Source organism: Jeotgalibaca sp. A122, assembly GCF_052266715.1.
In the GTDB taxonomy this organism is placed as follows: Bacteria; Bacillota; Bacilli; order Lactobacillales; family Aerococcaceae; genus Jeotgalibaca.
Map to the genome: position 1 here is coordinate 1 of NZ_JBQPRB010000007.1, position 57671 is coordinate 57671.

General features: G+C 39.9%; 59 protein-coding genes and 1 tRNA gene (1 of these 60 running past the window's edge). 56 read left to right on the forward strand and 4 right to left on the reverse strand.

Annotated features, from left to right (window positions below):
• From ACTU7M_RS08450 to ACTU7M_RS08510, 13 genes are all read left to right on the forward strand, one after another.
• Positions 1 to 148, forward strand: a 148-nt coding sequence (locus ACTU7M_RS08450; protein ID WP_443474046.1) for a transposase, incomplete at its 5' end; no start/stop codon positions are given.
• 627 nt (positions 149 to 775) lie between these two features.
• Positions 776 to 1471, forward strand: a complete 696-nt coding sequence (gene rnc / locus ACTU7M_RS08455) for a ribonuclease III (RefSeq protein WP_443473953.1) — start codon at positions 776 to 778, stop codon at positions 1469 to 1471.
• Positions 1472 to 1495: 24 nt separating this feature from the next.
• Entirely contained in the window at positions 1496 to 5053 is a 3558-nt protein-coding gene (gene smc, locus ACTU7M_RS08460; RefSeq protein ID WP_443473954.1) for a chromosome segregation protein SMC, read from the forward strand.
• A 10-nt stretch (positions 5054 to 5063) separates the two neighbouring features.
• Positions 5064 to 5873 (forward strand): Cof-type HAD-IIB family hydrolase, encoded by an 810-nt coding sequence (locus ACTU7M_RS08465; protein WP_443473955.1) that lies wholly within the window; start codon positions 5064 to 5066, stop codon positions 5871 to 5873.
• 21 nt (positions 5874 to 5894) lie between these two features.
• A complete protein-coding gene (gene ftsY / locus ACTU7M_RS08470; protein ID WP_443473956.1) occupies positions 5895 to 6911 on the forward strand; it encodes a signal recognition particle-docking protein FtsY in 1017 nt (338 codons plus the stop codon).
• A gap of 131 nt (positions 6912 to 7042) precedes the next feature.
• Positions 7043 to 7381: a putative DNA-binding protein gene (locus ACTU7M_RS08475; protein WP_443473957.1), complete on the forward strand. Its 339-nt coding sequence runs from the start codon at positions 7043 to 7045 to the stop codon at positions 7379 to 7381.
• A 23-nt stretch (positions 7382 to 7404) separates the two neighbouring features.
• Positions 7405 to 8820, forward strand: a complete 1416-nt coding sequence (ffh, locus tag ACTU7M_RS08480; RefSeq protein ID WP_443473958.1) for a signal recognition particle protein — start codon at positions 7405 to 7407, stop codon at positions 8818 to 8820.
• 87 nt (positions 8821 to 8907) lie between these two features.
• Positions 8908 to 9180, forward strand: a complete 273-nt coding sequence (gene rpsP, locus ACTU7M_RS08485; RefSeq protein WP_443473959.1) for a 30S ribosomal protein S16 — start codon at positions 8908 to 8910, stop codon at positions 9178 to 9180.
• A gap of 54 nt (positions 9181 to 9234) precedes the next feature.
• On the forward strand, positions 9235 to 9483 hold the full coding sequence (locus ACTU7M_RS08490; protein ID WP_443473960.1) for a KH domain-containing protein: 249 nt from the start codon (positions 9235 to 9237) through the stop codon (positions 9481 to 9483).
• A 108-nt stretch (positions 9484 to 9591) separates the two neighbouring features.
• A complete protein-coding gene (gene rimM / locus ACTU7M_RS08495; RefSeq protein WP_443473961.1) occupies positions 9592 to 10110 on the forward strand; it encodes a ribosome maturation factor RimM in 519 nt (172 codons plus the stop codon).
• Entirely contained in the window at positions 10107 to 10844 is a 738-nt protein-coding gene (gene trmD / locus ACTU7M_RS08500; protein WP_443473962.1) for a tRNA (guanosine(37)-N1)-methyltransferase TrmD, read from the forward strand. The genes rimM and trmD overlap by 4 nt, the downstream gene beginning before the upstream one ends.
• 144 nt (positions 10845 to 10988) lie before the next feature.
• Entirely contained in the window at positions 10989 to 11333 is a 345-nt protein-coding gene (rplS, locus tag ACTU7M_RS08505; protein WP_443473963.1) for a 50S ribosomal protein L19, read from the forward strand.
• A 95-nt stretch (positions 11334 to 11428) separates the two neighbouring features.
• A complete protein-coding gene (locus tag ACTU7M_RS08510; RefSeq protein WP_443473964.1) occupies positions 11429 to 11860 on the forward strand; it encodes a hypothetical protein in 432 nt (143 codons plus the stop codon).
• Between the two features lie 48 nt (positions 11861 to 11908).
• Here ACTU7M_RS08510 and ACTU7M_RS08515 read toward each other — a convergent pair whose 3' ends face one another.
• Positions 11909 to 12271: a DUF4828 domain-containing protein gene (locus ACTU7M_RS08515; RefSeq protein WP_443473965.1), complete on the reverse strand. Its 363-nt coding sequence runs from the start codon at positions 12269 to 12271 to the stop codon at positions 11909 to 11911.
• Between the two features lie 191 nt (positions 12272 to 12462).
• Between ACTU7M_RS08515 and ACTU7M_RS08520 the strand changes: the two genes are divergently transcribed.
• Both ACTU7M_RS08520 and ACTU7M_RS08525 read left to right on the forward strand, forming a co-directional pair.
• Positions 12463 to 13833, forward strand: coding sequence for an aspartate kinase (locus ACTU7M_RS08520; protein WP_443473966.1), 1371 nt, complete (start codon positions 12463 to 12465; stop codon positions 13831 to 13833).
• A 101-nt stretch (positions 13834 to 13934) separates the two neighbouring features.
• The gene (locus ACTU7M_RS08525; RefSeq protein WP_443473967.1) at positions 13935 to 14438 is read left to right on the forward strand and encodes a PTS sugar transporter subunit IIA; all 504 of its coding nucleotides are present in this window, start codon (positions 13935 to 13937) and stop codon (positions 14436 to 14438) included.
• Between the two features lie 54 nt (positions 14439 to 14492).
• Here ACTU7M_RS08525 and ACTU7M_RS08530 read toward each other — a convergent pair whose 3' ends face one another.
• Entirely contained in the window at positions 14493 to 15518 is a 1026-nt protein-coding gene (locus ACTU7M_RS08530) for a lactonase family protein (RefSeq protein ID WP_443473968.1), read from the reverse strand.
• Positions 15519 to 15632: 114 nt separating this feature from the next.
• Between ACTU7M_RS08530 and ACTU7M_RS08535 the strand changes: the two genes are divergently transcribed.
• The 7 genes from ACTU7M_RS08535 (at position 15633) to ACTU7M_RS08565 (ending at position 23365) form a co-directional block, all read left to right on the forward strand.
• Positions 15633 to 15998 (forward strand): PTS glucitol/sorbitol transporter subunit IIA, encoded by a 366-nt coding sequence (locus ACTU7M_RS08535; RefSeq protein WP_443473969.1) that lies wholly within the window; start codon positions 15633 to 15635, stop codon positions 15996 to 15998.
• Between the two features lie 18 nt (positions 15999 to 16016).
• Positions 16017 to 17207: an AI-2E family transporter gene (locus tag ACTU7M_RS08540; protein WP_443473970.1), complete on the forward strand. Its 1191-nt coding sequence runs from the start codon at positions 16017 to 16019 to the stop codon at positions 17205 to 17207.
• Between the two features lie 126 nt (positions 17208 to 17333).
• Positions 17334 to 17957 (forward strand): TetR/AcrR family transcriptional regulator, encoded by a 624-nt coding sequence (locus ACTU7M_RS08545; protein ID WP_443473971.1) that lies wholly within the window; start codon positions 17334 to 17336, stop codon positions 17955 to 17957.
• Between the two features lie 14 nt (positions 17958 to 17971).
• Positions 17972 to 19705 carry an ABC transporter ATP-binding protein gene (locus ACTU7M_RS08550; protein WP_443473972.1) on the forward strand — a complete coding sequence of 578 codons (1734 nt, stop codon included), beginning with the start codon at positions 17972 to 17974 and terminating at the stop codon, positions 19703 to 19705.
• Positions 19702 to 21507, forward strand: a complete 1806-nt coding sequence (locus ACTU7M_RS08555; protein ID WP_443473973.1) for an ABC transporter ATP-binding protein — start codon at positions 19702 to 19704, stop codon at positions 21505 to 21507. Before ACTU7M_RS08550 ends, ACTU7M_RS08555 begins: the two co-directional genes overlap by 4 nt.
• 336 nt (positions 21508 to 21843) lie before the next feature.
• On the forward strand, positions 21844 to 22245 hold the full coding sequence (locus tag ACTU7M_RS08560; RefSeq protein WP_443473974.1) for a GntR family transcriptional regulator: 402 nt from the start codon (positions 21844 to 21846) through the stop codon (positions 22243 to 22245).
• Positions 22232 to 23365, forward strand: coding sequence for a DUF1648 domain-containing protein (locus ACTU7M_RS08565; RefSeq protein WP_443473975.1), 1134 nt, complete (start codon positions 22232 to 22234; stop codon positions 23363 to 23365). The genes ACTU7M_RS08560 and ACTU7M_RS08565 overlap by 14 nt, the downstream gene beginning before the upstream one ends.
• Positions 23366 to 23416: 51 nt before the next feature.
• On the opposite strand, the gene ACTU7M_RS08570 is transcribed toward ACTU7M_RS08565, so the two are convergent.
• The gene (locus tag ACTU7M_RS08570) at positions 23417 to 24082 is read right to left on the reverse strand and encodes a type 1 glutamine amidotransferase (RefSeq protein ID WP_443473976.1); all 666 of its coding nucleotides are present in this window, start codon (positions 24080 to 24082) and stop codon (positions 23417 to 23419) included.
• 2 nt (positions 24083 to 24084) lie between these two features.
• Positions 24085 to 25428 (reverse strand): MurT ligase domain-containing protein, encoded by a 1344-nt coding sequence (locus ACTU7M_RS08575; protein ID WP_443473977.1) that lies wholly within the window; start codon positions 25426 to 25428, stop codon positions 24085 to 24087.
• 224 nt (positions 25429 to 25652) lie between these two features.
• On the opposite strand from ACTU7M_RS08575, the gene ACTU7M_RS08580 reads away from it, so the two are divergent.
• From ACTU7M_RS08580 to ACTU7M_RS08745, 34 genes are all read left to right on the forward strand, one after another.
• Positions 25653 to 26225: a thymidine kinase gene (locus tag ACTU7M_RS08580; protein WP_443473978.1), complete on the forward strand. Its 573-nt coding sequence runs from the start codon at positions 25653 to 25655 to the stop codon at positions 26223 to 26225.
• A 48-nt stretch (positions 26226 to 26273) separates the two neighbouring features.
• A complete protein-coding gene (prfA, locus tag ACTU7M_RS08585) occupies positions 26274 to 27353 on the forward strand; it encodes a peptide chain release factor 1 (RefSeq protein WP_443473979.1) in 1080 nt (359 codons plus the stop codon).
• Positions 27340 to 28197, forward strand: coding sequence for a peptide chain release factor N(5)-glutamine methyltransferase (prmC, locus tag ACTU7M_RS08590; protein WP_443473980.1), 858 nt, complete (start codon positions 27340 to 27342; stop codon positions 28195 to 28197). Before prfA ends, prmC begins: the two co-directional genes overlap by 14 nt.
• Before the next feature lie 206 nt (positions 28198 to 28403).
• Positions 28404 to 29423 (forward strand): L-threonylcarbamoyladenylate synthase, encoded by a 1020-nt coding sequence (locus tag ACTU7M_RS08595; RefSeq protein WP_443473981.1) that lies wholly within the window; start codon positions 28404 to 28406, stop codon positions 29421 to 29423.
• Between the two features lie 69 nt (positions 29424 to 29492).
• Positions 29493 to 30713 (forward strand): serine hydroxymethyltransferase, encoded by a 1221-nt coding sequence (glyA, locus tag ACTU7M_RS08600; protein ID WP_443473982.1) that lies wholly within the window; start codon positions 29493 to 29495, stop codon positions 30711 to 30713.
• 77 nt (positions 30714 to 30790) lie between these two features.
• A complete protein-coding gene (gene upp, locus ACTU7M_RS08605; protein ID WP_443473983.1) occupies positions 30791 to 31426 on the forward strand; it encodes a uracil phosphoribosyltransferase in 636 nt (211 codons plus the stop codon).
• 274 nt (positions 31427 to 31700) lie between these two features.
• The gene (atpB, locus tag ACTU7M_RS08610) at positions 31701 to 32411 is read left to right on the forward strand and encodes a F0F1 ATP synthase subunit A (RefSeq protein WP_443473984.1); all 711 of its coding nucleotides are present in this window, start codon (positions 31701 to 31703) and stop codon (positions 32409 to 32411) included.
• Positions 32412 to 32432: 21 nt separating this feature from the next.
• On the forward strand, positions 32433 to 32645 hold the full coding sequence (gene atpE, locus ACTU7M_RS08615; protein ID WP_076765617.1) for a F0F1 ATP synthase subunit C: 213 nt from the start codon (positions 32433 to 32435) through the stop codon (positions 32643 to 32645).
• Between the two features lie 35 nt (positions 32646 to 32680).
• Positions 32681 to 33187: a F0F1 ATP synthase subunit B gene (atpF, locus tag ACTU7M_RS08620; protein ID WP_443473985.1), complete on the forward strand. Its 507-nt coding sequence runs from the start codon at positions 32681 to 32683 to the stop codon at positions 33185 to 33187.
• A 1-nt stretch (position 33188) separates the two neighbouring features.
• The gene (locus ACTU7M_RS08625; RefSeq protein WP_443473986.1) at positions 33189 to 33482 is read left to right on the forward strand and encodes a F0F1 ATP synthase subunit delta; all 294 of its coding nucleotides are present in this window, start codon (positions 33189 to 33191) and stop codon (positions 33480 to 33482) included.
• 19 nt (positions 33483 to 33501) lie between these two features.
• Complete coding sequence (gene atpA / locus ACTU7M_RS08630; RefSeq protein ID WP_443473987.1) at positions 33502 to 35013, forward strand: F0F1 ATP synthase subunit alpha; 1512 nt, start codon at positions 33502 to 33504, stop codon at positions 35011 to 35013.
• Positions 35014 to 35024: 11 nt separating this feature from the next.
• Positions 35025 to 35945, forward strand: coding sequence for a F0F1 ATP synthase subunit gamma (locus ACTU7M_RS08635; protein WP_443473988.1), 921 nt, complete (start codon positions 35025 to 35027; stop codon positions 35943 to 35945).
• A 17-nt stretch (positions 35946 to 35962) separates the two neighbouring features.
• Positions 35963 to 37387: a F0F1 ATP synthase subunit beta gene (atpD, locus tag ACTU7M_RS08640; protein ID WP_443473989.1), complete on the forward strand. Its 1425-nt coding sequence runs from the start codon at positions 35963 to 35965 to the stop codon at positions 37385 to 37387.
• A gap of 1 nt (position 37388) precedes the next feature.
• Positions 37389 to 37814 (forward strand): F0F1 ATP synthase subunit epsilon, encoded by a 426-nt coding sequence (locus tag ACTU7M_RS08645; protein ID WP_443473990.1) that lies wholly within the window; start codon positions 37389 to 37391, stop codon positions 37812 to 37814.
• Positions 37815 to 38146: 332 nt separating this feature from the next.
• Positions 38147 to 38383 (forward strand): DUF1146 family protein, encoded by a 237-nt coding sequence (locus ACTU7M_RS08650; RefSeq protein WP_443473991.1) that lies wholly within the window; start codon positions 38147 to 38149, stop codon positions 38381 to 38383.
• 116 nt (positions 38384 to 38499) lie between these two features.
• Positions 38500 to 39810 (forward strand): UDP-N-acetylglucosamine 1-carboxyvinyltransferase, encoded by a 1311-nt coding sequence (gene murA, locus ACTU7M_RS08655; RefSeq protein ID WP_443473992.1) that lies wholly within the window; start codon positions 38500 to 38502, stop codon positions 39808 to 39810.
• A 37-nt stretch (positions 39811 to 39847) separates the two neighbouring features.
• Positions 39848 to 40873 carry a rod shape-determining protein gene (locus tag ACTU7M_RS08660; RefSeq protein WP_443473993.1) on the forward strand — a complete coding sequence of 342 codons (1026 nt, stop codon included), beginning with the start codon at positions 39848 to 39850 and terminating at the stop codon, positions 40871 to 40873.
• Positions 40874 to 40891: 18 nt separating this feature from the next.
• Positions 40892 to 41071: a DNA-directed RNA polymerase subunit beta gene (locus tag ACTU7M_RS08665; RefSeq protein ID WP_443473994.1), complete on the forward strand. Its 180-nt coding sequence runs from the start codon at positions 40892 to 40894 to the stop codon at positions 41069 to 41071.
• Between the two features lie 122 nt (positions 41072 to 41193).
• A tRNA-Arg gene (locus ACTU7M_RS08670) sits at positions 41194 to 41265 on the forward strand.
• A gap of 174 nt (positions 41266 to 41439) precedes the next feature.
• Entirely contained in the window at positions 41440 to 42033 is a 594-nt protein-coding gene (gene clpP, locus ACTU7M_RS08675; protein WP_443473995.1) for an ATP-dependent Clp endopeptidase proteolytic subunit ClpP, read from the forward strand.
• A gap of 330 nt (positions 42034 to 42363) precedes the next feature.
• Complete coding sequence (locus tag ACTU7M_RS08680) at positions 42364 to 43401, forward strand: sugar-binding transcriptional regulator (RefSeq protein WP_443473996.1); 1038 nt, start codon at positions 42364 to 42366, stop codon at positions 43399 to 43401.
• Positions 43402 to 43436: 35 nt separating this feature from the next.
• Positions 43437 to 44429 (forward strand): type I glyceraldehyde-3-phosphate dehydrogenase, encoded by a 993-nt coding sequence (gene gap, locus ACTU7M_RS08685; RefSeq protein ID WP_443473997.1) that lies wholly within the window; start codon positions 43437 to 43439, stop codon positions 44427 to 44429.
• A gap of 81 nt (positions 44430 to 44510) precedes the next feature.
• Positions 44511 to 45701: a phosphoglycerate kinase gene (locus tag ACTU7M_RS08690; protein ID WP_443473998.1), complete on the forward strand. Its 1191-nt coding sequence runs from the start codon at positions 44511 to 44513 to the stop codon at positions 45699 to 45701.
• Between the two features lie 29 nt (positions 45702 to 45730).
• Positions 45731 to 46486: a triose-phosphate isomerase gene (tpiA, locus tag ACTU7M_RS08695; RefSeq protein WP_443473999.1), complete on the forward strand. Its 756-nt coding sequence runs from the start codon at positions 45731 to 45733 to the stop codon at positions 46484 to 46486.
• Positions 46486 to 48018 carry a 2,3-bisphosphoglycerate-independent phosphoglycerate mutase gene (gene gpmI, locus ACTU7M_RS08700; RefSeq protein WP_443474000.1) on the forward strand — a complete coding sequence of 511 codons (1533 nt, stop codon included), beginning with the start codon at positions 46486 to 46488 and terminating at the stop codon, positions 48016 to 48018. The genes tpiA and gpmI overlap by 1 nt, the downstream gene beginning before the upstream one ends.
• Before the next feature lie 91 nt (positions 48019 to 48109).
• A complete protein-coding gene (gene eno / locus ACTU7M_RS08705; protein WP_443474001.1) occupies positions 48110 to 49408 on the forward strand; it encodes a phosphopyruvate hydratase in 1299 nt (432 codons plus the stop codon).
• 490 nt (positions 49409 to 49898) lie between these two features.
• Positions 49899 to 50987, forward strand: coding sequence for a 3-phosphoserine/phosphohydroxythreonine transaminase (gene serC, locus ACTU7M_RS08710; protein ID WP_443474002.1), 1089 nt, complete (start codon positions 49899 to 49901; stop codon positions 50985 to 50987).
• The gene (locus ACTU7M_RS08715; RefSeq protein ID WP_443474003.1) at positions 50984 to 52162 is read left to right on the forward strand and encodes a phosphoglycerate dehydrogenase; all 1179 of its coding nucleotides are present in this window, start codon (positions 50984 to 50986) and stop codon (positions 52160 to 52162) included. Before serC ends, ACTU7M_RS08715 begins: the two co-directional genes overlap by 4 nt.
• A gap of 1 nt (position 52163) precedes the next feature.
• Positions 52164 to 53426 carry a DUF1015 domain-containing protein gene (locus tag ACTU7M_RS08720; protein ID WP_443474004.1) on the forward strand — a complete coding sequence of 421 codons (1263 nt, stop codon included), beginning with the start codon at positions 52164 to 52166 and terminating at the stop codon, positions 53424 to 53426.
• 50 nt (positions 53427 to 53476) lie between these two features.
• Positions 53477 to 53710 (forward strand): preprotein translocase subunit SecG, encoded by a 234-nt coding sequence (secG, locus tag ACTU7M_RS08725; protein WP_443474005.1) that lies wholly within the window; start codon positions 53477 to 53479, stop codon positions 53708 to 53710.
• Between the two features lie 116 nt (positions 53711 to 53826).
• Positions 53827 to 54588: an alpha/beta hydrolase gene (locus ACTU7M_RS08730; protein ID WP_443474006.1), complete on the forward strand. Its 762-nt coding sequence runs from the start codon at positions 53827 to 53829 to the stop codon at positions 54586 to 54588.
• Positions 54589 to 54590: 2 nt separating this feature from the next.
• The gene (gene rnr, locus ACTU7M_RS08735; RefSeq protein WP_443474007.1) at positions 54591 to 56930 is read left to right on the forward strand and encodes a ribonuclease R; all 2340 of its coding nucleotides are present in this window, start codon (positions 54591 to 54593) and stop codon (positions 56928 to 56930) included.
• A gap of 17 nt (positions 56931 to 56947) precedes the next feature.
• On the forward strand, positions 56948 to 57406 hold the full coding sequence (smpB, locus tag ACTU7M_RS08740; RefSeq protein WP_443474008.1) for an SsrA-binding protein SmpB: 459 nt from the start codon (positions 56948 to 56950) through the stop codon (positions 57404 to 57406).
• 160 nt (positions 57407 to 57566) lie between these two features.
• Positions 57567 to 57671, forward strand: partial view of a fructose-1,6-bisphosphatase gene (locus tag ACTU7M_RS08745; protein ID WP_443474009.1) — the beginning only. It continues 1878 nt past the right edge of the window; 105 of the gene's 1983 nt are visible here — the first part of the coding sequence; it begins with the start codon at positions 57567 to 57569; its stop codon lies beyond the right edge, outside the window.

The window sequence follows — 57671 nt, forward strand, 5'->3', positions numbered from 1 at the left end:
CTGTTTATATACCCTCTCTAATGGAGCAATTGAAGGCGTTAATAATAAAATCAAGAACATTAAACGTTCTGGGTTTGGTTACCGAAATTATAGTCACCTGCGTGCGCGCATTCTCATCAGCTACCCCCCTAACAGCCAGTCGTTTTGAACCGAAGGCGCTACGGTATAAAGATGAAGTGTATCGACAAGGAGAAAAAGAAAAAGCCAAAGCGAAAAATTAATTCTCGCTTTGACTTTTATAGGGTCCACCAACACGATTTGACATAGAACCTTTTTTGTGGAGTGCAGCAAGAGCGTGTGCACGGAAACTCAGAATTTGAAAAGTGAGGTTCTTGGTTATCTGGTGTTGGTGAAGGAAATGCCCTCGGCCTGCGGGTTTGCTTGTGTACTGCCGTGGGACCGCCCTGAGCCTGTAGTCTCCGGGCTTTCCGAGAATAATACCTACCAACACCATAAATAATAAAACCAAAAGTGATTACTCACAGCCGTTTAATGGTCTGAGTAATCACTTTTTGCCTTGAACTGATTACTTAGAAGCTGAATTAGGTTTGAGTAATCACTTTTAACCTTTAATTGATTACTCAATAGGATATTCCGATTTGAGTAATCACCTAGAACGCCTTAACTAAGGGTGACCAAAAAGTTATGTTCATTCCTCACGGACTTTGATGCTTCTTAAACCTTATCTTGTCTAGATTTTAGTGAAAAATACGGCTGTTTGACGTATAATGGTGAAGTATGGATTTTTTAATTAATCGAGAGGAGGTAACAAAATATGAATGATCTAATTCAATTAATAAAAGATGAATATGGGATTCGTTTCAACGATGAAATGCTGTTACAGGAGGCATTTACCCATTCATCATATGTGAATGAGCATCGTCATCAAAAAATGAAGCATAATGAACGATTGGAATTTTTAGGGGATGCGGTTTTGGAAATAGTAGTTTCCGAGTTTCTTTTCCACTACTATTCAAGTTGGAGCGAAGGGAAATTAACCCGTTTACGTGCCCAGATTGTTTGTGAACCAAGCTTGGCCCAATTTGCCAACGACTGCCATTTTGATAAACATATTCGCCTGGGTAAAGGTGAAGAGAATATGAATGGCCGTAAACGTCCAGCACTATTGTGTGATTTGTTTGAAGCTTTCATCGGTGCTTTATTCTTGGATCAGGGAATGACAGCTGCAAAAAAATTTATCAAACAAGTTGTTCTTGATTCTATAAAAGAGGATGCTTTTTCACATGCGATGGATTACAAGACATTGTTGCAGGAAGAACTACAGAAAAATGGTGATATTTTAATCAAGTATGCCCTATTACTGGAAGACGGGCCTTCACACGCTAAACGCTTTGAAGTAGCAGTGCAGGCAAATGGTAAGGTGTTAGGACAAGGTTCAGGTACGAGTAAGAAGTCAGCGGAACAAGCAGCGGCACGCGTTGCTTACCAAAAACTGACGAAAAAAGGATAATCAGATCGGGAAAGGATGTTTTATTTGCATCTAGAAAGAATTGAAATGACGGGGTTTAAGTCTTTTGCAGATAAAACCGTTATCGAGTTTGATAAAGGCGTGACCGCTATTGTGGGTCCCAATGGCAGTGGCAAGAGTAATTTGTCTGAAGCTGTCCGCTGGGTATTAGGGGAGCAATCTGCCAAAAACCTGCGTGGGAAGAAAATGAATGATATCGTTTTTGCCGGTTCGCAATCGAGAAAACCGATTAATATAGCAGAAGTAACATTAGTATTTAATAACGAAGACCGCTCGCTCCCTATTGATTTTTCGGAAGTGAGTCTTACAAGGCGTATTAACCGAAATGGTGACTCTGATTGCTTCATCAATCGGAAGCCATGTCGCTTAAAAGATATTACAGATTTGTTGATGGATTCAGGCGTGGGTAAAGATTCCTTTTCCATGATTTCCCAAGGGAAAGTTGAACAAATTTTCCAGAATAAGCCCGAAGAACGTCGCGCAATATTTGAAGATGCTGCGGGAGTCGCGAAATATAAAAATCGTAAAACCAGTGCGCAAAGAAAATTAACCGAAACGATGGATCATTTGAATCGCGTTCAGGATATTTTACATGAAATTGATAATCAGTTGATTCCTTTAGGAAAGCAACGCGACACAGCCTTAGCCTATCAGGAAAAAAACACCCAATTGAGCAAAATTGAAATTGCACTGTTGGCTTTTGAAATTACTAACCTGAACAACCTATGGCAAGATTCGAAGAAAGAAATCGAAAGCTATCAGAAAAAAGTCGCCAATGAGGAAAAACAACAGATCAGTTTGAAAGAAGACCTCGCTGCCCTAAAACATAACGCATCATTATTTGATCGGGAGCTGAATGAGTTTCAGGATGAATATGTGGCGACTATCCGGAAAATTGAACAATTAGAAGGACAGAAGAATATTCTCGCCCAAAAAGCCAATTTTTCTGCAAAAAATAAAGAAGAGCAAGGACGGATTCTACAAGAAAAGCAAGATTTGATTGAGACGGAGACGCTTAAGGCAGAGGAACTTTCTAAAGAGTTGAAGGAAAAAGCATCCGTTCGTAAAGCTTTGCAGAGTGAGATAACCAGTTTATCAGATAAAGAAAAACAATTTTCTCAGGATAAGAATCAATGGCTACAAGAAATACGGGATACATACATTGAAAAGCTTCAAGTTCAGTCAATGAACAAAAATACTATTTTGCAAAATGAACGTGAATATGCACATCTTACAGAGCGAAATGCTGTTTTGATAAAAAGGCTTAAAGAACTAAAAGATAAAATCGAACAGTCTCAATCAGCCGTTGAAAGAGATACGCAAATTATTAAACAAAAAACATCTGAGCAAGCTAATACGGATAAAAAACTCCAAAAGCTTATGGAAACGCTGAATACTTCTGAAGCTACATTTGCTGAATATAATCGTCATTTGAATGAATTAGTACGCTCGATTCAACAAGCTGAAGCAAGACGTGAGAGTCAACAAGAGTTGGAAGATTCATACGCCAGCTATTACCAAGGTGTTAAGGAAATACTTAAACGTAAAGACGTTATACCAGGTATCCACGGACCGGTCGGTGAGTTATTCCAGGTTCCGGAAACCTATACTTTGGCTATTGATACGGCTTTAGGCAACGCCATTCAAAATATTGTCGTTGATAATCCGCAAACAGCCTCGAAAGCGATCCAAGTACTGAAAGCAAATCGCTTGGGTAGAGCGACCTTTTATCCCCTTACGGTCATCAAAGGACGGCAGATACCGGATTATGTGAAACATGACTTAAAAAACCAGCCCGGATTTATTGGGATAGGGTCTGAATTAATTTCATATGAACCGACTTATGCCGAAATTGCGGCTAATCTACTTGGTACGACTATTATTTCCCAAGACTTGGATTCCGGTTTGGCGATTGCTAAAAGCTTAGATAATCGCTTCCGAATTGTTTCCCTGGATGGTGATGTTATCCACGCTGGCGGCTCAATGACAGGGGGCGCCACTAAACGTCAACAAGGAAATTCCGTTTTCAGCCGCAAGAACAGCATTGAAAAACTGACGGTTTTCATTGAAGAAAAAACAAGGGAATACCAACAGTTGGAACAAAAACATCAAGGTCTCTCGGTAGAAGTTGAAGGAGCACAACAGCTGAAAGAAACGTTACAAAGTCAGACTCGTCAAGTTGCTTTTGAACTTGAAAAAGTCAAAGAAAACTTCAGTCGTGAGCAAGAGCTGCTAAAGGATTTACAAAAAGAATATGCTGCCGAGGTTTTTGAACAGAAACAAATCAATCAACAGCATGAAGAAGTTGAAACCATTCTCGCACAAGCACGGAAGCAAAGAGATAATTTGGCTGTTGAAGTTGAGCGATTAAAACAAGATATGGCCGATTCAACCATGAATGAAGAGGAACGCCAAAAGTTATTACAGAAGATCCAAAGTGAATTGAGTCAAAAGCAACAAGAATTAGCAGTATTAAAAGAGCAAGAAAAACAACTCCGCCGGGATATAGATGCAGCGCAGGAAATTATCAGTAAAGAAAAAATGACCATTCAGGCCATCGAAGAAAACATCGAACTTGTATCAAAACAAGAAACGAACGAATTCCAGACTGTTGAGGAAGTTTTACAAAGTTTGGAACAGGCCTACAAGCGTAAAGATGAACTCGATTCGGTTATGGATGATAAGCGTACGAAAAAACATAATCTGGATGAACAATCCGAAGCCAAGAACAATGAATTAAATCAATTATCTGCGAACATCCAGGCAGAATTGGAAAAATTAGCCAGATTTGAGAGTCAGGCTGGTCGGTTGGAATCATCCATCGATCATCATCTGAATCGGTTGAATGAGGCATATGGCTTGAATTATGAAGCTGCGGTAAGCACGTATACATTGACTATGCCAGAGACGGAAGCTAAAATAGCCGTTAATACCTTGAAAAAGGAAATAACCGACTTGGGGCCAATCAATATGGCTGCGATAGAAGAATATAACCGTATTGCAGAACGCTATGATTTCTTGAAGCAACAGCAAACGGATCTCCTGACCGCAAGGCAGTCGTTACTGGATACAATGGAGGAAATGGATGAAGAAGTGTCCCAACGCTTCTTAACCACCTTTAATGCAATTAAGGAACAGTTTGAAAAGACGTTTCCGAAATTATTTGGTGGCGGTAAGGCAACCATTGCGTTGTCGGACGAGAATAATATTCTGGAAACAGGAATAGAAATTATTGCCCAGCCGCCAGGAAAGAAACTTCAACAGTTAAGTTTATTATCCGGTGGGGAAAAAGCATTTACAGCTATTGCTTTATTATTCGCGATTATTGAAGTTTCGCCAGTGCCATTTTGTATCCTGGATGAAGTGGAAGCAGCTTTGGATGAAGCAAATGTCGTGAGGTTCGGGAAATACCTGGCCTCATTTGAAAAGGAAACGCAATTCATTGTGATCACCCACAGAAAAGGGACGATGGAAGAAGCGGATGTTTTGTATGGTGTGACCATGCAAGACTCTGGTGTTTCCCGCCTTGCATCCGTAAAATTTGGGGAGTACGAAGAAGAATAGGAGTATTTGAATGATTAAATTAATCGCACTCGATTTAGACGGTACTTTGTTAAGTACCCAAAAGAGCATTAGTGATGTAAATAAAGAAGCAATCCGTTTGGCAGTAGCCAAAGGTGTAAAAGTAGTCCTTTGTTCAGGGAGACCTTTACTTGGAATCAAGCGTTATGTCGATGAATTAAACCTTTTGGGTGCGGAAGATTTCTCTATCACCTATAACGGGGGGCTTGTGCAAAGAAACCATGACTCCAAGGTTTTATCGCAAAAAACATTGTCTTATCAAGACATCAAAACGATATATCAATTGAGCCAAGACTTGGCTTTGCCAATGAACATGCTTGATTTGAATTATGTTTATGAGCCTGCTTATCCGGTTGGACGAGAATCACTCTATCCAACTTTGATGAGCGCAAGTTTGCCATTTGTGGAACGAAGCATTGATTCTTTTGAGGACACCCATCAATTCAATAAAGTTGTCTTCTGTACCGATCCGGACTATCTGGATCAAGCTATTGCCCAAATTCCAGCAGCCTTCCATGAACAATTTTCTACGATGAAATCACGTCCTTTGCTTTATGAAATCATGCATCCAGAAGTTGATAAAGGGAGCGGAATTGCCCGCTTATGTGATTTAATGGGGTATACTGCAGATGAAGTGATGATATGTGGCGATGAAGAAAATGATTCAGCTATGTTCGATTATGCTGGTGTAGCCGTTGCAATGGGCAATGCCACTACAGCGATTAAAGAAAAAGCGACATTTATCACTAAAACAAATGATGAAGATGGCGTTGCTCACGCCATTCACCAATTTGTACTATAAAATAAAAAGGATGTGAGTGCTATGGGGTTATTTGATCGCATTAAACGTGCCTTTACCGGGGAAGATGTCACACAGGAACCGGTAAACGAAGAGAAGCGCATAGTCATTGATAAGTTCGATAAAGGGATGGAAAAAACCCGTAAAAGTTTTTCAGATAAAATCAATGAGTTATTTGCGGGCTTCCGGGAAGTGGACGAAGATTTCTTTGACGATTTAGAGGAAGTACTTATTTCTGCCGATGTCGGTTTTGATATGACCATCGCTATATCGGATGTTATCCGTGAAGAGATGCGTGTGAAACCAACACGTACGGGCGAGCAAGTCAAGAATTTAATTGTTGAAACCATGGTTGATATTTACGAAAAAGGTCAAACAGGTTTGCCAACAATCAAAGAAAATCCAGAAGGTTTAACAGTTGTTTTGTTTGTAGGTGTTAACGGTGTAGGTAAAACAACCACGATTGGTAAATACGCCTATAAATTGAAAAACGAAGGCAAAAAAGTCTTATTGGCTGCAGGGGATACTTTCCGTGCCGGTGCAATCGAGCAACTGGAAGTATGGGCTGAACGTGTGGGTGTGGATGTAGTGACTTCAAACGCTAAATCTGATCCTGCTTCAGTTGTATTTGATGCTTTGAAAAAAGGGCAATCAGGTAATTATGATTATTTGTTGATCGATACAGCAGGGCGGTTGCAAAACAAAGTTAACTTGATGAAAGAACTTGAGAAAATTAACCGGATCATTGAGCGGGAAATTCCAGGCGGGGCATCGGAAACGTTATTGGTTCTGGATGCAACCACCGGACAAAATGCCTTAATTCAAGCCAAACAATTTAAAGAGACAACAAATGTTACTGGCCTGATTTTGACTAAATTGGATGGGACGGCAAAAGGTGGGGTTATCCTTGCTATCCGTCAGGAAATGGAAATCCCGGTTAAGTTTGTGGGGTTGGGTGAAGGCATAAATGATTTACAGGCATTTGATCCTGAGCAATACATTTACGGACTTGTTAAAGATTTAGTTGAAAAGAAAGCATAGAATCCAGATAAGAGGTGGCAAAAGCCGTCTCTTTTTTCTGTTTTATATTGACTTTTCGCTATTTACTGGGTATTCTAAAGGGTGATGTAAAGTCTTTACCTTGACAGGTGAAGGGAGATAGGAGGCCGAAAATGGAACTTGAAAAAACAAACTATATGAATACTTTGTTTGAATTTTATGGTGTTTTGCTTACTACAAAGCAAAAAGGCTATCTCTCGCTTTACTATGGGGATGACTATTCACTTGGAGAAATTGCCGATGAATTTGAAGTAAGCCGCCAGGCAGTTTATGATAACATCAAACGGACCGAGAAAATTTTAACCGATTATGAAAACAAGCTACATTTGGTTGAAGATTTCTTGATGCGTCGCGAGTTATTGGACCAACTGAAAGTATACAATAGTGAAAAATATCCCAGTGATAATGAGCTAAGTAGAATGATTCATCAACTAGAATCAATCGACGAGTAAATAAAAAGGATGTGAGCGATAGTATGGCATTTGAAGGTTTATCTGAGCGTCTTCAGGGCGCAATGACAAAAATTGGCAAGAAAGGTAAGATTACCGAAGCCGATTTAAAAGAAATGATGCGTGAAGTCCGTCTTGCTTTATTAGAGGCCGACGTTAACTTTAAAGTAGTAAAAGATTTCGTTCGTAAGGTAAATGAACGTGCGTTGGGATCAGACGTGTTGGAATCTTTATCACCGGCACAACAAGTTGTAAAAATCGTAAACGAAGAGTTAACCGAGTTGATGGGTGGCGAACAAGAACCATTTATTTTCTCGAAAAAACCACCGACAGTTGTGATGATGGTTGGTCTTCAAGGGGCAGGTAAAACAACAACTGCTGGTAAATTAGCCAATTACATGAAGAAACGCGAAAACAAGCGTCCGATGTTAGCAGCAGCTGACGTTTATCGTCCAGCGGCAATTGATCAATTGCAAACGATTGGGAAGCAACTTGACTTTCCTGTCTATGCAAAAGGTACAGAAGCCAATCCAGTTGATATTGCCCGAGAAGCGGTAGAAGAAGCACGCATGACAGGTCGCGACCTTGTCATCATTGATACGGCAGGTCGTTTGCATGTTGACGAAGTTTTGATGACTGAATTGCAGAATATTAAAGCTGCGATTCAACCGGATGAAATTCTGTTTACTGTTGATGCCATGACAGGTCAAGACGCTGTTAACGTAGCACAATCCTTTAATGAGCAACTTGGTATAACCGGGGTTATCCTGACTAAATTGGATGGGGACACACGTGGTGGTTCTGCTTTATCCATTCGTTCTGTAACAGGAAAACCTATTAAATTTACCGGACAAGGCGAGAAACTTGATGATATCGAGCCGTTCTATCCCGACCGTATGGCTTCTCGAATCTTGGGAATGGGTGATATGCTTACCCTGATTGAAAAAGCACAACAAGATTTTGATGAAGACAAAGCGAAAGAAATGGCAGAGAAAATTCGTGAAAATACATTTGATTTCAACGATTTTATCGACCAAATGGACCAAGTAACAAGTATGGGACCTCTGGAAGATTTATTGAAGATGATTCCAGGTATGAGTCAAGTACCAGGCCTTGACCAGATGAAAATTGATCCAAAAGACATGGCACACATGAAGGCAATTGTTCTTTCCATGACCAATGAAGAACGTGAAAATCCTGATATGTTATCCCAAAGTAGACGTCGTCGGATTGCGAAAGGTTCAGGCCGTAATTTAGCGGAAGTAAACCGCTTGATCAAGCAGTTTAATGAATCCCGTAGCATGATGAACAAGATGTCTAAAGGGAATTTTAGTGGCTTGGAAGGCTTGATGGGCAACGGGCCAAAAGGCAAATTAGGCCAATTGGCAATGAAACAAATGTCCCGGAAAATGGGCAAAAAGAAGAAAAAGAAAAAAAAATAACCCTGTAAAGAAAAAATACTTTACAAGCTTATCTTAAACTGGTATTATATCATTTGTGAGATTTAGAAATTGGAGGTGTATTTAAGAATGGCAGTAAAAATTCGTCTAAAACGTATGGGTTCTAAAAGAAATCCTTTTTACCGTGTGGTTGTAGCAGATTCTCGCGCTCCACGTGACGGTCGTTTCATCGAAAAAGTAGGTACTTACAACCCAGTTGTAGAACCAGCTGAAGTAAAATTTGATGAAGAACTAGTATTGAAATGGTTGGCTAATGGTGCACAACCTTCTGATACAGTAAGAAACCTACTTTCACAAGAAGGTATCATGAAGAAATTCCACGATTCCAAATCAGCTAAATAAGCTATTCGGTAAGTAGTCAGTAGCATTGAAATTACCAAAAGGATGGTGGATTACATGCCTGATATTAAAGAATTGATTCTAACCATGATTACACCGCTCGTTGAAAACAAGGATGAAGTTTCAATTGAAATTAAAGAGACCAATGAGTTTTTTGAATATCATTTGAAAGTCAATCCTGAAGACGTCGGTCGCGTCATTGGTAAACAAGGACGTGTTGCGAAAGCAATTCGGACAATCGTATACAGTGTACGAACAAAACAATCCAAGCGTGTTCGCCTCGTCATTGACGGCGGCAACAACTAAAGAGCGTTTGTAAAACACTTGTCAAACATACAAAACAAAGCGGACATTCAATGTTATAGTTGATCTGTCCCTTTTTTTGTATCAAAATACCGGGAAAGAGGTGGAAGCATGGAACAATATTTTAGTGTCGGTAATATTGTAAATACCCAAGGACTAAAAGGTGAGGTCCGTGTCATTTCTGTCACAGATTTCGCTGAAAAAAGATATAAAAAAGGTTCCAGTTTGATGCTGTTTCAAGAAGGTAAAGAACCTATTGAATTAATTGTAAAAAGCCACCGTAAACATAAAAATTTCGATTTGCTGACGTTTGAAGGTAAAAACCGAATTGAAGATGTTGAGATATATAAAGGCGGTACATTAAAAGTTGCTGCCGATGCTTTACATGATCTTGATGAAGAAGAATTTTATTTCCATGAAATAATCGGTTTGGAAGTGAAATTAGAATCAGGCGAAGTTCTTGGTAAAATTAAGGAAATTCTTCCATTAGGTTCAAATGATGTTTGGGTTGTTCAAAGAAAAGGTAAAAAAGATTTACTATTGCCTTATATCAAAGATGTCATCCAGGAAGTGAATGTGGCTGAAGGATATGCTGTGGCAACCCCATTGGAAGGAATGCTGGAAGAATGAGAATTGATGTACTGACACTTTTTCCTAATATGTTTGAAGGCCCCATGACGGATTCAATCATTGGCAAGGCTGCCGAAAAAGAAATCGTTACAATCGAAACGACAAACTTTCGTGAATTTGCTGATAACAAACATAAAACCGTTGATGATTATCCATTTGGTGGCGGAGCCGGTATGTTGCTGAAAGCACAACCAATTGTGGATGCCATTGGCAACATCGAATCAAAGTATCCTGAAACAAAAAAACGGATTATATTGATGGATCCAGCTGGGAAAAAATATGATCAGGCTTTAGCTGAGGAATTGGCCCAAGAAGAGCATTTAGTTTTCATTTGTGGCCACTATGAAGGTTATGATGAACGCATAAAGGCGTTTATCACAGATGAAATTTCAATCGGGGATTTCATTTTAACGGGCGGAGAGCTAAGTGCTATGGTTATCATTGATAGCGTTGTGCGCTTACTTCCGGAAACGTTGGGCAACACGTTGTCTAATCAGACGGATTCTTTCTCAACGGGATTGCTGGAACATCCGCAATACACGCGTCCACGCGACTTTCGTGGAATGGAAGTACCTGACGTTCTGGTCAGCGGAAATCATGCGAAAATAGCGGAATGGCAAGACAAAGAATCATTGCGCAAAACATGGCTAAAACGCCCGGATATGCTGGATTCTATTGTGTTAACCAAGCAACAAGAGAAATGGTTGGAAGAATTTAAAAACGAAGAAAAATAATAAGTTTGTCAATGAAAAACACTTTACAGGTCTTTATAATTATGATAAACTCTTACGAGTGGACGGGAGACTGTCCCAAGATAACGATATTCCGCTGATAGGTAAAAGACTATGCATGAATATTTGTTGGAAGGAGAAATAGATATGAATCTAATCGATAAAATTACTCAAGAACAACTACGTAGTGACATTCCTGAATTCCGTCCTGGAGATACAGTACGTGTACACGCTCGTGTTGTTGAGGGTGAGAGAGAACGTATCCAACTTTTCGAAGGCGTTGTAATCAAACGTCGTGGTGTTGGAATCAGCGAAACTTATACAGTTCGTAAGATTTCTAACGGTGTTGGAGTTGAACGTACTTTCCCAATCCACACTCCACGTGTTGCTAAAATCGAAGTTGTTCGTTTCGGTAAAGTACGTCGTGCAAAATTGTACTACTTACGTGCATTACACGGAAAAGCAGCTCGTATTCCAGAACGTCGTCGTTAATACGAATTCAACATCAAAGAGCCAGTTCGCTGGCTCTTTTTGTTTTATCCTGATTATGCTATACTTGATTAGTAAAAAGGAAGGGAGCTAATATATTGAAAATTTTAGAAGAAATCGAAAAATTATTTGCTGAAAAAAAATTACCCTTAAAAAGACAAGAAATTCCTAATAATCAATCTCTTTATCAAGGGACATTCCAGATCGCTCCAGGTAAACGTGTCCCGTTTGGCGTTGTAATTGTCAATGGTGAGGATATGGTCGATTTCCAAATCAGCTTTAAACGATTGGCCTATTTAACCAACTATGCAGATAAAGATAAAGTTTTGGAAGTAATGAATGAATTAAACAATACTAAAACTTTTTACTATAGAGTATGTCTGGCCGGAGACGGTGAGATTTATATGAAAGCAATGGGGAAAACGACGGAAGACGTTCGTCCTTTATATGAACAACTCGTTATTGGTTCCAATATTGCAAAACTGGTTGTAGAAGAAATTGAAAAAATAATTACTCCCGTTGCGGAATAAACGATAAAAAAGCGAGGGTGAGACAAAAAGTCTCACCCTCTTTATATACTATTTTTTATGGAAAATGAACGTAGCATCCTCAACTTCGTCATGGAATGTAAGTTTATTTTCATCGATTTTTGTAATGGTAATATTGTATCCGAACTTATCTTGAAGTATCAGCAGATTTTGTTGGGAATCTTTGCGAATCAATTGGATGGGGAGATCATTAAGATATACGCTTGCATCATCCTTGACCATCAAAACAGTATCTTCGTCGGATATCCATTCACCTGCTAAGTCAAAGAGAGAAAGTGGTTTGTGGGACGTCGCTTTTGTTTTCGGACTATTCATTTTTGCTAAAAAAGGTGTGATACCGATAAAAAGAGAGAGTATAACCAATAATTGTTTGCGTATCATTTTAAAATTCACGTCATCGTCATCCTTTTCAATTCATTCTAGCTAAGTATATCTTTTTTTTTTGAAAATACTAGGGATGGAATAATACAAAATGATTACAAATTATTTTTATTTTTTCATTGCAGTTCCAAATGGTGCATGCTATTCTAACTGTAACACAAATGAGAGAAAGATTAAAAAAGACAAAACAAAGAGGTAATCAAATGAAAGTTGTAAAATTCGGCGGAAGCTCTTTAGCGAGTGGAACGCAATTAAAGAAAGTATTAGCAATCATAGAGAATGACCCAACAAGAAGAATTGTAGTCGTATCTGCTCCAGGAAAGCGTAATTCTGAAGATACGAAAGTAACAGATCAGTTAATTGCTTTTGCGCAAGCGATAATCAATGATGAAGATTATGGCCAAGTTTACACCAGTATATTGAATCGCTATCAAGAAATCGCGGACGAACTGGGATTGCAGTCGGATGTAATGACAATGATAAAAAAACATTTTCAAAAATTATTGGCAACTTCATTCAGAAGTCCGGAGCTCTTGGAAGATGCTTTTAAAGCCAGCGGAGAAGACAATCACGCAAAATTGATAGCTGCTTATTTTACAGAATCTGGTTTGAAAGCTCGATATGTAAATCCAAAAGAAGCGGGTATTTATGTAACAAGCCAACCTGGAAATGCAAGTATTCTGCCAGAGTCTTATAATTATTTGTATCGCTTACGTGAATTCGAAGAGGTCCTTATCATACCTGGGTTCTTCGGTTATAACGAAAGAGAAGAAATAATCACTTTTTCTCGTGGGGGATCGGATATTACGGGAGCGATTGTCGCAAACGGTGTAAAAGCAGACTTGTACGAAAACTTTACGGATGTAGATGCTATTTATGCTGCTAATCCCAACCATATAAGTAATCCAGAGAAAATCCACCATCTCACGTATTCAGAGATGCGTGAACTTTCATATTCGGGTTTCTCTGTTTTCCATGATGAAGCATTGCAGCCAGCTTTTAATGCAAGCATTCCTGTGCATGTAAAAAACACCAATAGACCAGATGGTGAGGGAACCTTGATTACCCGGACACGGCCTAAAAACAAACGTATTTTATCGGGAATTGCGAGTTCATCCGGGTTTGTCAGTATCCATATTACGAAATATTTGATGAACAGGGAACTCGGTTTTATCCGCAAACTTGCTCAGATATTTGAAGAATTAAGTCTAAGCATTGAACACATTCCTTCAGGTGTTGATGACATGACGATAGTATTGCGCCGGGCTCAATTAACTCCTGGCAAACAAGCTGCGCTCTTATATCGTCTTCAAAATGAGCTAAAAGCGGATGATGTCCATATGGAAGCAAATCTTTGTTTGATTATGCTGGTTGGTGAGGGAATGGTTTCCTCGGTTGGTACTACGGCGCGTGCAGCCCAAGCGCTGGCAGATGCTGGAGTAAACCTGATAATGATTAACCAGGGTTCTTCAGAAATCAGTATCATGTTTGGTATCGAAGAAGACCAAGAAGCAACGGCAGTGAAAGTTATTTATGATGCATTTTTCAAGGATGAAGATTCGAATTCGATTTAGTTCTATTTGGATAAATAGGAAAAAAAAGCTGAATATGTTATATTAGACGTAGTAAATAAATCTTAATTCAAGATTTAAATTTATTAAAGGTGGCGTTCGATATGTTTAACTTTTTTAAGAAAGACAAAAAAGAAGAACCAGTTTTTGAAAAGAAAAACCTATATGCACCGGCAAATGGTCGTGTAGTTCCCGTAACTGAAGTCGCTGATCCAGTTTTCTCCCAAAAAATGATGGGTGACGGCTATGCAGTTATTCCTACAGATGGCGAAATTTATTCTCCAGTTGAAGGAAAAGTATTGAGTGTATTCCCGACAAAACATGCGGTGGGAATTCAACTGGACAACGGCCTGGAAATTTTATTGCACATGGGGCTGGACACGGTTGAACTGAATGGAAAACCTTTTGAAACGCATGTCAAAGAAGGCGATACTTTAACTGCTGGTACACATGTTGCGACATGTAACTTGGATGCGTTAGCAGAGGCAGGAAAAGACAGTGCGATGGTTGTTGTTATTACGAACATGGACAAAGTTCAATCATTTGAACTAACTGCAAGCGGCGTCGTGAAGGCGCAAAGCGTGGTTGGAACTGTGCTACATAAATAATCACATAAAAAAACAGTTACTAGCCTGGGCTAGTAGCTGTTTTTTGTTCCTTCATTAATATTTAATGCATACGCATTCTGGTCCATGTACATCTTTTTGAAGTAAGCTTAAAGTACCATTCTCAGCATCCCGGCTAAAAAGTGTTAAATTATCTGAGTCTTGGTGACCAACAATCACATAAGCTTCATCGGGAGAGAGGTTAAAATCACGAGGTGTTTTTCCTTCTGTCGGGATGTATGTAATGAGAGAGAGAGAATAGTCTTCCTCAACTTTATAAACGACAATGGAGTCATGGCCACGATTTGAAGCATACACGTATTTACCATCCCGGCTGATACGAATAGCTGCACCGCTATTAAAGGTTGTATGGCTCTCGGGAATCATTGAAATTCGGCTTTGATAGGTTAAGCTGCCGTCATTCTCGTCGTATTCTAGAACCTCAACTTCGCAACTTAATTCACCAAGAAGGTAAACGGTATGGCCGTTTGGATGGAAAACGAGATGACGTGGCCCTGTACCAGGATGGGCTTGGTAACGCGCTACTTCTGATAATTTGCCTTCATCAGAAACAGTATAACTATAGACTCCGTCTGTTCCCAAATCGCAAACCATCAGATATTTTTTGTCAGGCGTGTAATCGGTATAGTGAACGTGAGGAGCATCCTGGTTTTCATGGACGCTACTGCCTTCATGCTTGACGCGATCCAGTAGTTCCATGCCATCTTCAGATTCTTTATAAACCGATACGTAACCTGCGTGATAACTGGCTGTAAATAATAATCCGCGTTCTTCATCCAAAGCAATGTAACAAGGTGCACTTGCTTCAGAAGCGTTCGATGACCGTTTTACATACTGGCCATCTTCTTGGCGGGTAAAGGCCGTCAGACCGCCACCATTTTCTTCTTTGGAGATAGTGTACATCGAACTTTTATCAGCATTGAAAGTAAGGTAAGTAGGTGAATCTACTTCCGCAATCAACTTATAGTCTGTTAACTCGTGTTTTTCTGTATCAAGCGTAATTTGATGAACGCCTTTACTTTCGCGTTTTGTATAAGAACCTAAGTATAAAGTATGTGCCATATGAGATTTCCTCCTAAAATATTTTTTACTTAGTATAAGTATAACAAACAAAGCACGTTTTGAAGATTAGATATGCTAAAATGAAAGTATCAATTTTAATGAAGGAGTCATTCGATGAAAAGTAAAGTAATGCATATAGGTAAGGATGCAATAAGCACAAATGAACGGATTTTGGTTCTTTTTGGTGAAAATGCGACGGAAGCAATCCGTGATGTTTCAATTTTACAAGCATTTGAAGAGGAAGTATCTGCTTTCGTATTTCATATAAACGATGAAGTTCACTTCGGAGACCAAATCTATACCGTATCCTACGTGGGGGAGAATGTTGGTGCGAATTTAGTGGAATTGGGGCACGTAACTTTTGTTTTCGATGAATTCGATCCGGAACATTTCATTGAAACAAGCGTTTATTTGACTCCACATCAGTTACCTAAAATAGAGCTGGGAATGATGATACAATACGTATCAAAAAAACAATAAGAATGTAGGGGATAGCTTATGGCAAGAAATTTAGTTCGTCAAAGACGATTATCCTGGTTTGAAAAATGGATTCTGAACAATAAACTCGTAACGTCATTATTGATTATCCTACTGGTTATGCTAATCCTGCTTGTTTTTTCTAAAGTCTCATACATGTTGCAGCCAATAGGAAGTTTCTTTAGTATTTTAGGTTTTCCTTTGGTTTTGAGTGGTATTCTCTATTACCTCATGAATCCCTTTGTTCAATGGGCAACTAATAAAGGTATGAACCGTGTTCTTGCAATTGCGATTGCATTTATTGCTTTAGTTATTTTGGTGATTTGGGGAATTGCTATTTTGATTCCTGTAATCCGTGATCAAACATTAGGATTTATAGAGGATTTCCCACAGTACTGGGTGACAATCAACAACATGTTCCTTAACCTTTTCAATTATGATTGGTTCGTCGACATTCAACAACAATTCACTGATTTCAATACCGATATTTTAAATTATATTACCGAGTGGGCCAATAACTTTTTAGCTAATACGGGTTCGTGGCTAAGTGGTTTTGTTGGTATAGTAGCCAACGTGTTTGTAGGGCTGATTACTATGCCAATCATTTTATATTATTTATTGAAGGAAGGGGAAAAGTTTCCTCAAGCTATTTTACGCCTCATTCCTAACCGCCACCGTGATTCCTTAGGGGACTTGATGACTAAAATCAATTTACAGGTAAGTCAGTATGTTCGGGGACAAATTATCGTGGCAACGTTTGTCGGAATTATGTTTGTAATCGGTTATTCTATTATTGATTTAAATTATGGAATTGTCTTGGGGATTACGGCTGGCTTTTTGAATATCATTCCTTATTTGGGATCGTTTATCGCAATGGTTCCGGCGATTTTTGTAGCGCTGGTAGATTCGCCCTGGATGTTGATTCAGGTCTTGATAGTTTTCAGTATTGAACAGTTTATAGAAGGGCGGGTCATCTCACCGCAAGTATTGGGGAGTAATTTATCAATCCATCCGGTTACAATCATGATTGTACTCCTTACAGCTGGGAAATTATTTGGAATTGTGGGATTCGTTTTAGGGATTCCCGGATATGCTGTTTTGAAAGTGATTTTTATGCATGTTTTTGAATGGTATAAATCTGAATCCGGTTTGTATCATGAGGATGATGATGAGAAAGAAGAGGAATCCTTTATCGAAACGGAAGAAATATAACGGATTTAGAGTGAGCTGGGACATGGGTCCTAGCTTTTTTATTTCATAAATCTTAAATTGTTGACTTGGGTGACAGGTTGTCATATAATTGTAAAAGTCTTATTCAAGAGAAAAGAAGGTGAAGAAGTGCCCAAACAAACTTTTTTTAACTTGCCAGAAGAGAAAAGAGAGCGGTTGTTAAAAGCGGCTTATCAAGAATTTTCTCGCGTCTCTCTCGATGAAGCTTCAATTAATGTGATCATCCATGAATCTGATATTTCACGAGGAAGTTTTTATCAGTATTTCGAGGACAAAGAAGATTTATATTTCTACTGCGCACATTTACTGAAAAAAGACGAAAAAGAGCAGGTTGATAATTGTTTTAGAGAAGCGAATGGTAATTTAATTGAAGGGTTGAAACGAACATTTGATTACTTATATGACACCTATATGAGCGGACCAAATAAAGATTTTTACCATCATTTTTTTGTAAATATGACCTATCGTAGAAGTCGGAATATTTATGAGGAGGAAAATCATAAAAAGCAGCATGCACACAAGCATGTATACACGGATTTGATTGCAATTCTCGATCTGACCAAGTTAAATTTTGCATCAAATCAAGAACTGCAAGAATTTTTACAATATACATTTCAAATGATCCATTGGACAATTGCACGCGTATTTCTGAAAAACTTATCCAAAGAAGAAGCACGCCGCGATGTCAACCAACGTTTATCGTGGTTGGAAAATGGAATCATAAAAAAATAAGGGAGGCTATCTAGTTGCTAAAACTAATTAAACGAATTTCATGGAAAGCAATTGCAGGTTCCATATTATTTATCATTATTCAAGTATTTGCAGAGTTGAATCTGCCAAACATGACTTCCAACATCATTAACGATGGGGTTGCTACAGGAGATGTTGACTTTATTTGGCGTGCTGGTGGCATTATGCTCCTATTGACGCTTATCACGGTAGTTGCTGCCATTTGTGGCGTTTATATTTCCGCTCGCGAATCACAAAGAGTGGGTAAACAATTGCGTTCAGAAATTTATACAAAAGTTATGTCTTTATCCAAAGATAAAATTGATAAAGTGGGTCAAGCTTCGTTAATCACGCGATCAACCAATGACGTGGAACAAATCCAATTTATCTTCATGTTGATGCTTCGCATGATGATGTTTGCACCCATCATGGGTATTGGGGCAGCTGTTCTGTCATATACACTAAGCCCGGATTTGGCTAGTATTTTCTTTATATCCGTGCCGATACTGATTGTTTTATTAGCCATCATTATGGGATCGGCTGTTCCTATCTTCCGGAAGATGCAAGAAAAAACAGACCGTTTGAACTTGATTTTCCGTGAAGGCTTGACTGGCGTACGTGTTATCCGTGCCTTCAACAAAAGTAAATATGAAGAAGAACGCTTCAAAGCTGCAAATGCGGATTATATGCAAAATAACGTAAAAGCCATGACGATCACAAGTTTGTTGATGCCCGTTTTAACCCTGGTATTAAGTGGAACAAATATTGCGATTATTTTGACGGGTGGCGAGTATATTGCAATCGGAAGTATGCCGGTAGGTAACTTGGTTGCTTTTATTAATTATTCCGCGATGTTATTGTTCAGTTTCATGATGTTATCAATGATGCTTACCATGCTTCCACAGGCACAGGTGTCAGCTGCCCGTATTAATGAAGTGTTGGAATTGGAAAGTACTATATTGGATGGAACGAATCATTTTGATGGGAAAAGCATTAATGAAGAAAACATTCAATTGCGTTTTGATAATGTTACTTATCAATTTCCAGAAGCAGAACGTCCTGTTTTAAAGAATCTAGACTTTGAAATGAATAGAGGTCAAACCCTAGCGATTATTGGTGGGACTGGTTCCGGTAAATCAACAGTAGCGAATTTAATTATGCGCTTCTACGATGCTTCAGAAGGCGGCGTTTACTTAAATGGTAAAAATCTGCGTGATGTAACCCAACATGATGTTCGTGAGCGGGTTTCTTATGTGCCACAAAAAGCAAATCTATTCTCGGGAACAATCCGTTCCAATATGTTGGATGGCAATGAAAACGCAACGGATGAAGAAATGTGGCGTGCATTGGAAATTGCTCAAGCTAAAGATTTCGTAGCAGGATTAGAGGATGGCCTTGATCATATTGTCGAGCAAGGTGGAACGAATTTCTCTGGTGGTCAACGACAACGTTTATGTATTGCGCGCGCAATCATAAAGGAACCAGCTGTCTATGTATTTGATGATTCATTTTCTGCTTTGGACTTTAAGACAGATGCCGCTTTGCGGAAAGCCTTATTATCTGAAATTACCGATGCTATTGTTGTCATTGTGGCACAACGTATCAGTACAGTACGCGACGCTGATTTAATTGTTGTTTTAGAAAATGGGGAAGTTGTCGGCCAAGGGACTCATGATGAGCTTGTAGCTGAAGACAATGAAACTTACATGGAAATCATGAATTCACAGTTTAGGGAAGGTGAAGGTCGATGAGAAACGCAGGACCACAGGTAGCAGCGAAGCCAAAAGATTTCATGGGATCGGTTAAGCGCCTTTTTAATTATATGTCGGTAAGAAAATGGTTGATGTTGGGAGCATTCCTCCTCTCAGCCATCGCGACTGTTTTTCAAATTTTTACGCCTAAAATTCTAGGTTCAGCAACAACCGTTATTTTTGACGGTTTTAGCCAAGGGATGGTCAATGGTCGATATCCGATTGATTTTCCTGCCATTCACAAAATTTTGATCTCAGTTGCGATTTTATATGTATCCAATGCTGTGTTACGGTACATTGCACAGCTGACACTGGTGCGTGTGGTACAATCTACGGTATTTGATTTACGCCAAGATTTTAAGAACAAGATGACGCGCGTTCCGGTTGAATACTATGATACCAATAGTAACGGTGATATCATGAGTCGGGCCATCAACGATGTTGATAATATTGCCCGCCAGCTTGTGCAAACGATAAATCAAACAATCATGAGTATTGTTCAGTTTTTTGGTATCTTGATCATGATGCTGACGATCAGCTGGAAACTAAGTTTGGTTGCTTTGTTGACTGTTCCTTTGAGTGCTTTCATCATCTCACGCATTGCTCCAAGATCACGCAAACTATTTAAAAAGCAACAAAAAGAACTGGGGCAGTTAAATGCTCATATTGAAGAAACATTCGCAGGTCATACTGAAATTGTAAGTTTTAACCGTGAAGAACATGCTACAGAAGTTTTTGATGTTCAAAATGACAAATTGTTTGGCATTTCCTGGAAAGCGCAATTCCTTTCAGGGATATTGATGCCACTCATGAATATGGTAAAAAACTTGGGCTACGTCATCGTTGCTGTTATGGGTGGTATCGATGTAGCGAACGGCTCGTTACTTTTAGGGGATGTACAAGCATTCTTAACCTATACAAACCAATTCTCAGAACCTATGAAACAATTGACAAATATTATGAATACCATTCAGTCTATTGTAGCTTCTACTGAGCGTATTTTTGAAGTGTTGGACGAAGCAGAAATGCTGGATACTTCCACTGACGAACCGATTGTTGAAACTGATGATAAATTGACGTTCGAGCATGTTCGTTTTGGTTATGCAGGTCAAGATGATTTGATGACAGATTTCAATTTGAGTGTTAAACCCGGTCAAATGGTTGCAATTGTGGGGCCTACTGGCGCAGGTAAATCAACAATTATCAACCTATTGGAACGCTTCTATGATGTCAGGGGCGGTAGCATCAAGTTAGAGGGAGAAGACATTCGTAACATTGAACGTGAAGATTTAAGAAGACGTTTTGCGATGGTTCTTCAAGATACTTGGTTATTTAACGGGACTATTTTTGACAACATCAAGTATGGTGCTCATGAGGATGTCAGTGATGAAGATGTTTACCGAGCTTCTAAAATGGCCCACGCGGATGAGTTTATCCGGACGCTGCCAGAAGGTTACAATACAATTTTGAATGAGGATGCCAGTAATATTTCTCAGGGACAACGTCAATTATTGACAATTGCCCGTGCATTTATTACCGATCCAGAAATCTTGATTCTCGATGAAGCAACTTCAAGTGTTGATACACGTACAGAAGTATTAATTCAAAGAGCTATGCGCCGATTGCTCGAAGGTCGGACCAGCTTTGTGGTTGCCCACCGATTATCCACGATTCGTGATGCCGACAATATCATTGTCATGAACCATGGTGATATCATCGAAACCGGCTCACATGATGAATTGATGGAATTAGGTGCTTTCTACGCAGGCTTATATAACAGCCAATTCTCTGACGCATCTTAATAACTGATTTGAGGCTAAGACATTTTGTCTTGGTCTTTTTTTGTAGATTAAACGAGAGCGGATGACTGAGTTGCGGCGTTGCCAGGGGAAATTTATTTAAACGCCGCACCGAGCCCCTCAAATGCGGCGATTAAATAAAACAGGCGTTATAAACGCCGCATTTACACAAAAAAAGCGGCGTTAAGCACATCGAAATATTTTAAACGCCGCACTTATAGCTTCAAGTGTGGCGTTTAAAATAGATGTTGTTCATTAAAGCCGCACCAAAATAAAAATTTACATCTTACTGCAAAGGTGTTATACTTGTTATATAACAAACGAACAGGAGGTGCTGATATGATTATCGAAATTGAACCAACCAGTTCAACGCCTATTTATCTGCAAGTCATGTTCCAGATTAAAAAAGCAATTGTTCAAGGATACGTTTCTGCGGGGGATAGCTTGCCAAGCGTGCGTTCATTGGCTTCAGAACTAGGGATAAATATGCATACCATCAATAAAGCCTATAACTTATTGACCGACGATGGCATCTTGGTTAAATCCCAAAAGGGCTATTTTATCCAGGATGATTTCCAACGGACCGTAAGTGAAGAAGTAAGGAATGAGATGAAGGGACGTCTAGAAACGTTGATTGTGGATGCTTATATTCATCAATTATCTGAGAATGAAATAGAAGCATGGACAAAAACAATTATGGAAAATTTGAAGAAAGGGGAGAAGCCGAATGTGGACTTTTAGTATTTTTATGTTTTTAATTATGATTTTGATGGGATTTTCAATTGGTTTGACGCCATTATTCAGTCGCCAATCCACGCCATTTGGTGTCGGTATCCCTGCTGAGAAACAAACAGATTCTTTTGTTGAAACCCGTAAGAAACGTTTTGCGATTCTTAATGTGGTGATTAGTGTATTATTGGGCCTGCCACTCTTTATTGCTCCTTTTATTCAAGATACTAAAGAATCTGAGATGATTGTGGGTGTCTATCTAACGGTAGCGATGTTTGTCTTCATCATCATCTCTTTCTTGTTGCAATTAAAGTATCGCCAAGAACTTCTGCGTTGGAAAGAAACGCTGCCACAGCCGGAAAAAAGGCCAAAAATTACGATCGATACCACTTATCAAAAAACACTTGAAGTGGTATCAAATCAAACACTGTTGATAGGCCAATTCGCGATCATTGCCATTACAGCCGGCTTGACATTATATTTTTATGACCGCATTCCTGAACAAATACCTGTTCATTGGGATGTAAATTTTAATGTCGATCGCTATGCAGAAAAAAATCTGCTAACAGCCATGAGCTTACCATTTATGCAGTTAATCATGGTACCTGTTCTTAATTATTCCCATTATGCTTTTATTAAATCAAAACAAAAATTATCGCCAAACAAACCGATTGTTTCTAAAAAGAAGAGCCAATTATTCCGTAAAGCCTGGTCTACGTATATGTTTATCATGACCATGTCTACGCAATTGTTGTTTACCGTCATTCAATTCTTCTCAGTATTCAACCTACAAATATCTCCATCGTGGATGATGGTTGCGACAATGATTTATTTGGTTGTCATTATGGGCGGGATGTTTTATTTAATATTTAAATATGGGCAAGCAGGGGAAAAGTTGAAATTATCAGAGGATGACGATGATAGCGAAGACTATTACACAGATGCCGAAGAAGACAAAAATTGGAAACTAGGCGTTTTCTACTATAATAAGGAAGACCCAGCTGTCTTTGTTGAAAAAAGATTTGGCATTGGATCAACAATGAATCTGGCCCGTTGGCAAGCCTGGGCAGTAGTTGCAGGGTTGATTTTATTTATCCTGGTAACTATTTTCTGGTCTTACTGGGTTATGTAAAAAAATAAGAGGTTGAAATAGCTAAAATCATGCTATTTCAACCTCTTATTTTTATGCCAACAACGTTTTTTGTTGTTTTTGTTTGATGGCTAAATCGACAATGCGTTCAGCCAAGTGTGGGTTACGAACCAATAAAGGACCATGAAAATAGGAACAGAAGACATTTTTATAACGTGCACCTTCAGTATTATCCTTCTCATTGTTCCCTTCCCCTTGTTGCACAATACCGAGTGGTTGGACACCTTCGCCCAAAAAGGTACGGCCATTATGATTCTCAAAACCTTTATAAGTATCTCCGGTTTCTTCGTCATAAATGACAATGTCACCAGTGAAGCGACTATTTACCTGGTTGAGCGTATAGTGGTCAAGCGCCCCAATACCTTCTAGACGAACACCTTTTGCATTGATATAGTAATGGCCCAGCAACTGGAAACCACCGCATATTCCCAGGACGATACCATCATGTTCAATATAGGAAGTGATAGCTTCTTTTTTATGTTGTAAATCCTTTGAAACAATCAGTTGTTCATAATCTTGCCCACCACCGAAAAATACGATGTCGTAATCTTCAGGGTTAAAAGGTTGATCAAGGCTGACGATTTCCGTTTCAACTTTCACACCTTTTTGGCGCGCAATATACTGTAGCATCAGCACGTTACCGTTGTCGCCATATGTATTCATAAGGTTCCCGTATAAGTGACAAATTTTTAGTTTCATGACTATTTCATCCTTTCTTGGATGTAACCTTTTTCAGCCAGAGCTTTACGAAGGTTTAAAACGGCTGTATAAGTAGCCATCACATAAATTTTTTCTGTTGGTGCATTTTGGAAAGAGGCAATTAACGATTCAACTGAATCCGTAGTGGTCATACGCTCGTCAGAAATGCCGGCGACCTTCAAACGCAATGCCATTTCTTCTCTGCGAATACCGCTGACACCAACATAAGGAATATCAAAGTCATTCAGCTTCTCAAATTCCCCATCCCATATCCAGCTGACATCTGTTCCATCAGCAGGGCGGTCATTCAATACAACACCCAGGGAGAAAGGGTCGTCTTCATAATCCAATAGTGCGATAATTTGATTCAGCCCAACCGGATTTTTAATCAAGTTTAAGATGACAAGTTTGTCGCCAATTTTAATTGTTTCCTGACGCCCGAATTTTGATTCAGTTGCTGAGAATCCTGCCTGGATTTCTTCAGGTGTTAAATCGAATTCCCGACCTATTGAATAAGCTGCCAAGGCATTATAAATATTATATAACCCAGCAATATTAATCTTAAAAGGATGTCCATCAATGTGGAACGTTGATGAATTATAATCCAAATGGTCGACTGCAGTGACGGCATATTTTAATTGCGGACGTTTGAAGTCACAGTTAGGGCAATAGTATTTCCCTAGGTTGGCATAGGTATTGAATTTGTAATGTAAAATACTGTCACAATTTGGACACAGGACACCATCCGTATTGAAGTGAGCCATCGTCTCGCCATCGTCTTCATGGTTGAAACCAAAGTAAATGCTTGGATTAACCAATTCTCTGGAATTAAACATCGGGCTATCACCATTTGCTAAAATAATTGCATCTGGTGCCTGCGCAGCGCCTTCAACCATTTTGTCATAAATCGTATAAATTTCACCAAAGCGGTCCATTTGGTCTCTAAACACATTTGTATTCACTATAATACGCGGTTTAATATGTTTCGTAACATGAACCAAGCTTGCTTCGTCGACTTCCAGAATCGCTACTTTTTTATCATTTCCAGAACGTTTCTCCAGGAATGTGGAAATAATTCCTTGGGCCATATTTGCGCCGGTTGGATTCGTTAATATATCTGGGTATTTTTGTTGTAGTACATGGAAAGCCAAAGAAGTCGTTAAGGTTTTACCGTTTGTCCCCGTTACGATAACAACTTCGTAATCTTTTGCGAGGTGAGCAAGAACAGATGGATCAATTTTTGCTGCAAGTTTACCCGGCAAACTCGTACCACCTTTTGTAAATGTACGCAATGCCCATTGCGTTCCTTTTCCGACCGTGACGGCCAATGATCCTCGAATACTCAATGTCATCTCTCCTCCATAAAAATTCTCTTTGACATCATAGCATAAAAGCTGTTCTTTCTGGAAGTACTACCTTCCTTCAGAAAAGCAGATGAAATGAAGTTTTAGCTTTTCTTAACAAAAAAATGTTCTTGGACCAAAATCCAGATCGAAATATTGACTTTGGACCCATTTATTACTATTATATTACAAGACAAGTTTTGAACGAAATATGAGCGGGGTGTAAAATGGCGCAGTTATTTTTTAAGTATGGTGCAATGAATAGTGGGAAAACAATTGAAATCTTAAAAGTTGCCCACAATTACGAGGAACAAAATAAACCCGTTTTGATTTTCACCAGCGCACTAGATGACCGCGATGAAATAGGTTTTGTCGCAAGTCGAATCGGGATGAAAAGAGAAGCCATCCCGGTTTATCCTGAAACGGATATGTATGAAGTTGTAAAAAAAGAAGAGAAGACACCCTATTGCATTTTGGTTGATGAGGCCCAATTCTTAAAAGAAAAACACGTATTGCAAATGGCTAAAATTGTGGATGAATTAAACATACCAGTAATGGCCTTTGGTTTGAAAAACGATTTTACAAATGAACTATTTGATGGTTCTAAATATTTATTGTTATACGCAGATAAGATAGAAGAAATTAAAACAATTTGCTGGTATTGTCATAAAAAGGCGACAATGAACATGCGTATTGTAGACAACCGACCGGTTTACCAAGGAGAACAAATTCAAATAGGTGGCAACGAGGCTTACGTGCCTGTTTGCCGCAATCATTATTTCCATCCTCCTTTGGGATAGGATGATAAGCGCATGCACGTATTTGAAAAATAGAAGGGTTTTGAAATTATGTTTGACCAATTAGATTCATTCATTATTCGCTATGAAGAATTATCAGAATTATTAAGTGATCCGGAAGTGATTTCTGATACACGTCGTTTCATGGAATTGACAAAAGAAGAAGCAGGCTTACGTCCTAAAGTTGAAGTATTCCGCCGCTATCAAAGAGTGGAAGAAGAACTGGCCGAAACTGAAGAATTACTTTCTGAAAATCTTGACGACGATATGGCAAAGCTCGCTAAAGAAGAGCTTGCGATGCTAAAAAGTGAAAGAGAAGAATTACAAGAACGCATTAAAGTTTTACTTTTGCCAGAAGATCCAAATGACGGAAAAAATATTATTATGGAGATTCGAGGGGCAGCTGGTGGAGATGAAGCGGCACTATTTGCTGGGGATTTATATGAAATGTACAGTAAATATGCGGAGTCTCAAGGTTGGAGAGTCGAAGTCATGGATGCCAACATTACAGGTATTGGTGGCTACAAAGAAATCATTTTAATGATTACGGGACAAAATGTCTTTTCTAAACTGAAATACGAAAGTGGTGCACACCGCGTGCAACGGGTGCCATCTACCGAATCACAAGGTCGCGTTCATACTTCAACGGCAACAGTTGTTGTCATGCCAGAAATGGAAGAAGTGGATGTGGATCTGGCTGATAAAGATATCCGTGTAGATATTTATCATGCATCAGGAGCAGGTGGACAACACGTTAACAAAACGGCTTCAGCAGTACGTTTGACACACATCCCAACGGGTATAGCTGTTGCGATGCAGGATGAAAGATCCCAACTTAAAAACCGTGAAAAAGCAATGAAAGTTCTGCGGGCACGTGTTTATGACCAAATCTCTTCCGAGGCGCAATCAGAATATGATGCCAGCAGAAAGTCTGCAGTCGGAACGGGTGACCGTTCAGAACGTATTCGGACTTATAATTTTCCGCAAAACCGCGTAACAGATCACCGTATTGGTTTAACGATTCAAAAATTGGATCAGATTTTGGGTGGTAAATTAGATGAGGTTGTTGATGCATTGATTTTGGCTGATCAAGCTGAAAAATTGGAGAAATTAAACAATGGAAGTTATTAAATTGAAAACATACCAAAAAGTAATCCAACAAGCAGCACACTTATTGGAATCAAGCCAAATGAACACTCATATCGCTGAACGCCTATTGATTGATCGTTTAGATTGGAACAAAACCGAATTAATCAATCATTTAAATGAGGAGATGCCTGAAGCTATCTATCTCCAATACCTTGATGATTTGAACGAGTTTATCAAAGGCAAACCACTGCAATATATCGTGGGAAAAGAATGGTTCTATGGCTTGCCCTTGATGGTGACAGCCGACACCTTGATTCCAAGGCCGGAAACGGAAGAGCTGGTTCATACGGCTTTGCACCATCTCAAAGAGGAAAAAGGCTCTGAATCGTTAAGAATCCTGGATATCGGTACAGGTTCTGGAGCCATTGCCATCGCAATGAAAAATGAACGTCTCCAAGACGAAGTGACGGCAACTGATATTTCGCAAGCAGCGCTCGACGTTGCCAAGAAAAATGCTGAAGCACATCAATTACAGATTCGTTTCTTACAAGGTGATTTACTGGAACCAGTTTCGCTAGAAACCTTTGATTGCATCATCAGTAATCCACCCTATATTAGTTACAACGAAACTGATGTTATGGATGAATCAGTTTTGAATTATGAACCTCATACAGCTTTGTTTGCCGAAAATGAAGGTATGAGCCTTTATGAACGGCTCGCTTATACATTGCCCTTCCACCTAAAGACAGACGGTTGCCTATTTATGGAAATCGGCTATCAACAAGGTGAAAAACTGCAGGATTTGTACAAGAAAGCATTTCCGGATAAAGAAGTAACGATACAACAAGATATTAATGGTCTCGACCGTATGTTAATAGTAAAATAGATTTAGACAGAGAGTGGGAAAAAAGGCGTTTAGCCCCGGATCAATGGAGCGAATAAGCGGAAGATGGTCGCAGACTATCTGAGCATTATTCGTGAAGTGACGCCGGGGCTGCCTTTTTGAGCACGTTTACGAAGCAAATATTCGGTTAAATAGCCGGGGCCGGGAGTTATTTCCCAAACCCTTTTTTTGGAAGGAATGGACTAATAATGGAGACACAACTATTCAACAAGGAAAACATGCCAGAAGCAGGAGCCCTTTTGAGAAAAGGCGAACTGGTGGCTTTTCCTACCGAAACAGTTTATGGATTGGGAGCAATTGCTTCTGATAATGCGGCCGTAAAAAAAGTTTACCAGGTAAAGGGGCGTCCGAGCGACAATCCTCTGATCGTTCATGTGGCCTCTCACGAAATCGGGCAATATGTGGCTGAGATTCCAAACGTAGCTAAAAAGATGATGGAAGTATTTTGGCCGGGTCCCTTAACTTTGATATTCAATGCTAAACCAGGTGTATTCGCTCCAGCTGTTACAGGAGGGCAAAGTACAGTCGCACTGCGTATGCCAGATCAAGATTTGTCTTTACGCTTAATTCAGGAAGCGGGCTTTCCACTCGTAGGGCCGAGTGCTAATACTTCGGGGAAACCAAGTCCGACCACTGCACAACATGTCCTTCATGATTTAGGTGGAAAAATTGCTGGCGTCGTCGAGGGGGGAGAAACGCAAATTGGCGTCGAATCCACAGTTCTGGACTTAACGGACGAGCGGGGATTGATTATTCTCAGACCTGGTGCCGTAACCAAAGAACAACTCCAAATTGTTACCGATCAAAAAGTTTGGATGAATGATGAAGTAAAGGTATTAAATCCTGAGGAAGCTCCCAAAGCTCCTGGTATGAAATATACTCATTATTCACCGAACCAACCGGTTATTCTTATGCGGGCAGATTGGTCCATAAAAATATCTGAGCTTCTGGCTGAGGAGAAAGTAATAGGGGTTTTGGCTTCGGATGAACAAATAGCTGAAATCGAGATAAAAGACGAAATCATACCTTATTCATTGGGTTCACGAACGGATGCACGCATTGCTTCCCAACGTTTATATGCAGGACTGAGGTATTTTGATAACCAGGATGTCGATGTCATATTGGCCGAGGCATATCCGAAAGATGGCATTGGGATTGCCTTCATGAATAGACTTGAAAAAGCTTCATCGGCAGTTTATCCCCAATAGCATTTGTGCTATACTTACGTTAATATTTTAATTGTATTTTAATTATGAATCGGTTTCAGGAGGATGGGTATGTTTGATAAATTAGTATTTGAAGCAATCGAAAATGAAAAAGCACGACAAGAAAATGGGATAGAACTAATCGCCTCCGAGAATTTCGTATCCAAGGATGTCATGCTTGCGCAGGGAAGTATCTTGACTAATAAATATGCCGAGGGATACCCAGGCCGTCGTTATTATGGCGGATGTGAATTTGTTGATGTAATTGAAAATCTGGCAATTGATCGTTTGAAGGAACTATTTGGGGCAGAGTATGCAAATGTTCAACCACACTCTGGTAGCCAAGCGAATATGGCAGCCTATCGTGCCATCCTGGAACCAGGTAGTAAAATATTGGGTATGGATTTAAACCACGGCGGTCATTTGACACATGGATCGGCCGTTAACTTCAGTGGTCAAATGTATGATTTCGTGGCTTACGGTGTCGAAAAAGAGACAGAAATAATCGATTATGAAAAAGTAAGAGAGATCGCTTTGGCAGAAAGACCCCAATTAATTGTCGCAGGAGCAAGTGCCTATCCGCGTGCACTGGACTTCAAAAAATTTAGAGAAATTGCCGATGAAATCGGTGCTATGTTGATGGTGGATATGGCTCATATTGCGGGTCTTTGTGCAACAGGCTATCACCAAAATCCCGTCGAATTTGCAGACATTGTGACCTCAACGACCCATAAAACGTTACGCGGCCCTCGTGGTGGTGTCATCATGGCGAAGAAGCAATACGGCAAGAAGTTGAATTCTGCTATTTTTCCAGGTATTCAGGGTGGACCTTTGGAACATGTTATCGCTGCAAAAGCAGTTGCTTTTAATGAAGCTTTAGACGATTCCTTCAAGAATTACATTGGCCAAGTATTGGATAATGCAAAAGCGATGGCAGATGTATTTAAAAATTCAAAATTCCGGGTCATCAGTGGAGGAACTGACACGCATTTATTACTGTTGGACGTATCTGGATTTGATTTGAATGGGAAAGAAGTGGAAACGTTATTGGATTCTGTGGGAATAACGGCGAATAAAAATGCGATACCATTTGATACATTGCCCCCAAGCAAGACAAGCGGCATTCGTATCGGTACTCCAGCAATAACGACCCGTGGATTCGGTAGAGCAGAAGCGATTAAAGTTGCAGAGTTAATTATTAAAACGGTTGAAAACCGAGAAGATGAAACCCTGCTTGATGAAATCAAGAACGAGGTTCAGGCACTGACTGCTCAATTCCCATTATACAAATAAGATTATAAAATAAATTCTGGTAAATCTAGCTCCAATCCTTTACAATAGAAAAAGTGAAAATTGAGAGGGGAATACAAATGGGACAAGTAACCGTTATGGATCATCCATTAATCCAACATAAATTAACAATTATTCGTCAAACAACAACAGGAACCAAAGACTTCCGTGAAGTGGTCAGTGAAATTGCAATGCTGATGGCTTATGAAGTAACACGCGACATGCCTTTAGAGGATGTTGAAATCGAGACACCACTTGTAAAATCAGTACAAAAAACTTTAAGTGGTAAAAAAGTCGCGATTATTCCAATTCTTCGTGCAGGATTAGGGATGGTAGATGGTTTCTTGGCAATGTTGCCTGCAGCTAAAGTTGGACACGTAGGGCTTTATCGTGATGAAGAAACACTTGAACCGCATGAGTATTTCGTTAAATTGCCAGCTGATATTCCAGAACGTCAATTATTTGTTGTGGACCCAATGTTAGCAACAGGTGGTTCTGCAATTGCAGCAATTGAGGCTTTGGAAAAACGTGGTGCAAAACCATCCAACATTAAATTTATCTGTTTAGTTGCTGCGCCAGAAGGTGTTAAAGCATTGAATGACGCTTATCCAGGTGTAGAAATCGTGGTTGCGGCCTTAGATGAAAGACTAAACGAAGCGGGTTACATTCTTCCAGGATTGGGAGATGCTGGTGACCGCCTATTTGGTACGAAATAATGTGTAAGAGACAAAGGGTAACCTTTGTCTCTTTTTTTGTTCCAATAGGATTAAACATATCTAAAAATATTGCCTCGCTAAATTTTAATCAAACATTTCACAAAGTTGAGAACGCAATATTATTATAGGTTTCGGTAAAGAAAATTTCGTAATTTTTTCAAAAATCTTTGCTAATCTTAATACAAGATGGTATTATTGGCAATGCGAGCAGGCCAATGTTTTTTTCATGTTTTTCATTGGCTTGTTAAATTACGTTTGAAAAGAGGTGAAACAATTGGAACATGAATCGGTTGTTGTTGAATTCATGGGGATTGGCTTTGACTTGAATATCATTATCAGTGTAGTTGCTACCTGTGTATTGGTTCTTTTATTCTGTTACGTGTGTACACGTAAGTTGTCAATAAGACCAGGAAGAGGACAGCTTGTTATTGAGTACATTGCAGGTTTTGTTAGAAATATGATTTCTAGCTCAATGGATTGGAAAGTGGGAGAACAATTCTACCTACTTGGTTTTACACTATTTTTGTTTATCTGGGTTGCAAATATGTTAGGTCTAGTTTTAATCCTGAATATAGGTGGTTTTTCCTATTGGAAGAGTCCTACTGCCAGTCCAGTTGTAACATTGGCCCTATCGCTGCTCATTATTTTGATGACGCATTATTTTGGCGTTCGGGAACAAGGTTTTAAAGGCTATTTCATGAATAGTTATGTAAGACCGGTAGCAGCTTTGATGCCAATCAAGATTCTTGAAGAGTTCACGAACACGTTGACATTGGCACTACGTCTATACGGAAACGTTTATGCTGGAGAGATTTTACTTGGTCTAATTGCCTCTTTGGCAAATATGGCTGGTCCATGGACATGGGCCATTGGTATTCCTTTACAAATGGTTTGGCAAGGTTTCTCGATTTTTATCGGTTCTATTCAAGCCTTCGTTTTTACAACTTTGACAATGGTTTACCTATCACACAAAATTGAACATTAATTATTAAAGGGGAAAAACAAAATGAACTTTATAGCAGCAGCAATAGCAGTTGCCGGAGCAGCAATTGGCGCTTCATTGGGTAACGGTAAAGTTATTTCTACAACAATTGAAGCTATCGCAAGACAACCAGAACTACAAAGCCGTCTACAAACTTTGATGTTTATCGGAGTTGGCTTGATCGAGGCCGTTCCTATTATGGCGGTCGTAATTGCATTCTTGCTTATATTCCAATAAAAGAGGGAATGAAAAAAATAAATAGGAGGATATAGATGAAACCACTATTCATTTTAGGCGCGACATCCACAGCGCTAGGAAATACAATCGTTACCCTCGTTTCGTTCTTGTTACTATTTTGGTTAGTTAAACGCATCGCCTGGGGACCATTGATGAGTATGTTGGATGAAAGAGAAAAAGCAATCAATGCTGATTTAGATAAAGCAGCAAAAGATCGTGAAATTTCACTACAACAACGAGCTGAAACAGAAGAACAGTTACGTGAAGCACGAAAAAATGCCAATGAAATATTAAATAAAGCCCAAATAGAGGGAAATGTACTACACAAATCTATTATCAAAGAAGCAAATGAAGACGCACAACGTATTCGTCAACAAGCGCAACGTGAAATCGAAGCTGAGCGCGTACGTGCTTTGAATAACATGCGTTCTGAAATCAGTGAATTATCCATCAGTATCGCTGAAAAAGTCATTAAAAGAGAATTAAATACTTCTGACCAAGAGCGATTAGTTGATGAGTTCATTCAAGGATTGGAAGATTAATATGGATAAAAAAGAGGAAATCAACATCGACCAATACATCGATGACTATCTTGAAGAAAAGCAACCGACTACTATAACGTTGACTTCCGCAGTGGCTTTGCGTCCGGAACAAAAGAATCGGATTATAGCAGCTTTTGTGAAGAAAACCAATTATGTTAAGGATTTTGAAGTTGTTGAAATCGTAGATGAGACCCTTCTGGGCGGTGTCCGTTTGGAGTCTGATAATCATTTCTTCGATAATACAATTCGTCATGACTTAACGCAATTGCAACAACATATTTTAGAAGGCCAATGAGATTGAAGAGGTGAAGAATGTGGCAGTGAATAAAGAAGAATTACATTCTTTGATCAAGCAAAGAATCAGCTCTTTTCAATCGACTCCAAAAATTGAGGAAATTGGAAAGCTGACTTATGTAGGTGACGGTATAGCCCGTGCCACAGGTTTAACTAATGTCATGAGTGGTGAACTGTTGGAATTCCAAAATGGCACCATTGGTATGGCTCAAAACCTGGAAAAAGAAGATGTGGGTATCGTCATATTCGGACCTTACTCCGATATTCACGAAGGAGACATCGTCAAAAGAACAGGTCGTATCATGGAAGTGCCAGTTGGAGAATCCCTGATCGGCCGAGTAGTCGATGCTTTAGGAAGTCCAATTGATGGACAAGGTCCTATTTTAACAACCAAGACCCGTCCTGTAGAAGCAGAAGCACCTGGTGTTATGGACCGTCAATCAGTAGCAGAACCCTTGCAAACAGGTATCAAAGCGATTGATTCTCTCGTACCAATTGGGAGAGGACAACGGGAATTAATCATCGGTGACCGTAAAACAGGTAAAACCACAATTGCTGTTGATACAATTTTGAATCAACGAGGAAAAAATGTTATCTGTATTTACGTTGCTATTGGACAAAAAGAATCTTCTGTTCGTAACTTAACGGAAACACTTAAAAAGCACCGTGCTTTGGATTACACAATCATTGTATCAGCTAGTGCTTCTCAACCTGCACCCATGCTATATATAGCTCCTTACACAGCCACAGCGATGGCTGAAGAATATATGTATAATGGTAAGCATGTTTTAGTTATTTATGATGATTTGTCCAAACAGGCCGCAGCTTATCGAGAAATGTCTCTATTGCTGAGAAGACCACCTGGCCGTGAAGCTTATCCAGGGGATATCTTTTATTTGCATTCTCGTCTACTGGAACGGTCCGCAAAATTGAATGATAAATTGGGAGGCGGCTCCATTACCTCCTTACCAATCGTTGAAACACAAGCAGGCGATATTTCCGCGTATATTCCAACAAACGTTATTTCAATCACAGATGGGCAAATTTTTCTGGAAAGCGATTTGTTCTTTGGTGGTATTCGTCCAGCCATTTCGGCCGGTCTATCCGTTTCACGGGTAGGTGGATCCGCTCAAACGAAAGCGATGAAGAAAGTGTCCGGTACTTTACGTCTTGATTTAGCGTCATACCGTGAACTCGAGGCCTTTACACAATTTGGTTCCGACCTGGATGCTTCAACGCAACAACGCTTGAACCGTGGACACAGAACTGTTGAAGTGCTCAAACAAGATCTGCATGCTCCGCTTCCAGTTGAAGAGCAAGTAGTTATTCTTTATGCCTTAACAAAAGGATATTTAGATGTGGTTCCGGTTCGTGATATCGCGCGTTTTGAATCCGAACTTATGAGTCGTCTGGAAATCTCTGAACCTCATCTGTTGGAAACCATACGGGAAACAAAACAACTGCCTGATGAGGGAGAATTGACAAAAGCCATTGAATCTTTTGCGAATAGCTTTGTCCCACATAGTCATTAAGGGGTGAATACATGGCATCGTCATTGATTGATATAAAAAAACGAATTATCTCTACTCAAAAGACAAGTCAAATTACCAATGCCATGCATATGGTATCTGCGTCAAAGTTGTCTAGAGCAGAACAAAAAGTAAAAAAATATCAGCTTTATGCGGATAAAATCCGGGAAATCGTGACCCATATTGCCGGCCAACAATTATCTATGTTGGAAGAACATGGCTCAAACCTAAGTCAAGAACAACTCATAGACTTTCATGATTTGCTGATTGAGCGTGAAGTGAAAAAAACAGGTTACTTAATTATTTCGACGGATAAAGGATTAGCGGGTAGTTACAATTCATCTATCTTTAAATCAACCCGTCAAATGATTGAAGATGATCATAAAACCTCCGGAGAATACACGATTATTTCCATTGGAGAAACATTGGCACGTGATTTACAGAAACATCAAATAGCGGTTGAGCGTATTGTTCCGGATTTGAGCGACCAGCCATCTTTTGAAGATGTACGTGGAATAGTTTCTCTGGTTGTGGAATATTATCGTAATGAAGAATTTGATGAGTTGTATGTCTGTTATAACCATCATATTAACGCCATAAGCTCTGAATTCCGTGCTGAAAAAATGTTGCCTCTTTCTGATTTGGATGTTCGCGAAGCAGAAGAATATGAAGTCGAATATTTATTTGAACCAACGAAGGAAGACATTTTGGAAGTTCTTCTTCCACAGTACGCAGAAAGCTTAATATATGGAGCAATCATCGATGCGAAAGCATCAGAGCATGCTTCACGGATGACAGCCATGAAAAGTGCGACGGACAATGCGAAAGACTTAATCAAACGCTTGTCATTAGAACAAAACAGAATGCGCCAAGGTGCAATTACGCAAGAACTTACGGAAATCGTATCCGGTGCAAATGCGTTAGAAGAGAAGTAAAGGGGATGCAAAATTACATGAGAAAAGGACAAATCGTTCAAGTTATTGGGCCTGTCGTCGATGTCGGCTTTCCCCCTGATGCAGGACTACCGAATATTCACGATGCACTCCAAATCCAAAGAGTGCGTCAAAACGGTGAAGTCGAAAAAATCGTCCTGGAGGTAGCCTTGCAAATTGGAAACGGAGAAGTACGTACCATTGCAATGCAATCCACTGATGGACTGCAACGCGGGATGGAAGTGATTGATACTGGCAAACCTATCAGGGTTCCGGTAGGGACAGAAACGTTAGGTCGTGTTTTCAATGTGTTGGGCGATCCCATTGACTTGAAAGAACCATTTCCTGAGGACTATCCACGCGAAGGTATTCATAGAGCTGCACCGACGTATGATGAATTGAGCAGTAACTATGAAATTCTTGAAACAGGAATCAAGGTAATCGACCTTTTGGCACCTTATTTAAAAGGTGGGAAAGTAGGCTTGTTTGGCGGTGCCGGTGTCGGGAAAACGGTCTTGATCCAGGAATTGATTCATAATATCGTTGAACAGCACGGTGGTATTTCTGTATTTACCGGTGTTGGTGAGCGGACACGTGAAGGAAATGACCTTTATAATGAAATGCAGGAATCCGGTGTTGGTAAGAAAACAGCAATGGTTTTCGGTCAAATGAACGAGCCGCCAGGTGCCCGTATGCGGGTAGCTTTGACGGGTTTGACGATGGCTGAACATTTCCGTGACAAAGAAAATCAAGATGTGCTTTTATTTATCGACAATATCTACCGCTTTACTCAAGCGGGGTCAGAAATATCTGCACTTTTGGGACGGATGCCATCAGCTGTAGGATACCAACCAACATTGGCAACAGAAATGGGTGAACTGCAAGAACGGATTGCATCAACCAAGAATGGTTCGATTACGTCTATTCAAGCTATTTACGTTCCAGCAGATGACTATACGGATCCGGCTCCCGCGACAACATTTGCCCATCTTGATTCTACAACCAACCTGGAACGTCGTTTGACGGAACAAGGTATTTATCCAGCGGTTGACCCATTGGCATCTTCTTCAAGTGGGCTTTCACCAGATATTGTGGGTGAAGAACATTATGAGGTGGCGACGGAAGTACAACATATTCTGCAACGTTATCGTGAACTTCAAGACATCATCGCCATTTTAGGTATGGATGAACTATCCGAGAATGAAAGAGAAATAGTTGGGCGCGCACGTCGCATTCAATTCTTCCTCTCTCAAAACTTCCATGTTGCGGAGTCATTTACAGGTATTCCGGGATCATACGTGCCAGTAAAAGAAACTGTAAAAGGCTTTAAGGAAATTATTGATGGAAAACACGATGATGTACCAGAAGAGGCATTTCGAAATGTAGGAACGATTGAAGAAGTTTTGAAAAAAGCTGAGAGCCTAGGTTATAAAGGGGTGTCTTAATATGGCTGTGATGCATGTTTCTGTCATTACACCTGAGGGTACTGTTTTTGATCATCGAGCCAAAGCGGTCGATGCCCAAACGACAGATGGTGGTATTACAATCTTACCGGGCCATATACCGATCATTGTGCCACTCGCAATTGGTGAACTAAGAGTGACGCGTGTCACTGATAGTGATGACGATAAAAATTATGTCGCAATAAACGGCGGAATAATGGAAGTACAAGGGAATCAAGTCAATATTATTGCCAATACAGCTGAACGCTCACGCGATATCGATTTGGATAGAGCGGAGTTGGCCAAAAAAGCTGCCGAGGAATTAATGGCTGAAGCGCGTGACCAAAAGAATCTCGTTGAGTTCAATCGCGCGCGTGTTTCTCTTGCCAAAGCAATTAACCGTATCGGCGTATCTAAAAAAAGACTATAATCTCATCATTAGGCCAGAATCCTGCGTATTTGATGCAGCGGTTCTGGCTTTTTCTCTCTTTTAATAATAAAAGAAAACATATCGAAATCGTGCTTTATAGAATTTTTTGAGTTTGAAAATCAAAATAATTGTAAAAAAAATATATTTTTAAACCATATCAGTTTGAAATAGCGGAATTTGCACTTATAATACGAAGTATAAAGGTGTTTTTTTACACTATTAATGTAATGAAATTATTTATTTATTTCAATTTATTTAAAAATGTAAGCTACTATTCTTTTTTGATTTAATTTATGTTAGTATAGTTGAAGGCTATAGGGGGGAGGGGCAGGATGGATACAATGTTTTCATTCGGAATGCTGGAAATCATCTCTCATATGGTATTTATTTTTTTGTCTTTTTGGGCTATAAAAGCCATCAGGATTGAAACTTGGATCAGAAAGAACCATATACCTGAAGCGAGAATCTTATATTTTTTTATTGCAATTGCTTTAGGATATACAGTGAGTTCATTCTTTATTGATTTCGTGACTGTTTCACGAAACTTGGCTTTTCTAATAACTAACTAAACCTATGACTACGTATTTCATGACAAGTGCAAATGACGCAAACTAAACAAACGATAAATACAATAGAGTTGTGAGCAACTCTAGACGCGATACACGAATTTCGGAGGGATATTTGAATGGAAAAAATGATTGTCAGAGGCGGGAACCGACTTGTCGGGACAGTGAAAGCAGAAGGTGCAAAAAATGCTGTGCTTCCAATTGTTGCTGCTACAATCTTGGCTACTAAAGGTAAAACAGTATTAAAAAATGTTCCAGTTTTGTCTGATGTATACACAATTAATAACGTTTTGAAAAATATTAATATTGATACACAGTTTGACGAAAGCACTAATACAATTGTTGTGGATGCAACAGATGAAGTAAGCTGGGAAACACCTTTTGAATATGTCAGTAAAATGAGAGCATCTATAGTTGTTATGGGACCATTATTGGGTCGCCTAGGTAGAGCAAAAGTTGCACTTCCGGGTGGATGTGCGATTGGGACACGGCCAATCGACCTGCATTTAAAAGGTTTTGAAGCAATGGGAGCATCAATTAAGATTGAAAATGGTTATGTAGAAGCAGTGGCAGAAAAATTACATGGAGCAAGAATTTACCTTGATTTCCCTAGTGTAGGCGCAACTCAGAATTTGATGATGGGTGCTGTTTATGCTGAAGGAACTACTATTTTGGAGAACGTTGCACGTGAACCTGAAATTGTTGATTTAGCACGCTTATTAAACAGCATGGGTGCTAAAATTTTTGGTGCTGGAACTGAAACAATCCGCATTGAAGGGGTAGAGGAGCTTGTAGGGGTAACACACTCTATTATTCCTGACCGTATCGAAACAGGCACATTCATGGTTGCTGCTGCAGTAACTAACGGAAATGTTTTAATTGAGGATGCAATTGCTGAACACAACAAACCGTTGATTTCGAAATTGAAGGAAATGGGCGTTTCGATTGAGGAAGAAGCAAGTGGTCTACGAATTATTGGACCAAAACAATTGCGTGCCACTGATGTTAAGACAATGCCACATCCTGGCTTCCCAACGGATATGCAAGCACAAATGACTATTGCACAACTAGTATCCCAAGGAACAAGCACAATGACGGAAACTGTTTTTGAAAATCGCTTTATGCATCTTGAAGAAATGCGTCGGATGAATGCGAATTTCAAAGTAGAAGGTCAAACTGTACTGCTGTACGGTAATTCTTCCTTCCAGGGAGCAGAAGTTGCCGCGACAGATTTGCGTGCAGCAGCAGCGCTTATCATTGCTGGTTTAGTAGCAACAGGCTATACACGCGTAACAAATTTAACACATTTAGATCGTGGTTATTATGAATTTGACAAAAAGCTCAGAAATCTTGGAGCTGATATTGAGAGAATCGATGAGAGTGCTGAAAAATCACTTTCTTCTCAAGACCTTGATGCCTTGTTTGCATAATACAAATATTTACGATTTATTTTCAGGGGGAAAAAACTTGGCTAAAGATATAGGTATCGATTTGGGTACTGCTAACGTATTGATTCATGTGAAGGGTAAAGGAATCGTATTGAACGAACCTTCCGTTGTTGCTGTGGATACTGCGACGAACCGCGTGCTTGCTGTGGGGTCTGAAGCTTACCGAATGGTAGGGCGGACACCTTCTAATATCAAAGTTATTCGTCCCCTAAAAGGTGGCGTTATTGCAGACTTTGACATTACAGAGGCAATGCTGACACACTTTATTGACCGTTTGAACGTGAAAGGCTTAATGACTAAGCCAAATATTCTGATTTGCTGCCCGACAAACGTTACAGCAATAGAACAAAAAGCAATTATTGAAGCTGCTGAAAAAAGTGGCGGTAAAAACGTTTATTTAGAAGAAGAGCCTAAAGTTGCCGCTGTCGGCGCTGGTTTGGATATTTTCCAGCCAAATGGTAATATGGTTATTGATATCGGTGGAGGAACCAGTGATGTTGCTGTTCTTTCTTTGGGTGGTATCGTAACAAGCAGTTCTTTGAAACAAGCAGGGGATAAACTTGATGCAGACATCATGAACTTCGTTAAACGATCACACAAATTACTTATTGGGGAAAGAACGGCAGAACAAATCAAGAAAGAAGTAGGTACTGCGCTTTACCCAGAGAAGATTATTGCAATGGAAATTCGTGGTCGTGATATGGTGACTGGGTTACCACGTACCATTTCGATTAATTCGGCTGAAATATACGAAGCCATGCATGAAACATTGATGAATATCGTTAATCAAGCTAAAGAGGTACTGGAAACAACACCTCCAGAGCTTGGTGCAGATATTATTAATACCGGGATTGTTTTAACTGGTGGGGGTTCTTTGATCGAAGGTATCGAGGAATTATTCAGCGATGAGCTGGGTGTTCCTGTGTTCGTTGCAACAGAAGCTTTAGATTCAGTTGTTTTGGGAACAGGTCTGCTACTAGAAAACATTGGCAAGTCCCGCCGCAAAAAGATTGGATTCCTGAGAAGAATTCTCCAAACAAATTAAATGTAAAGGAAGTTCGTAATGAAATTCGACGTTAAACCTATATTTAGAGCTCTATTTTGGATTATATTTTTCATAGTCTTGGCAGCCGTTTTATTTTTTGTGGGCCTAGCTGTGGGATATAGTGTCTTAGGAGACGGTGAAATGATGGATGTTTTCAAATATGACACTTGGCAACATATACTTGACTATATTCGTTAATCAATTAGGTAAGTTGGATTCATCCGAACGAAGAATCAGGGTGCTTTTTATGACAAGGGTGCTCTGATTTTAAAAAGTTATTGCCAACAGTTCGCGTTTAGTGTTATAATAATAACACTGCTGTCGCCTTAGTGTAATGGATATCACGTAAGATTCCGGTTCTTGCAATGGGGGTTCGATTCCCTCAGGCGACGTCTTTAACGGTGCCCCCATCTTGTCTGTTCAAGGTGGGGGCTTTTTTATATCCATAGCATATTAACTTTGATAAAATAGGTGAAAGGTCAACCAAACGAATTGACCATTTTTGACCAATGGTGTACAATTATCACTGTAAATGAAAAACATTTCTTGATTAGGAGGATAATTAAATGAATCTAGTACCTACAGTAATTGAACAAACTTCTCGCGGTGAACGCGCCTATGATATTTATTCACGCCTTTTGAAAGATCGTATCATCATGATTTCTGGTGGCATTGACGATAACTTGGCAAACTCGGTTATTGCACAATTGCTATTTTTGGATGCGCAAGACCCTGAAAAAGATATTTATATTTATATTAACTCTCCGGGTGGATCCGTATCTGCTGGTCTGGCTATTTACGATACCATGAATTTTGTAAAAGCAGACGTTCAAACAATCGCAATGGGTATGGCTGCATCAATGGGAAGTTTCTTATTGACGGCTGGAACCAAAGGTAAACGATTCGCTTTGCCTAATGCTGAAATCATGATTCACCAACCACTGGGTGGAGCACAAGGTCAGGCAACTGAAATCGAAATCGCGGCCAGACATATCTTGGCAACGCGTGAACGCCTAAATAAAATCTTGGTTGAAAGAACAGGTCAACCGATCGAAGTAATCGAACGTGATACTGATCGTGATAACTACATGACAGCTGAACAAGCGAAAGAATACGGTTTGATTGATCAAGTAATGGAAAGTTCAAAAAACCTGAAATAAGCATTTAAGACGAAAGACAACCGACAATTTAAAGTTGGTTGTCTTTTTTTGTTCTTGTTGTGGTAAAATGTAAGCGGAAACAACAAGGGGGCTTTTGCTTTTTTGTTTTGCGGGACAAAAAACGACCCAAAAAATTCTTGGGTTTTTTAAGAAAATGATACAAAATAGTTGAAAAAAAAGTTCGGAATTGATAGAATAAACGTTGTAAGGGAAAGAGATGCACCGCTATTAAGCTTTTAGAGCTCCTGTACTGCTTTTGGGTAGTATGATGGCCTAGACTTTTCTGCATGGTTGGTCGTTTTTTGACCTACTAGGAAAGTGGGGGATGATATGAAAGATGCTATTTCTGTCTTACAAAAAGTGATTCCGGATTTATTAGCACATTTAACTCATCGCTATCGTATCCTGGAAGTTATTCACTTACATGCGCCAATCGGTAGACGCTCGTTGTCCGAAATCACCAGCATTTCCGAAAGGTCATTACGCACCGAAACGGACTTTTTGAAGAACCAAGGTTTGCTCATTAGTTCTAAGTCCGGAATGTCACTCACCTTAAAGGGAAAGAAAGTATTCCATGAGCTTGAAGACGTTCTTGATCGCATGCTGACAATGGACAGAAAAGAAGAGGCACTTGCTAAGAAGTTGAACCTCCAATTTTGTCGCATTATACCAGGTGATACAGATGAATCGAGTGATGCTCTTGATGATTTAGGAAAACAGGCAGTCGAAGTTTTTGATGAATTGTTACCGGAAGGTGAGTTCATAGTTGCTGTTGCGGGTGGTAGTACCATGCTTGCAATGGCGCGACATATGACTACGAAACTATCTGAACAAAGGCATTTTACTTTTGTACCGGCACGAGGCGGTTTGGGTGACCTAATGGCAATCCAGGCAAACTCCGTCAGTGATTCAATGGCCCAAGCTACGGGAGGCACAAACACAGCATTGTTTGTACCTGATGATTTGAGCGAAGAAGCGTTGAATATGTTAAAAAATGAGCCCTCGATTCTACAGACGATGAATCTGATGAAGCGCGCGAATTGCTTGTTATATAGCATCGGAAATGCTAAAGTTATGATGGATCGTCGCAAGATGGCGACAGGGTTTAAGGCGGATCTGATTGAGAAAAAAGCTGTCGGAGAAGCATTTGGATGTTATTTTGACGAAAAAGGTCAAATTGTACATCGCTTGTCGCGCTTCGGTCTACAGATAGAAGACGTTGCAAAGATTCCCTATGCGATAGCCATAGCAGGGGGAAGTTCGAAAGCAAACGCAATTGAAGCTTATTCACACATTGCACCAGAACATACATGGCTTGTAACAGATGAAGGTGCAGCTAACCAGATTTTAAAAGGGATTTCCCTTTAAAATATATTAATTATCCTGAAGGAGGATTTTTTATAATGACAGTAAAAGTAGCGATTAATGGTTTTGGCCGTATTGGACGTTTAGCCCTACGCCGTATTATGGAATCTGACACAAACATGGAAGTAGTAGCAATCAACGACTTAACAGATAACGATGATTTAGCTTACTTGTTGAAATATGATACAGCTCAAGGACGTTTCCCTCACTCAGTAGCAGTAGAAGGCGATGATTTAGTAGTAGCTGGTAAAGCTATCAAATCTTTCGCTGAAAAAGATGCTAACAACCTACCATGGGGCGAGTTAGGAATTGACATCGTTCTAGAATGTACTGGTTTCTATGTATCAGACGAAAAATCACAAGCGCACATCAATGCTGGTGCAAAACGCGTATTGATTTCAGCACCTGCTTCTGGCGACTTGAAAACAATCGTTTACGGAGTTAACCACGAAACAATCGAATCTTCAGATGTAATCGTATCTGCAGCTTCATGTACTACAAACTGCTTGGCACCATTGGCAAACACATTGAACGAAAAATTCGGTATTCAACGTGCTTTGATGTCAACAATCCATGCTTACACAGCTACACAAGCTATGCAAGATGCTCCAGGCGGACGTAAAAACCGTGCCGGTGCAGCTAACGCTATTCCAGCATCAACTGGTGCTGCTAAAGCAGTAGGTAAAGTAATTCCAGCATTGAACGGTAAAATCGATGGAACTGCAGTACGTGTTCCAACTATCACTGGTTCAATGGTAGAACTTTACTCAGTACTTGAAAAAGACGTTACTGTAGAAGAAGTAAATGCAGCAATGAAAGAAGCTTCTTCAAATGCATTCTTGTACGAAGAAGATGAAATCGTATCTTCAGATGTAATCGGCGTTCCAGCTGGTTCAATCTTCGATGCTACTCAAACAAAAATCATGGAAGCTAACGGCGGCCAATTGGTTAAAACTGTTGCTTGGTATGATAACGAGTACGGTTTCGTTGCAAACATGGTAAGCACTCTAGCATACATGGCTTCAAAATAATTTAAATTAACTCGTAAAATAGGCGGGAAGCGTCGCGCTTCCTGCCTTTTTACATGATTAAGAAGCGGAGGTTTTTATTTTATGACAAAGAAAGTTGTTACAGACTTAGATGTTGCTGGTAAAAAAGTTCTGGTTCGTGCAGACTTCAACGTGCCGATGAAAGACGGGGAAATTACAAACGATAATCGTATTGTACAAGCTTTGCCAACTATCGAGCACTTAATTAAAAACAATGCAAAAGTTATTCTTTTCTCTCACTTGGGAAAAGTTAAAACAGAAGAAGACAAAGCTAAATTGAGCTTGCGTCCTGTTGCTACACGTTTAGCTTCTCTATTGAATAAAGAAGTGAAATTTGTTGCCGAAACACGTGGAGAAGAATTGGAATCAGCAATCAATGCATTAAATGATGGCGAAGTTCTATTGTTCGAAAATACGCGTTTTGAAGATGTTGACGGTAAAAAAGAAAGCAAAAACGATCCAGAACTTGGTAAATACTGGGCTAGCCTAGGTGACCTGTTTGTGAACGACGCTTTCGGTACTGCTCACCGTGCCCATGCTTCAAATATCGGAATTGCTTCTCATTTAGATTCAGCAGCTGGTTTCTTGATGGATAAAGAAATCAAGTTCATCGGTGGTGCTGTTGACGAACCACAACGCCCATTCGTTGCAATCTTGGGTGGTGCCAAAGTTTCTGACAAAATCGGTGTTATCGAAAACTTGTTGGAAAAAGCTGATAAAGTCATTATCGGTGGCGGCATGGCTTATACATTTGCTAAAGCACAAGGAAAAGAAATCGGTGGCTCTTTACTAGAAGCTGACAAACTGGACTTGGCTAAGGAATTGATGGCTCGCGCAGGCGATAAACTTATCTTGCCAATCGATGCTGCTATTGCATCTGGTTTCAGCAATGATGCTTTAGTTGGTTATGTTTCAATGGACGAAATCCCAGCTGACAAACAAGCGTTGGATATCGGACCAGAAACAATCAAGCTATTTGAAAAAGAACTAGAGGGTGCTAAAACAGTCGTTTGGAATGGCCCTATGGGAGTTTTTGAATTCGAAAACTTTGCCAAAGGTACAATTGGTGTCTGTGAAGCAATCGCTAAATTAGAAGATGCTACAACAATCATCGGTGGTGGCGATTCTGCTGCAGCAGCAATGCAATTAGGTTATGCAGACGACTTCACGCATATTTCTACTGGTGGTGGCGCATCACTTGAGTATTTGGAAGGTAAAGAATTACCGGGTGTTGCTTCGATTTCAGATAAATAATCGTTGGATTTAGCTAGAGGAGGAAAATCATGCGTAAACCTATCATTGCAGGTAACTGGAAAATGAACAAAACTGCTGCTGAAGCGCAAGCTTTCGTTGAAGCAGTTAAAAACGCAATTCCAAGTAACGATGCTGTAGATGCTGTTATTGGATCTCCGGCTTTATATTTAGAAAAAATGGTGGCTGATCGTGAAGGAACTGATTTAAAAGTAGCAGCGCAAAACTGTTACTCTGAAGATTCAGGCGCTTTTACTGGTGAAATTAGCCCACAAGCTCTGGGTGACCTGGGTGTGGACTATGTTATCATTGGTCACTCTGAAAGAAGACAATATTTCCACGAAACTGACGAAGACATCAACAAAAAAGCACTTGCGATTTTCCGTAATGGAATGGTTCCTATCCTATGTTGTGGCGAAACTTTAGAACAACGTGAAGCGGGAGAAACTGCTGAATGGATTAAAGGCCAAATAACAAATGCATTGAAAGATTTAACAGAAGGACAAGTTTCAGAACTTGTTATTGCTTATGAACCAATTTGGGCAATCGGAACAGGTAAATCTTCGTCGGCTGAAGATGCAGATGAAACTTGTGGCGTTGTTCGTGAAACAGTTCGTGAATTGTACAATGGTGCTGTAGCGGATGCGGTTCGTATCCAATATGGTGGTAGTGTTAAGCCAGAAAACATCGCTGAATATATGGCAAAAGCTAATATTGACGGTGCTTTAGTTGGAGGCGCAAGTCTTGAAGCAGAGTCCTTCTTGAAATTATTGGAGGCAGTAAAATAATGAATAAGAAACCTGTAGCAATCATCATTCTTGATGGTTTCGGTTGTCGTGACGAAATCATTGGTAATGCTGTGGCACAAGCAAAAAAACCTAACTTTGATCGTTATTGGAATACCTACCCGCATGCAACAATGGCTGCATCTGGTTTAGCCGTAGGACTTCCTGAAGGTCAAATGGGTAACTCAGAAGTAGGGCATACGAATATTGGGGCTGGTCGCGTTGTTTACCAAAGTTTGACACGTATTGACAAAGCAATCCAAGATGGTGAATTCCTGACCAATGATGCACTGAAAGGTGCTTATCAACATGCAATCGATAATGACTCTACACTCCATTTGTTCGGTTTAGTATCTGACGGTGGTGTACACAGTCAATTGGGTCACATCTTGGCCTTGATTGAAAGTGCTAAACATAAAGGCGTAAAGAAACTTTGTTTACACGCATTTTTGGATGGTCGCGATGTAGATCCACACGCTGCACCAGGATACATTAAAACAATTGAAAATAAGATGGCTGAAGTCGGCTTAGGCGAAATTGCAACTGTCTCCGGTCGTTACTATGCGATGGATCGTGATAAACGTTGGGAACGTGTGAATTTGGCTTACAATGCTGTGATGCATGGTGAAGGCCCTCAATTCCCATCTGCACAGGCTGTTGTTGAACATAGCTACGCAAACAATATTACCGATGAGTTTGTTTTACCAAGCGTTATCGTAAAAGATGGCGTGCCGGTAGGAACTGTAAAAGATAACGATGCTGCTATCTTCTTTAATTTCCGACCAGACCGTGCAATTCAACTCTCAAATGCCTTCAGTAATGAAACATGGACAGAATTTGATCGTGGTGTTCGTCCACAAAATATTAAATTTGTGACAATGACACTATATCAAGATACCGTTCTTGCTGATGTTGCATTCCCACCAATCGGATTGAAAAACGTATTGGCTGAAGTGTTGAGTAACAACGGTAAAACACAATTACATGTTGCGGAAACAGAAAAATATCCACACGTTACTTTCTTTATGAACGGTGGAAAACATGATCCATTTGAAGGGGAAGATCGTATCTTGATTCCTTCTCCGAAAGTGGCAACCTACGATTTAAAACCTGAAATGAGCGCTTATGAAGTTGGAGATGCTTTGAGTGCTGCAATCGACGAAGACAAGTATGATGCAATCATGTTGAACTTCGCGAACCCGGACATGGTTGGGCACTCTGGTATGCTGGAGCCAACCATCAAAGCGATCGAAGCAGTTGATGAAAACTTAGGAAAAGTAGTCGATAATATTATTGCCCACGGTGGATACGCAATTATCTTTGCTGACCACGGTAATGCAGATACGATGATTACACCTGAGGGAACACCACATACTGCTCATACGACGGTTCCTGTTCCTGTAATTGTTACAAAACCTGGTGTAACATTGCGCACAGACGGAAAACTGGCTGATGTGGCTCCAACAATGCTTGATTTGATGGGTGTCGCTCAACCTGAAGAAATGACAGGCGAGACTTTAATCGTAAAAGATTAATCATTTACGAGATTAAGTTGCAAAGAACACGAAAGTTGTCTAAAATTAAAATTGTAAAACAAATCATTGTTTTCAAAAAGGAGAGAATAGAATGCCATTCATTACAGATATTTTGGCTAGAGAAGTACTTGATTCACGTGGTAACCCAACTGTTGAGGTTGAAGTTTACACAGAAAGCGGCGCATTTGGTCGCGGTATGGTTCCATCAGGAGCTTCTACAGGTGAACACGAAGCAGTAGAACTACGTGACGGTGACAAAGACCGTTACCTAGGAAAAGGTGTTCAAAAAGCAGTTGAGAACGTTGAGCTAATCGCTGACGCTATCATCGGTTTTGACGTAAGAGACCAACTAGCTATCGACAGAGTTATGATTGAATTAGATGGTACTCCTAACAAGAGCAAATTGGGAGCAAACGCAATTCTAGCTGTTTCTATCGCAGTTGCACACGCAGCAGCAGAATACCTAGATGTGCCATTGTACCAATACCTAGGTGGATTCAACGCTAAAGTGTTGCCAACTCCAATGATGAACATCATCAATGGTGGTTCTCACTCTGACGCACCAATCGCTTTCCAAGAATTCATGATTCTTCCTGTAGGCGCACCTACATTCAAGGAAGCACTACGTTGGGGAGCTGAAATCTTCCACAAACTTGCTTCAATCCTTAAATCTCGTGGATTGGAAACATCAGTTGGGGACGAAGGTGGTTTCGCACCACGTTTTGAAGGAACTGAAGACGGAGTAGAAACAATTCTTGAAGCAATTAAAGCAGTTGGTCTAGAGCCAGGTAAAGATGTTTTCTTAGGTTTTGACTGTGCAGCTTCTGAATTCTACGAAGACGGTATCTATAACTACGCTAAATTCGAAGGCGAAGGCGGAGCAAAACGCAACGCTGAAGAACAAGTTGCTTTCTTGGAAGAATTGGTATCTAAATACCCAATCATCTCAATTGAAGATGGTATGGACGAAAACGACTGGGACGGCTGGAAACTATTGACAGAACGTCTTGGCGAAAAAGTTCAATTAGTTGGTGACGACTTGTTCGTTACAAACACTGAAATCCTAAGCAAAGGTATCAAAAACCACATTGGTAACTCAATCCTAATCAAAGTTAACCAAATCGGTACTTTGACTGAAACTTTTGAAGCTATCGAAATGGCTAAGAAAGCTGGATACACAGCTGTTATCTCTCACCGTTCTGGTGAAACAGAAGACGCAACAATCGCTGATATCGCTGTTGCAACTAACGCTGGACAAATCAAAACAGGTTCATTGAGCCGTACAGACCGTATCGCTAAATACAACCAATTGCTACGTATTGAAGATCAATTGGGAGAATTAGCTGTTTACGAAGGTCTAGAAGCATTCTACAACCTAGAAAACAAATAATTTCAAATCAAAAACCCTATCCAGCTGGATAGGGTTTTTTCTGTAGGTTCTATTATTTATGGTGTTGGTAGTATTAGTATTCTTCTCGAAAATCCCGAAGGACGGTGGGGTTGCTTGTGGCCGTGTCAAGGATGCAATGCGAAAGTAGGGACCGTTGATGCTTCAGCGTCTACGGTCCCTTTGAGGCTTGCAAGCCCGGAGACTACAGGCTCCGGGCGGTCCCACGGCAGTACACAAGCAAACACGCAGGCCGAAGGGCATTTCCTTCACCAACACCAGATAACCAAGAACCGATTAAACCAGAGTTGTGCGTACTTTTCGAATAGCCTGCACAACCCAAGATAATTGTGCAGACAGATAGGGAATAGGTACGCAAAAACAAACTGCACCAAGTAAACAGAGCTTCTAAATAAACCTTTCAAATATCATTAACTTTGTTATAATTACTTTAATATTAAATAAATATGAGAATATGATTGGAGTGTCCCGTATGACATGTTGGAATTTTTCTGCAGGCCCTGCAGTGTTACCTAAAGCAGTAATGAGAGAAGTACAAGAGGAACTGCTATCCTATAAAGGTAGTGAGATGTCCGTGATGGAGTTGAGTCATCGATCATCGTTATTCCAACAGATTATTTCTGATGCCGAGACTACTTTGAGAGAACTCATGGACATTCCGGATAATTACCACGTTTTATTCCTCCAAGGTGGTGCAAGTTTGCAGTTTGCGGCAGTTCCGATTAACTTGCTTGAAGATAAAAAAGCGGGTTATATTATTTCGGGATCCTGGGGACAGAAAGCATATGAAGAAGCACACAAGTTATTCCCAGAACGAGCAGTGATTATCGCAGATGCCAAAGACAATCACTATACGCAAATACCAGATGTGAAAATAGAAGATTCTTCTGAGTTTGATTACATCCATATCACGACAAATAATACCATTGAAGGAACGGCCTATCAAAATATACCAAAATACGGAGATATTCCTTTAGTTGCGGACATGTCCTCCAATATACTCTCTGCAAATTATGATGTGCGTGATTTTGGTTTAATTTATGCAGGTGCACAGAAAAATATCGGTCCAGCGGGTTTAACACTTGTAATCGTTCGTGAAGACTTAATCAAAGAGCACACCGCTACTATCCCAACAATGCTTGATTACAAAACACATATTAAAAACGACTCTATGTATAACACACCACCAACATTCGCTATATATGTATCCAAGTTAGTGTTTGAATGGCTACGTGATTTTGGTGGTATTGATAGCATGGTCGCGTTGAACGAAAGAAAAGCGGGATTACTATATAAAACAATCGAGGAATCTAATTTATTCAAGTCACCTGTTCACCTTGATTATCGTTCTTTGACAAATATTCCCTTTATTACAGGTGACAAAGAAGTTGACAAGAAGTTTATAACTGAAGCCACTGCTGCTGGCTTTGTCAATCTTAAAGGCCATCGTTCAGTAGGAGGGATGCGGGCCAGTCTATACAATGCTTTTCCAATTGAAGGGGTTGAGGCTTTGGTAACATTCATGAAAGAGTTCGAACAAAGAGAGGAACTTGAAAAATGAAGGACATTCAAACATATAACCGTATTGCACCAGAAGGCTTAGAACTCTTGGATAAAACTGAATATGTCTTAAATGAAAGTCAGGATCCAGATGCCATTGTTTTAAGAAGTAAAGATTTACACGATATCACGTTCAATGATTCCTTGGTGGCAATTGCCAGAGCAGGAGCCGGGGTCAATAACATACCTCTAGAAAGATGTTCGGAGCACGGTATTGTGGTTTTTAACACACCCGGTGCGAATGCAAACGCAGTTAAAGAATTAGTATTAGCGGCCTTGGTCATGTCTGCACGCCCCATTTATCAAGGGTTACGTTGGGTTGAACATATGGAAGGAGATAATCTTCCCGAAATCGTAGAAGCCAACAAAAACCAGTTTGCGGGAACAGAACTGGCTGGTAAGCGACTGGCCGTAATTGGGTTAGGAGCGATTGGATCCTTGGTTGCCAATGATGCCTATAATTTAGGGATGGATGTTATCGGTTATGACCCCTATGTTTCTGTAGAAACCGCCTGGAATATCACGAGTCGTGTTAAAAAAGCGAATACTCTGCAAGAAGTCTTACGTGATGCCGATTATATAACTGTCCATGTTCCCGTTAACGACCATACCAAAGGGCTGGTTAATTCTGATTTCCTGAATCAAATGAAGCCAGGTGCGACGTTATTGAACTTCGCACGCGATGGCATTATTGTGAGGGATGATATATTAGAGGCTTTGAATGACGGTTCTTTAAATAAATACGTGGCCGATTTTGCCGATGAAGCGTTTGTACGCCATCCAAAAGCATTAATATTCCCGCATTTGGGCGCCTCAACGGAAGAAGCTGAGGTAAACTGTGCCATCATGGCCGTTAAAACCCTTAAATATTTCCTGGAAACAGGTAATATTTTGCGGTCGGTTAATTTTCCAACCATTGATATCCCCCAACAATCTCCCGTACGGATTACGCTGGTTAACCGCAATGTCCCGAACATGGTTGGCCAAATATCAGCCATTCTGGCTAAGCATTTTGTGAATATTGACAATATTATGAACCGCAGTCGTGGTGATTTTGCCTACACAATCATCGATACTCCCGGGATGGATGAAAAATTATTAAAAGAAATTGTTACGGAAATGGATAACATTGATGGTGTTTTAAGAACGAGAATCATTTATAGGAGGGATATTTAATATGGTAAGCATTAGGCCATTCCAAGCGATTCGACCTAATTCATTTGATGTGGAAAAAGTTGCAAGTTTACCTTATGACGTTGTAACAGACGAAGAAGTACGGAAATTAACTGAGAACAATCCAAAATCATATTTAAACATTGACCGTACCGACGTCCAATTTAATCAAGAAGTACCTAAAGATTCAGATGAAATATATCAAGTGGCCAAAGAAAATTTGGCTCATTTTTTAAACCAGGGTTGGTTAATCAAGGAAGAAAAACCTGCTTATTATATTTATCGCCTGATGCAAGGGGACCGTATCCAATACGGAATAGTAGCTACCATTGCAGTGGACGATTACTTGACTGGCAAAATAAAACGACATGAATTTACGAGACCGGACAAAGAGCTGGACCGCATCAAACATAACGACGCTTCAGATGCAAATACCAGTCCAATTTTTCTTACGATGCGAAACCATGAAGTGTTTGCCGATGTTTCAAAACAAGTCAGGGATGAACAACTACCCATCTATACTTTCGATAGTTACAATGACACAAATCATTGTGTCTGGAGAATTACAGATCCAGAAATGATTGAAGCAATTACGAAAGCCTTTAGCAATGATATTGATGCGTTGTATATTGCGGACGGGCACCACCGTATGGAATCAGCGGCAAAGGTTGCACAAATGCGAAGGGAAGAGTACCCTGATGCTCCAGATGATGCTGAATTCAATTATTTTCTGGGGGTAATTTTCCCGGAAAATGAATTGACGATTTTACCCTATAATCGAATCGTTGAAGGAAAGTTGTCAGATACAGACAAAAAAATAATCGCTGAATCGTTTGTAGTTGAGAAATTAAAAGAAGAAGTCTACACGCCGGAAAAAAGAGGAACTTTCGGTATGTATGTTGATGACGAATGGTATAAATTAACCATCAAATCCGACAAAGTCCCTGCCGATCCGGTGGCATCTTTGGATGCGGCTTTACTGCAAAATTATGTATTGGCACCTGTTTTTGGTATTGAAAACCCCCGGACCGATAAACGCATTGATTTTGTAGGCGGGATTCATCCCATTACCGAATTAATGGCCCGCACCGGGGAAGATAAGGTAGCTTTCTCTCTTTATCCAACAACAATTGAGCAACTATTGACGGTCGCTGATAGCGGGGAAGTGATGCCTCCAAAATCGACATGGTTCGAACCAAAACTTCTCAGCGGTCTTTTTGTTCATCAATTTGAATCAGAAAAATACGTGAAGTCCAATGTGGAATAAATTTGCTATTTGTGCTATAGTAAACGGTAGTATTTAAAGGAGGTCCACCATTGTACGACGTCTTATTAATCGCACTAATCATCGTATCAGTCTTGTTGATTATTACCGTTTTGATGTTGCCATCTAAAACGAATGCAGCAAGTGCCTTGAGCGGTGGAGCAGAAGCGCTATTCGGTAAACAAAAAGCAAGAGGTTTTGAAGCAGGCCTTAGAAGAATCGCTGCCGCATTGGGAACAGCTTTTATTGTTCTGGCATTGGCTCTGGCTTATCTTTCTTCAAACTAATCATTAGAAAAGCAGTATTGAAAATGAAGCTGGGACTCTAGTCTCAGCTCCTTTTTTTGGTTTTTTTGAGGACTTAAAGTACAATAGAAGTAGCTACAAATGACGAGGTGACGCAAATGACAAATATTAAATTACCACAATCTTTTTTCTTTGAAGCAGGTCCGAAAGCGGTACTCCTGTTACATGCCTATACTGGAAGTGCCAACGATGTGCGGATGTTGGGAAGAAACCTGCAGCGAGCAGGCTATACCGTGTATGCGCCGAATTTTACGGGACACGCAACTGAACGTTTTGAGGATATCCTTGATCTAGGCAACCCAGAAAAATGGCTTCTAGATGTTAAAGAAGCAACGGCATTCCTGAAAGAAAAAGGTTATGGTGAAATTGCCGTATTTGGACTTTCTATGGGCGGTATTATGGCGACAAGAGCGCTGGAAACAGATAGCTATGTTGGAGGAGGATCTTTTAACTCGCCTATCATGCATATTGGTGATAGCAAAGTTCCAGCCGCTTTTGTTAATTATTATCGCAACTTTAATAAAAGACTAGGCATGTCTAAAGAGGAAATTGAATCCAACATGCCTCGTGTAAAACAAAAAATGAACGATCAACTCGATGCTATAACGGAATTTTCAAATGAGGTTATCGCTGAACTGGAAAAGATCAGGGTTCCTTACTATATCGCTTCTTCAGGAAAAGATGAGCTTATCGATTCTAAAAATGGAGCCGTTTTACGAGATGCCCTGAACCCTTATACTGAAGTTGATTATAATGATTTTCCTGAAATGACACATGTTATAACCGTTGGAGCCAACAGAGAGCCGTTTGAAGCATCCGTAGAAGCATTCCTGGAAAAATTAAACTGGAAAGAAGGATGAGCATGAGTAATATTGAAACGATTCGATCTGAAATAGTAGGACTTTTGAAAGAAAATGAACCGACAAGTTATTCCGTTCGCCAATTGAGTGAAGCATTAAATTATGAGGATGCTTCTCAATTTAGACAATTGATTAAAGCAATTGCTTTAGCAGAGCGTGAAGAACAAATCGTTCTTAATAAAGAAGGAAAATTCCGTCTGAAAAGAGAATCTGGGACCATCATTGGTAAGTTTCGCGCGAATGACAGAGGTTTTGGATTTGTGGACTATGATCCAAATGAAGATGATATTTATGTCTCCAAAGAGTTTACCGGAAGTGCAATGGAAGGTGATACTGTTGAGGTTAAAATTACGGGGAAACCAGAACCTTGGAACAGTAAAGGACCTGAAGGACGCGTCATTGCAATTATCACACGTAGTACCAATCGGATTGTTGGTGAGTTTTTCCCATATGACTCAGATAGACGGGAAGAAACTGGATTTTTAGGGTACGTAGTTCCGCAAGACAATAAAATTAACCATATGGTCGTATACGCGCTTCCAGAAGGCTTGCAAGCGGTAGAGGGCAGTATTGTTCTAGTCGAAGTAAAAGAGTATCCAACCGCAGAAAATCCGGTAGGGATGACAGGGTTCATTACCAAAGAAATTGGTCATAAAAATGCCCCGGGGGTTGATATTCTCTCCATTCTGTACAAATTAGGAATTCCAACTGAATTTCCGCAGGATGCTCTGGATCAGGCTGAAGATATCCCGTTTGAAATCCCACAGGAAGAAATTGACAACCGGGTTGATTTGCGTGAGGAAAAAATCATTACCATTGACGGTGCCGATGCAAAGGATTTGGATGATGCCATTTCATTCAAAATCCTGGAAAACGGCCATTATCAACTAGGCGTCCATATCGCTGATGTCTCTTATTATGTGACTGAAAATTCAGCTATTGATAGAGAAGCTTATGAGCGGGGGACGAGTGTTTATTTAACCGATCGTGTTGTACCGATGTTACCGACAAAATTATCAAATGGCGTATGCTCCTTATTACCAAACGAAGACCGCTTGGCGATGTCATGTGTAATGGAAATCGATGACACCGGGAAAGTTGTTAATTACGATATCTTCCCAAGTATTATTAATTCTAACCAACGTTTCACTTATACAGCAGTAAATGAGATTCTGGAAAATGGCAATCCCGAATTGCGTCGTGAATACGAAGAATTTGTAACCATGTTGGAAGGAATGCGCGATTTGCATCATATTTTAGAGCGTAAACGTCGCCAACGCGGCTCGATTGACTTTGATACGAGCGAGTCAAAAATCATTGTCGATGAGGAAGGCCATCCGCTCGAAATTCATGTGGTAGTACGTGGCGTCGGTGAGCGATTAATCGAATCATTCATGCTCTCAGCTAACGAGACCATTGCTGCGAATTATGACAAGAAAAAACTGCCATTTATTTATCGGATTCATGAGCAGCCTGATCCTGCCAAGATGCTCCGCTTTATGGAGTTTGTAACGACCTTTGGTATTGTAATGACTGGTTCAAATGAAAACATTAAGCCAAAACAACTTCAAAACGTCTTAAGACAAACAGATGGTGAGCCATATGATGCGGTGGTATCGACATTCTTGTTGCGTTCGATGAAGCAGGCTAAGTATGATATGACCCCGGTTGGACATTATGGTTTGGCAACACGAGACTATACGCACTTTACTTCACCAATTCGTCGCTATCCCGATTTAATCGTGCACCGCTTGATCCGTGAATATTCTCAAGGTAATATTTCCGCTAAGAAAGAAAAATGGGAAGGGAAACTTGAGGATATCGCTGTGAAGAGTTCCGTTAATGAAAGACGTTCCGTCGATGCCGAGCGTGAAACGGATGCATTGAAGAAAACGGAATTCATGGTGGACAAAGTTGGGATGCAATTCGAGGGTGTCATTAGTTCCGTAACCAAGTTTGGTATCTTTGTTGAACTTCCGAATACGGTTGAAGGATTGGTTCACATTTCGAAAATGGACCAAGATTATTTCAACTTCATCGAAAGTCATATGGTATTATTAGGAGAACGCACAGGGATTGTCTACCGCATTGGTCAACGTGTTAAAATCGAAGTGACAAAAGCGGACGTTGCGACGCGTGAGATTGATTTTGCTTTAGTTGAAGATGCCGAATTAAATGTCTATGACAATGAGATGAACAAAGAACAAAAGAAAAAATCCGGCAGACGCAACAAGAAAACTGCCGATAAACCGAAAGATTTTAAGAAAAAAGTAAGAGGCAGTGGTCCCAAAGATGGGAAAAATACCGGCAAAAAGAAAACAGGTAAAAAGAAACAAAGATAGAAATTGAGGTTGGGGATATGCCAAAAGGGGAAGGGAAAGTACTAGCACAAAATCGTCAGGCAAGTCATGAATATACTATTTTGGAAACCTTTGAAGCAGGTATCGTATTAAAAGGGACTGAAATCAAATCAATCCGTAATGGTAAACTAAATTTACGCGACGGGTATGTTTCCGTCCATAATGGCGAGGCATTACTGCAAAATGTGCATATTAGTCCATTTGAACAAGGGAACATTTTTAACCATGATCCACTTCGTAGCCGCAAGTTGTTGCTTCACAAAAAGCAGATAAATTATCTAGCGGGTGAAGTTAAAACGCAAGGAACAACCATTATTCCATTAAAAGTGTATTTGAAGGATGGGTTTGCCAAAGTATTAATTGGCGTGGCACAAGGTAAGAAGAAGTACGATAAGCGTGAAGCATTAAAACAAAAAGATATGAAGCGCGAAATCGATCGTGCATTAAAGAATCGCTAGTAAAGAGGGATCCAGATTAATTTCTGGGTCTTTTTTGATGGATATTATGATAATATTTGATTATTTTGTTTTTGGGTCTGTTATTTTTACCATTAAAAAGATATGATAGAAGGGTAAATTACAAAATAATGATAGTTAAATGAAAAAAAGGGTGGTTTCTGTGGTTGTAGATAAGGATAAATATTTAAAGTTATTATCGAAGCAGTATCCGACTATTGCAGATACAGTGACGGAAATCATCAATCTCGAAGCAATCATGAACTTG

Excerpts from the sequence above, each read along its gene's own strand:
- upp (WP_443473983.1), top strand. The coding sequence starts at position 30,791 with ATGGGACAAGTAACCGTTATGGATCATCCATTAATCCAACATAAATTA.
- gpmI (WP_443474000.1), top strand. The coding sequence starts at position 46,486 with ATGAATAAGAAACCTGTAGCAATCATCATTCTTGATGGTTTCGGTTGT.
- ffh (WP_443473958.1), top strand. The coding sequence starts at position 7,405 with ATGGCATTTGAAGGTTTATCTGAGCGTCTTCAGGGCGCAATGACAAAA.
- ACTU7M_RS08555 (WP_443473973.1), top strand. The coding sequence starts at position 19,702 with ATGAGAAACGCAGGACCACAGGTAGCAGCGAAGCCAAAAGATTTCATG.
- tpiA (WP_443473999.1), top strand. The coding sequence starts at position 45,731 with ATGCGTAAACCTATCATTGCAGGTAACTGGAAAATGAACAAAACTGCT.
- murA (WP_443473992.1), top strand. The coding sequence starts at position 38,500 with ATGGAAAAAATGATTGTCAGAGGCGGGAACCGACTTGTCGGGACAGTG.
- atpF (WP_443473985.1), top strand. The coding sequence starts at position 32,681 with ATGAAACCACTATTCATTTTAGGCGCGACATCCACAGCGCTAGGAAAT.
- rnc (WP_443473953.1), top strand. The coding sequence starts at position 776 with ATGAATGATCTAATTCAATTAATAAAAGATGAATATGGGATTCGTTTC.
- ACTU7M_RS08525 (WP_443473967.1), top strand. The coding sequence starts at position 13,935 with ATGTTTAACTTTTTTAAGAAAGACAAAAAAGAAGAACCAGTTTTTGAA.
- rnr (WP_443474007.1), top strand. The coding sequence starts at position 54,591 with ATGAGTAATATTGAAACGATTCGATCTGAAATAGTAGGACTTTTGAAA.
- ACTU7M_RS08645 (WP_443473990.1), top strand. The coding sequence starts at position 37,389 with ATGGCTGTGATGCATGTTTCTGTCATTACACCTGAGGGTACTGTTTTT.
- ACTU7M_RS08680 (WP_443473996.1), top strand. The coding sequence starts at position 42,364 with ATGAAAGATGCTATTTCTGTCTTACAAAAAGTGATTCCGGATTTATTA.
- gap (WP_443473997.1), top strand. The coding sequence starts at position 43,437 with ATGACAGTAAAAGTAGCGATTAATGGTTTTGGCCGTATTGGACGTTTA.
- eno (WP_443474001.1), top strand. The coding sequence starts at position 48,110 with ATGCCATTCATTACAGATATTTTGGCTAGAGAAGTACTTGATTCACGT.
- rpsP (WP_443473959.1), top strand. The coding sequence starts at position 8,908 with ATGGCAGTAAAAATTCGTCTAAAACGTATGGGTTCTAAAAGAAATCCT.
- smpB (WP_443474008.1), top strand. The coding sequence starts at position 56,948 with ATGCCAAAAGGGGAAGGGAAAGTACTAGCACAAAATCGTCAGGCAAGT.
- ACTU7M_RS08635 (WP_443473988.1), top strand. The coding sequence starts at position 35,025 with ATGGCATCGTCATTGATTGATATAAAAAAACGAATTATCTCTACTCAA.
- ACTU7M_RS08490 (WP_443473960.1), top strand. The coding sequence starts at position 9,235 with ATGCCTGATATTAAAGAATTGATTCTAACCATGATTACACCGCTCGTT.
- ACTU7M_RS08475 (WP_443473957.1), top strand. The coding sequence starts at position 7,043 with ATGGAACTTGAAAAAACAAACTATATGAATACTTTGTTTGAATTTTAT.
- atpE (WP_076765617.1), top strand. The coding sequence starts at position 32,433 with ATGAACTTTATAGCAGCAGCAATAGCAGTTGCCGGAGCAGCAATTGGC.
- ftsY (WP_443473956.1), top strand. The coding sequence starts at position 5,895 with ATGGGGTTATTTGATCGCATTAAACGTGCCTTTACCGGGGAAGATGTC.
- rplS (WP_443473963.1), top strand. The coding sequence starts at position 10,989 with ATGAATCTAATCGATAAAATTACTCAAGAACAACTACGTAGTGACATT.
- ACTU7M_RS08565 (WP_443473975.1), top strand. The coding sequence starts at position 22,232 with ATGTGGACTTTTAGTATTTTTATGTTTTTAATTATGATTTTGATGGGA.
- ACTU7M_RS08570 (WP_443473976.1), bottom strand. The coding sequence starts at position 24,082 with ATGAAACTAAAAATTTGTCACTTATACGGGAACCTTATGAATACATAT.
- glyA (WP_443473982.1), top strand. The coding sequence starts at position 29,493 with ATGTTTGATAAATTAGTATTTGAAGCAATCGAAAATGAAAAAGCACGA.
- ACTU7M_RS08690 (WP_443473998.1), top strand. The coding sequence starts at position 44,511 with ATGACAAAGAAAGTTGTTACAGACTTAGATGTTGCTGGTAAAAAAGTT.
- ACTU7M_RS08520 (WP_443473966.1), top strand. The coding sequence starts at position 12,463 with ATGAAAGTTGTAAAATTCGGCGGAAGCTCTTTAGCGAGTGGAACGCAA.
- ACTU7M_RS08465 (WP_443473955.1), top strand. The coding sequence starts at position 5,064 with ATGATTAAATTAATCGCACTCGATTTAGACGGTACTTTGTTAAGTACC.
- ACTU7M_RS08560 (WP_443473974.1), top strand. The coding sequence starts at position 21,844 with ATGATTATCGAAATTGAACCAACCAGTTCAACGCCTATTTATCTGCAA.
- ACTU7M_RS08625 (WP_443473986.1), top strand. The coding sequence starts at position 33,189 with ATGGATAAAAAAGAGGAAATCAACATCGACCAATACATCGATGACTAT.
- ACTU7M_RS08720 (WP_443474004.1), top strand. The coding sequence starts at position 52,164 with ATGGTAAGCATTAGGCCATTCCAAGCGATTCGACCTAATTCATTTGAT.
- ACTU7M_RS08730 (WP_443474006.1), top strand. The coding sequence starts at position 53,827 with ATGACAAATATTAAATTACCACAATCTTTTTTCTTTGAAGCAGGTCCG.
- prmC (WP_443473980.1), top strand. The coding sequence starts at position 27,340 with ATGGAAGTTATTAAATTGAAAACATACCAAAAAGTAATCCAACAAGCA.
- ACTU7M_RS08540 (WP_443473970.1), top strand. The coding sequence starts at position 16,017 with ATGGCAAGAAATTTAGTTCGTCAAAGACGATTATCCTGGTTTGAAAAA.
- atpD (WP_443473989.1), top strand. The coding sequence starts at position 35,963 with ATGAGAAAAGGACAAATCGTTCAAGTTATTGGGCCTGTCGTCGATGTC.
- ACTU7M_RS08595 (WP_443473981.1), top strand. The coding sequence starts at position 28,404 with ATGGAGACACAACTATTCAACAAGGAAAACATGCCAGAAGCAGGAGCC.
- ACTU7M_RS08530 (WP_443473968.1), bottom strand. The coding sequence starts at position 15,518 with ATGGCACATACTTTATACTTAGGTTCTTATACAAAACGCGAAAGTAAA.
- clpP (WP_443473995.1), top strand. The coding sequence starts at position 41,440 with ATGAATCTAGTACCTACAGTAATTGAACAAACTTCTCGCGGTGAACGC.
- trmD (WP_443473962.1), top strand. The coding sequence starts at position 10,107 with ATGAGAATTGATGTACTGACACTTTTTCCTAATATGTTTGAAGGCCCC.
- prfA (WP_443473979.1), top strand. The coding sequence starts at position 26,274 with ATGTTTGACCAATTAGATTCATTCATTATTCGCTATGAAGAATTATCA.
- ACTU7M_RS08580 (WP_443473978.1), top strand. The coding sequence starts at position 25,653 with ATGGCGCAGTTATTTTTTAAGTATGGTGCAATGAATAGTGGGAAAACA.
- ACTU7M_RS08650 (WP_443473991.1), top strand. The coding sequence starts at position 38,147 with ATGGATACAATGTTTTCATTCGGAATGCTGGAAATCATCTCTCATATG.
- ACTU7M_RS08535 (WP_443473969.1), top strand. The coding sequence starts at position 15,633 with ATGAAAAGTAAAGTAATGCATATAGGTAAGGATGCAATAAGCACAAAT.
- ACTU7M_RS08665 (WP_443473994.1), top strand. The coding sequence starts at position 40,892 with ATGAAATTCGACGTTAAACCTATATTTAGAGCTCTATTTTGGATTATA.
- rimM (WP_443473961.1), top strand. The coding sequence starts at position 9,592 with ATGGAACAATATTTTAGTGTCGGTAATATTGTAAATACCCAAGGACTA.
- serC (WP_443474002.1), top strand. The coding sequence starts at position 49,899 with ATGACATGTTGGAATTTTTCTGCAGGCCCTGCAGTGTTACCTAAAGCA.
- ACTU7M_RS08715 (WP_443474003.1), top strand. The coding sequence starts at position 50,984 with ATGAAGGACATTCAAACATATAACCGTATTGCACCAGAAGGCTTAGAA.